General features: G+C 74.8%; 57 protein-coding genes (2 of these 57 running past the window's edge). 25 read left to right on the top strand and 32 right to left on the bottom strand.

Annotated features, from left to right (window positions below):
• On the bottom strand, positions 1-943 hold the 5' portion of the coding sequence (gene ctaD / locus BM165_RS05925) for an aa3-type cytochrome oxidase subunit I (protein ID WP_075012538.1). It extends 815 nt beyond the left edge of the window; the window shows 943 of its 1,758 coding nt (coding positions 1-943); the start codon lies at positions 941-943; the stop codon falls past the left edge of the window.
• A gap of 201 nt (positions 944-1,144) precedes the next feature.
• On the opposite strand from ctaD, the gene BM165_RS05920 reads away from it, so the two are divergent.
• Complete coding sequence (locus BM165_RS05920; RefSeq protein ID WP_244274077.1) at positions 1,145-1,423, top strand: GlsB/YeaQ/YmgE family stress response membrane protein; 279 nt, start codon at positions 1,145-1,147, stop codon at positions 1,421-1,423.
• Positions 1,424-1,512: 89 nt separating this feature from the next.
• Here the strand turns inward: BM165_RS05920 and BM165_RS05915 are convergent, their stop codons facing one another.
• Genes BM165_RS05915 through BM165_RS05905 form a run of 3 tightly spaced genes read right to left on the bottom strand, consistent with a single transcriptional unit; the run spans position 1,513 to position 4,078 of the window.
• Entirely contained in the window at positions 1,513-2,367 is an 855-nt protein-coding gene (locus tag BM165_RS05915; RefSeq protein ID WP_083427084.1) for a putative RNA methyltransferase, read from the bottom strand.
• On the bottom strand, positions 2,364-3,578 hold the full coding sequence (locus BM165_RS05910; protein WP_075012537.1) for an MFS transporter: 1,215 nt from the start codon (positions 3,576-3,578) through the stop codon (positions 2,364-2,366). Before BM165_RS05910 ends, BM165_RS05915 begins: the two co-directional genes overlap by 4 nt.
• Positions 3,575-4,078 carry a metallophosphoesterase family protein gene (locus BM165_RS05905; RefSeq protein ID WP_208976660.1) on the bottom strand — a complete coding sequence of 168 codons (504 nt, stop codon included), beginning with the start codon at positions 4,076-4,078 and terminating at the stop codon, positions 3,575-3,577. Before BM165_RS05905 ends, BM165_RS05910 begins: the two co-directional genes overlap by 4 nt.
• 81 nt (positions 4,079-4,159) lie before the next feature.
• Here BM165_RS05905 and BM165_RS05900 point away from each other — a divergent pair, with 81 nt between their 5' ends.
• Entirely contained in the window at positions 4,160-5,764 is a 1,605-nt protein-coding gene (locus tag BM165_RS05900; RefSeq protein ID WP_075012536.1) for an MFS transporter, read from the top strand.
• Positions 5,765-5,836: 72 nt separating this feature from the next.
• Here BM165_RS05900 and BM165_RS05895 read toward each other — a convergent pair whose 3' ends face one another.
• From BM165_RS05895 to BM165_RS05880, 4 genes are all read right to left on the bottom strand, one after another.
• Positions 5,837-6,793: a cytochrome c oxidase assembly protein gene (locus BM165_RS05895; RefSeq protein WP_075012535.1), complete on the bottom strand. Its 957-nt coding sequence runs from the start codon at positions 6,791-6,793 to the stop codon at positions 5,837-5,839.
• Between the two features lie 75 nt (positions 6,794-6,868).
• A complete protein-coding gene (locus tag BM165_RS05890) occupies positions 6,869-7,603 on the bottom strand; it encodes a class I SAM-dependent DNA methyltransferase (RefSeq protein WP_143108038.1) in 735 nt (244 codons plus the stop codon).
• 42 nt (positions 7,604-7,645) lie between these two features.
• Positions 7,646-8,563 carry a cation diffusion facilitator family transporter gene (locus BM165_RS05885; RefSeq protein WP_075012533.1) on the bottom strand — a complete coding sequence of 306 codons (918 nt, stop codon included), beginning with the start codon at positions 8,561-8,563 and terminating at the stop codon, positions 7,646-7,648.
• Positions 8,564-8,615: 52 nt separating this feature from the next.
• Complete coding sequence (locus BM165_RS05880; protein WP_244274076.1) at positions 8,616-9,620, bottom strand: M23 family metallopeptidase; 1,005 nt, start codon at positions 9,618-9,620, stop codon at positions 8,616-8,618.
• A 482-nt stretch (positions 9,621-10,102) separates the two neighbouring features.
• Here BM165_RS05880 and BM165_RS05870 point away from each other — a divergent pair, with 482 nt between their 5' ends.
• From BM165_RS05870 to BM165_RS05860, 3 genes are all read left to right on the top strand, one after another.
• Positions 10,103-11,281, top strand: coding sequence for an alcohol dehydrogenase catalytic domain-containing protein (locus BM165_RS05870; protein ID WP_075012531.1), 1,179 nt, complete (start codon positions 10,103-10,105; stop codon positions 11,279-11,281).
• A 138-nt stretch (positions 11,282-11,419) separates the two neighbouring features.
• A complete protein-coding gene (locus tag BM165_RS05865) occupies positions 11,420-12,634 on the top strand; it encodes an MFS transporter (protein WP_075012530.1) in 1,215 nt (404 codons plus the stop codon).
• A 38-nt stretch (positions 12,635-12,672) separates the two neighbouring features.
• Positions 12,673-13,566, top strand: coding sequence for an aldo/keto reductase family oxidoreductase (locus tag BM165_RS05860; protein WP_075012529.1), 894 nt, complete (start codon positions 12,673-12,675; stop codon positions 13,564-13,566).
• Between the two features lie 2 nt (positions 13,567-13,568).
• On the opposite strand, the gene BM165_RS05855 is transcribed toward BM165_RS05860, so the two are convergent.
• Entirely contained in the window at positions 13,569-14,903 is a 1,335-nt protein-coding gene (locus tag BM165_RS05855; RefSeq protein ID WP_075012528.1) for a D-arabinono-1,4-lactone oxidase, read from the bottom strand.
• 62 nt (positions 14,904-14,965) lie between these two features.
• Here BM165_RS05855 and BM165_RS05850 point away from each other — a divergent pair, with 62 nt between their 5' ends.
• A complete protein-coding gene (locus tag BM165_RS05850; RefSeq protein WP_075012527.1) occupies positions 14,966-16,171 on the top strand; it encodes a type III PLP-dependent enzyme domain-containing protein in 1,206 nt (401 codons plus the stop codon).
• 49 nt (positions 16,172-16,220) lie between these two features.
• Here BM165_RS05850 and BM165_RS05845 read toward each other — a convergent pair whose 3' ends face one another.
• The 7 genes from BM165_RS05845 to BM165_RS05815 all read right to left on the bottom strand — a co-directional run bounded on the left by BM165_RS05845 (position 16,221) and on the right by BM165_RS05815 (position 21,303).
• Positions 16,221-16,616 (bottom strand): hypothetical protein, encoded by a 396-nt coding sequence (locus tag BM165_RS05845; protein WP_075012526.1) that lies wholly within the window; start codon positions 16,614-16,616, stop codon positions 16,221-16,223.
• 58 nt (positions 16,617-16,674) lie between these two features.
• The gene (locus BM165_RS05840; protein ID WP_075012525.1) at positions 16,675-17,085 is read right to left on the bottom strand and encodes a YybH family protein; all 411 of its coding nucleotides are present in this window, start codon (positions 17,083-17,085) and stop codon (positions 16,675-16,677) included.
• Positions 17,086-17,250: 165 nt separating this feature from the next.
• A complete protein-coding gene (locus BM165_RS05835) occupies positions 17,251-18,870 on the bottom strand; it encodes an ABC-F family ATP-binding cassette domain-containing protein (RefSeq protein ID WP_075012524.1) in 1,620 nt (539 codons plus the stop codon).
• 32 nt (positions 18,871-18,902) lie between these two features.
• On the bottom strand, positions 18,903-19,886 hold the full coding sequence (locus BM165_RS05830) for a zinc-binding dehydrogenase (protein ID WP_075012523.1): 984 nt from the start codon (positions 19,884-19,886) through the stop codon (positions 18,903-18,905).
• A 42-nt stretch (positions 19,887-19,928) separates the two neighbouring features.
• Positions 19,929-20,135 carry a three-helix bundle dimerization domain-containing protein gene (locus tag BM165_RS05825; RefSeq protein WP_075012522.1) on the bottom strand — a complete coding sequence of 69 codons (207 nt, stop codon included), beginning with the start codon at positions 20,133-20,135 and terminating at the stop codon, positions 19,929-19,931.
• A 132-nt stretch (positions 20,136-20,267) separates the two neighbouring features.
• Positions 20,268-20,693 (bottom strand): DUF1801 domain-containing protein, encoded by a 426-nt coding sequence (locus BM165_RS05820; RefSeq protein WP_083427111.1) that lies wholly within the window; start codon positions 20,691-20,693, stop codon positions 20,268-20,270.
• 10 nt (positions 20,694-20,703) lie between these two features.
• Positions 20,704-21,303, bottom strand: coding sequence for a class I SAM-dependent methyltransferase (locus BM165_RS05815; RefSeq protein ID WP_075012521.1), 600 nt, complete (start codon positions 21,301-21,303; stop codon positions 20,704-20,706).
• Positions 21,304-21,361: 58 nt separating this feature from the next.
• On the opposite strand from BM165_RS05815, the gene BM165_RS05810 reads away from it, so the two are divergent.
• From BM165_RS05810 to BM165_RS05800, 3 genes are read left to right on the top strand one after another with little or no spacing between them, the layout of a single operon-like run.
• Complete coding sequence (locus BM165_RS05810) at positions 21,362-21,892, top strand: GNAT family N-acetyltransferase (RefSeq protein WP_177225117.1); 531 nt, start codon at positions 21,362-21,364, stop codon at positions 21,890-21,892.
• 16 nt (positions 21,893-21,908) lie between these two features.
• Positions 21,909-22,547 carry a transcriptional regulator gene (locus tag BM165_RS05805; protein WP_075012519.1) on the top strand — a complete coding sequence of 213 codons (639 nt, stop codon included), beginning with the start codon at positions 21,909-21,911 and terminating at the stop codon, positions 22,545-22,547.
• A gap of 30 nt (positions 22,548-22,577) precedes the next feature.
• On the top strand, positions 22,578-23,648 hold the full coding sequence (locus tag BM165_RS05800) for a winged helix DNA-binding domain-containing protein (protein ID WP_244274075.1): 1,071 nt from the start codon (positions 22,578-22,580) through the stop codon (positions 23,646-23,648).
• A 117-nt stretch (positions 23,649-23,765) separates the two neighbouring features.
• Here the strand turns inward: BM165_RS05800 and BM165_RS05795 are convergent, their stop codons facing one another.
• Entirely contained in the window at positions 23,766-24,731 is a 966-nt protein-coding gene (locus BM165_RS05795; protein ID WP_075012670.1) for an ABC transporter substrate-binding protein, read from the bottom strand.
• A gap of 62 nt (positions 24,732-24,793) precedes the next feature.
• Positions 24,794-25,249: a nitroreductase family deazaflavin-dependent oxidoreductase gene (locus BM165_RS05790; RefSeq protein WP_075012517.1), complete on the bottom strand. Its 456-nt coding sequence runs from the start codon at positions 25,247-25,249 to the stop codon at positions 24,794-24,796.
• Between the two features lie 78 nt (positions 25,250-25,327).
• Between BM165_RS05790 and BM165_RS05785 the strand changes: the two genes are divergently transcribed.
• A complete protein-coding gene (locus BM165_RS05785; protein ID WP_075012516.1) occupies positions 25,328-25,882 on the top strand; it encodes a dihydrofolate reductase family protein in 555 nt (184 codons plus the stop codon).
• A 3-nt stretch (positions 25,883-25,885) separates the two neighbouring features.
• Here BM165_RS05785 and BM165_RS05780 read toward each other — a convergent pair whose 3' ends face one another.
• Positions 25,886-27,109 (bottom strand): glutathionylspermidine synthase family protein, encoded by a 1,224-nt coding sequence (locus BM165_RS05780; RefSeq protein ID WP_075012515.1) that lies wholly within the window; start codon positions 27,107-27,109, stop codon positions 25,886-25,888.
• A 9-nt stretch (positions 27,110-27,118) separates the two neighbouring features.
• A complete protein-coding gene (locus tag BM165_RS05775; RefSeq protein WP_075012514.1) occupies positions 27,119-27,508 on the bottom strand; it encodes a hypothetical protein in 390 nt (129 codons plus the stop codon).
• Between the two features lie 142 nt (positions 27,509-27,650).
• Between BM165_RS05775 and BM165_RS05770 the strand changes: the two genes are divergently transcribed.
• The 3 genes from BM165_RS05770 to BM165_RS05760 all read left to right on the top strand — a co-directional run bounded on the left by BM165_RS05770 (position 27,651) and on the right by BM165_RS05760 (position 30,385).
• Positions 27,651-28,496 carry a formate/nitrite transporter family protein gene (locus BM165_RS05770; protein ID WP_075012513.1) on the top strand — a complete coding sequence of 282 codons (846 nt, stop codon included), beginning with the start codon at positions 27,651-27,653 and terminating at the stop codon, positions 28,494-28,496.
• Positions 28,497-28,644: 148 nt separating this feature from the next.
• On the top strand, positions 28,645-29,574 hold the full coding sequence (gene ypfJ, locus BM165_RS05765) for a KPN_02809 family neutral zinc metallopeptidase (RefSeq protein ID WP_075012512.1): 930 nt from the start codon (positions 28,645-28,647) through the stop codon (positions 29,572-29,574).
• A gap of 4 nt (positions 29,575-29,578) precedes the next feature.
• Positions 29,579-30,385, top strand: coding sequence for an enoyl-CoA hydratase/isomerase family protein (locus BM165_RS05760; protein WP_075012511.1), 807 nt, complete (start codon positions 29,579-29,581; stop codon positions 30,383-30,385).
• Here the strand turns inward: BM165_RS05760 and BM165_RS05755 are convergent.
• Positions 30,364-31,206, bottom strand: a complete 843-nt coding sequence (locus BM165_RS05755; RefSeq protein ID WP_075012510.1) for a siderophore-interacting protein — start codon at positions 31,204-31,206, stop codon at positions 30,364-30,366. The genes BM165_RS05760 and BM165_RS05755 overlap by 22 nt on opposite strands.
• 321 nt (positions 31,207-31,527) lie before the next feature.
• Here BM165_RS05755 and BM165_RS05750 point away from each other — a divergent pair, with 321 nt between their 5' ends.
• The 4 genes from BM165_RS05750 to BM165_RS24160 all read left to right on the top strand — a co-directional run bounded on the left by BM165_RS05750 (position 31,528) and on the right by BM165_RS24160 (position 34,398).
• Positions 31,528-32,412 (top strand): hypothetical protein, encoded by an 885-nt coding sequence (locus BM165_RS05750; RefSeq protein ID WP_075012509.1) that lies wholly within the window; start codon positions 31,528-31,530, stop codon positions 32,410-32,412.
• Positions 32,413-32,415: 3 nt separating this feature from the next.
• Positions 32,416-32,988 (top strand): phage holin family protein, encoded by a 573-nt coding sequence (locus BM165_RS05745; RefSeq protein WP_075012508.1) that lies wholly within the window; start codon positions 32,416-32,418, stop codon positions 32,986-32,988.
• A 39-nt stretch (positions 32,989-33,027) separates the two neighbouring features.
• Entirely contained in the window at positions 33,028-33,762 is a 735-nt protein-coding gene (locus BM165_RS26005) for a DUF3618 domain-containing protein (protein ID WP_075012507.1), read from the top strand.
• A gap of 207 nt (positions 33,763-33,969) precedes the next feature.
• On the top strand, positions 33,970-34,398 hold the full coding sequence (locus BM165_RS24160) for a hypothetical protein (protein ID WP_143108036.1): 429 nt from the start codon (positions 33,970-33,972) through the stop codon (positions 34,396-34,398).
• 116 nt (positions 34,399-34,514) lie between these two features.
• On the opposite strand, the gene BM165_RS05730 is transcribed toward BM165_RS24160, so the two are convergent.
• From BM165_RS05730 to ppk2, 5 genes are all read right to left on the bottom strand, one after another.
• Positions 34,515-35,690 carry an acyl-CoA dehydrogenase family protein gene (locus BM165_RS05730; protein WP_075012505.1) on the bottom strand — a complete coding sequence of 392 codons (1,176 nt, stop codon included), beginning with the start codon at positions 35,688-35,690 and terminating at the stop codon, positions 34,515-34,517.
• 30 nt (positions 35,691-35,720) lie between these two features.
• On the bottom strand, positions 35,721-36,254 hold the full coding sequence (locus BM165_RS05725; RefSeq protein ID WP_075012504.1) for a methyltransferase domain-containing protein: 534 nt from the start codon (positions 36,252-36,254) through the stop codon (positions 35,721-35,723).
• Positions 36,251-37,021, bottom strand: a complete 771-nt coding sequence (locus BM165_RS05720) for a meso-2,3-butanediol dehydrogenase (protein WP_075012503.1) — start codon at positions 37,019-37,021, stop codon at positions 36,251-36,253. The genes BM165_RS05725 and BM165_RS05720 overlap by 4 nt, the downstream gene beginning before the upstream one ends.
• A 41-nt stretch (positions 37,022-37,062) precedes the next feature.
• Positions 37,063-38,589: a phospholipase D-like domain-containing protein gene (locus BM165_RS05715; protein ID WP_244274071.1), complete on the bottom strand. Its 1,527-nt coding sequence runs from the start codon at positions 38,587-38,589 to the stop codon at positions 37,063-37,065.
• An 81-nt stretch (positions 38,590-38,670) separates the two neighbouring features.
• Positions 38,671-39,507: a polyphosphate kinase 2 gene (ppk2, locus tag BM165_RS05710; protein WP_075012668.1), complete on the bottom strand. Its 837-nt coding sequence runs from the start codon at positions 39,505-39,507 to the stop codon at positions 38,671-38,673.
• 208 nt (positions 39,508-39,715) lie between these two features.
• On the opposite strand from ppk2, the gene BM165_RS05705 reads away from it, so the two are divergent.
• Together BM165_RS05705 and BM165_RS05700 are read left to right on the top strand one after the other, a co-directional pair.
• A complete protein-coding gene (locus tag BM165_RS05705; RefSeq protein WP_075012502.1) occupies positions 39,716-40,444 on the top strand; it encodes a GAF and ANTAR domain-containing protein in 729 nt (242 codons plus the stop codon).
• Positions 40,445-40,647: 203 nt separating this feature from the next.
• Complete coding sequence (locus BM165_RS05700) at positions 40,648-40,836, top strand: hypothetical protein (protein WP_143108035.1); 189 nt, start codon at positions 40,648-40,650, stop codon at positions 40,834-40,836.
• A 48-nt stretch (positions 40,837-40,884) separates the two neighbouring features.
• Here BM165_RS05700 and BM165_RS05695 read toward each other — a convergent pair whose 3' ends face one another.
• From BM165_RS05695 to BM165_RS05685, 3 genes are all read right to left on the bottom strand, one after another.
• A complete protein-coding gene (locus BM165_RS05695) occupies positions 40,885-41,544 on the bottom strand; it encodes an HAD family hydrolase (RefSeq protein ID WP_075012500.1) in 660 nt (219 codons plus the stop codon).
• A gap of 259 nt (positions 41,545-41,803) precedes the next feature.
• Positions 41,804-42,532 (bottom strand): GAF and ANTAR domain-containing protein, encoded by a 729-nt coding sequence (locus BM165_RS05690; protein WP_075012499.1) that lies wholly within the window; start codon positions 42,530-42,532, stop codon positions 41,804-41,806.
• A 68-nt stretch (positions 42,533-42,600) separates the two neighbouring features.
• On the bottom strand, positions 42,601-43,335 hold the full coding sequence (locus BM165_RS05685; protein ID WP_075012498.1) for a GAF and ANTAR domain-containing protein: 735 nt from the start codon (positions 43,333-43,335) through the stop codon (positions 42,601-42,603).
• 136 nt (positions 43,336-43,471) lie between these two features.
• Between BM165_RS05685 and BM165_RS05680 the strand changes: the two genes are divergently transcribed.
• Complete coding sequence (locus BM165_RS05680) at positions 43,472-44,920, top strand: sugar porter family MFS transporter (protein ID WP_083427081.1); 1,449 nt, start codon at positions 43,472-43,474, stop codon at positions 44,918-44,920.
• Positions 44,921-45,014: 94 nt separating this feature from the next.
• A complete protein-coding gene (locus tag BM165_RS05675; protein ID WP_208976659.1) occupies positions 45,015-45,641 on the top strand; it encodes a hypothetical protein in 627 nt (208 codons plus the stop codon).
• A 118-nt stretch (positions 45,642-45,759) separates the two neighbouring features.
• Here BM165_RS05675 and BM165_RS05670 read toward each other — a convergent pair whose 3' ends face one another.
• Complete coding sequence (locus tag BM165_RS05670; RefSeq protein ID WP_075012497.1) at positions 45,760-46,038, bottom strand: hypothetical protein; 279 nt, start codon at positions 46,036-46,038, stop codon at positions 45,760-45,762.
• 313 nt (positions 46,039-46,351) lie between these two features.
• Positions 46,352-46,555, bottom strand: a complete 204-nt coding sequence (locus tag BM165_RS05665; RefSeq protein ID WP_075012496.1) for a hypothetical protein — start codon at positions 46,553-46,555, stop codon at positions 46,352-46,354.
• Between the two features lie 245 nt (positions 46,556-46,800).
• Between BM165_RS05665 and BM165_RS05660 the strand changes: the two genes are divergently transcribed.
• Positions 46,801-48,936, top strand: a complete 2,136-nt coding sequence (locus BM165_RS05660) for a SpoIIE family protein phosphatase (protein WP_083427080.1) — start codon at positions 46,801-46,803, stop codon at positions 48,934-48,936.
• 31 nt (positions 48,937-48,967) lie between these two features.
• On the opposite strand, the gene BM165_RS05655 is transcribed toward BM165_RS05660, so the two are convergent.
• Positions 48,968-49,918, bottom strand: coding sequence for a sensor histidine kinase (locus tag BM165_RS05655; protein WP_075012495.1), 951 nt, complete (start codon positions 49,916-49,918; stop codon positions 48,968-48,970).
• Positions 49,919-51,545: 1,627 nt separating this feature from the next.
• Between BM165_RS05655 and sbnA the strand changes: the two genes are divergently transcribed.
• From sbnA to BM165_RS05640, 3 genes are all read left to right on the top strand, one after another.
• Positions 51,546-52,583, top strand: coding sequence for a 2,3-diaminopropionate biosynthesis protein SbnA (sbnA, locus tag BM165_RS05650; protein ID WP_083427078.1), 1,038 nt, complete (start codon positions 51,546-51,548; stop codon positions 52,581-52,583).
• Positions 52,584-52,655: 72 nt separating this feature from the next.
• Positions 52,656-55,601: a Pls/PosA family non-ribosomal peptide synthetase gene (locus tag BM165_RS05645; protein WP_075012494.1), complete on the top strand. Its 2,946-nt coding sequence runs from the start codon at positions 52,656-52,658 to the stop codon at positions 55,599-55,601.
• Positions 55,598-56,841, top strand: partial view of a non-ribosomal peptide synthetase gene (locus BM165_RS05640; RefSeq protein ID WP_075012493.1) — the beginning only. Its footprint extends 1,288 nt past the window's final position; 1,244 of the gene's 2,532 nt are visible here — the first part of the coding sequence; its start codon is at positions 55,598-55,600; its stop codon lies off the right edge, out of view. The genes BM165_RS05645 and BM165_RS05640 overlap by 4 nt, the downstream gene beginning before the upstream one ends.

Here is a 56,841-nt window from a genome sequence, read left to right as displayed (position 1 = left end):
CGGTGGCGTACATGTGGTGCGCCCACACGGTCAGCGACAGGCCACCGATGAGCAGCGTCGCGCCGACCATGCCCTTGTAGCCGAACAGCGGCTTGCGGCTGAACACCGGGATGACCTCGGTGATGATGCCGAAGAACGGCAGCGCGATGATGTAGACCTCGGGGTGGCCGAAGAACCAGAAGAGGTGCTGCCACAGCATCGGGCCGCCGTTCTCGTCGGAGAAGACGAGGGCGCCGAGGTTGCGGTCGGCCAGCATCGCCAGCAGCGCGGCGGTGAGGATGGGGAAGGCCAGCAGCACCAGCAGGCTGGTGACCAGGGTGTTCCAGGTGAAGATCGGCATCCGGAACAGGGTCATGCCCGGGGCCCGCAGGCAGACGATCGTCGCGGTGAAGTTGACCGCGCCCAGGATCGTGCCGAGGCCGCTGACGGCCAGGCCCGCGAACCACATGTTCACACCGGCGCCCGGGGTGTGGACGACGTCGGAGAGCGGCGCGTAGGCGTACCAGCCGAAGTCGGCCGCGCCACCGGGGGTCAGGAACCCGCTGACGACGATCAGGCTGCCGAAGAAGAACAGCCAGAAGGAGAAGGCGTTCAGCCGCGGGAAGGCGACGTCGGGCGCGCCGATCTGCAGCGGCATGATCAGGTTCGAGAACGCGAAGAACAGCGGCGTCGCGAACATCAGCAGCATGACCGTGCCGTGCATCGTGACGAGCTGGTTGTACTGCTCGGGCGACAGGAACTGCAGCCCCGGTTGCCCCAGCTCACCGCGGATCAGCATGGCCATGAAGCCACCCACGATGAACCAGGCGAACGAGGTGGCCATGTACATCAGGCCGATGGTCTTGTGGTCCGTGGTCCGCAGCAGGTTCGAGAGCCGCGCACCCCGCTGGACCTCGCGAGCCGGGCTGGGCCGGCTCACGATCGGTGCAGGCGCGATCGTCACGGGCGCAGCTTAGACCGAGTTCGGCGGGGCCGTCCGGCCCCACCGGGCCAGCGCGCCGCCGCACGCAGCGTGCACACCCCCGCATCCCTGGGTCACGTCATGATCACGGTTGTTTCCGCCCAGCTCAGACCGGGAACAGGACCGTCCGGCTCTGGAGATCCCAGACCCCGGCCACTCGGCCACCTGCTCAGGAGGTCCACCGTGGACATTCTCTGGAACATCATCGTGCTCGTCGTGGTCGGCGCCATCGCCGGCTTCATCGCCCGGGCCATCGTCCCCGGCAAGCAGTCGATGAGCATCGGGATGACGATCGTCCTCGGCATCATCGGCTCGCTCGTCGGCAACCTGCTCGGCAGCCTGATCTTCGAGGGCCGCTTCGAGCTCGGGACCTCCGGGATCATCGGGTCGATCATCGGCGCGATCGTCGTGCTGCTCGTGTACGTCTTCGCGACGCGGGGACGCAGCAGCTCTCGCATCTGACCCGTCGCAGGGCTCCCCGTGGCCCTGCAGCGAGTGACTCCTGGAGGGGCCCGGCCGTCCGGCCGGGCCCCTCCGGCGTGTCCGGGAGGTCACACCGTCCAGGTCGTGACGTCGACGGCCAGGGTCACGCGCACCCGCGGTGGGAGGCCGGCCAGGCGCTCCGCCAGCCGCTCCGGGGTCAGGTGCCGGGCGTGCGGCCCCATCCCCACCACCGACGCCGCCGTCCGGTGGTCGAGCTCGAGCACCTCCCGGTGGGCCGTCGCCCCGGCCGGCGCCAGGTGCGGCTCCAGCGAGGCGGCCAGCCGCGCGGCCTTGTCGGGGTCCACCCGCAGCAGCCCCAGCGGCCCGACCAGCTCGGCGAGGTGGTCGGCCGCCGGGGTCGCGACCACCAGCCGGCCGCCCGGTCGCAGCACCCGCGCCGTCTCCGGCCCGTTGCGCGGCGCGAACACGACCGTCACCCGGTCGACGGCGGCGTCGCGGACGGGCAGCCGCGCCCAGGTGTCGGCGACGACGGCCAGCGCCCGTGGCGAGGCCCCGGCGGCCCGCCGTGCCGCGTAGCGCGAGGAGTCGAGGACCACGCCGACGGCGTCGGGCAGCGCGTCGAGCACCCCCGCGAGGTGGTGGCCGGTCCCGCCGCCGAGGTCGAGGACCGTGCCGACCGGCCCCTCCCCCGCCGCCACCGCCCCGGCGAGCGCGCGGGTCAGCCCGGCGTAGGTGCCGGCCTCCAGGACCGCGGCCCGGTCGGCCACCATCGGCGCGCTGTCGCCGGAGGGGGGCGTGTGGCCGGGCGGCAGCAGGGTGACGTGCCCCTGCCGCGCCCGGTCGTAGGAGTGCCCGGCCGGGCAGCGCAGGCCGGTGTCGCCGGGCAGAGCCGACAGCGGGCCGCCGCAGACCGGGCAGGCGAGCACCGCGACGGCCCGGGGCGGCCAGGGTCGGCGGCTCACCGGACCGCCGCCAGGGGCGGGGCGGGGACCTCGGCCGCCCGCCCGGGGACCACGGCGACGGCGGCGCCCGCGGCGACCGCCCCCAGCGCGAAGGCGGCCGGGTAGCCGGGGGCGCCGTCGGCCAGCAGCGCCGCCAGCGGCACGGTGAGCGCGGCCGCCAGGTTCTGCGCGGTGTTGTGCGCGCCCAACGCCCGCCCCGCCCATGCACTGCCGGCCCGCTCGGCCACCGACGTGAAGGCGACACCGTTGGGGCTGACCGTCGCCACCGCGGCCAGCGCCACGGCCGCGGCCGCCGCCCCCGGCCCGAGGACCGCCGGCGTCAGGACCGCGACGAGGGCCAGCAGCCCGACGACGACGGCCACCGCGGCGGCGACCTGCCGCAACGGCCCCAGCCGGCTGCCCACCCGGTCCGACCACGCACCGGCCCCGAGGCGCGCGGCCACCCCACCGGCCTGGGAGGCGGCGAGCAGCGTGCCGGCGCCGGCGACACTCCAGCCGCCCTCGCGCACCAGCCAGTCGAACGCCAGCCCGGCGACGGCGAACTGCGGCACCACGAGCAGCGTGCTGGCGGCGTGCACGCGCCACAGCACCGGGCTCCGGTACGGCGAGGCCGGACGCACGGCACCGGCGGTCCGGGGCGGCCGCGCCGGGTCCCGCAGCAGCAGGCCGACCAGCACCGCGGCGGCCGCGCACCCCGCCGCGAGCAGGGCGAGGGGGCCGCCCGGGCCGTCACCGGCCAGCCGCGGGAGGAGCAGGCCGGCCAGCCCCACGCCCAGCGGCTGCCCGGCCTGCCGGATGCCCATCGCCAGCCCGCGCTGCTCCGGCGGGAACCAGCCGAGCACCAGGCGGCCGCTGGCGGCGTGCACCGAGGCGCTCCCGCCGCCGGCCAGCAGCAGCCACAGCCCGGTCGCGACGACGCCGTCGGCCAGCGCGGCCCCGGTGAGCGCCCCGGCGGCGATCGCCAGCCCGGCGGTGAGCACCAGGCGCTCGCCGTACCGGTCGGCCAGCGCGCCCCACAGCAGCAGGGTGCAGACCAGGCCGGCGGTGGGCGCGCTGACCAGGAGGCCGGCCTGCGGCAGCGTCAGGCCCTCGGCGCGCAGCGACACGGTGAGGAAGGGCAGCCCGTTCTGCGCGGCGCAGGCGGCGACCAGACCGGTCAGCCCGACGCCGAGGTGACGCCAGCGGGCGGGCGGATACCCGGACGCCGTCACCGGGCGACGGGGTGGAGGGTCACCCGGGTGAGCGCCCCGGCGTCGAGGACGGCGGTGAGGAACGTGCAGTGGGGCTGCCGGCGGCGGTCGGTGGGCGAGCCGGGGTTGAGCAACCGCAGGCCCGTGCTCGTCGTGGTGTCCCAGGGGATGTGGCTGTGGCCGAAGAAGAGCACGTCGGTGTCGGGGAACCGGGCGGCGCAGCGGCGCTCGCGGCCCGTGGCGTCGCCGGTCTCGTGGACGACGGCCAGGCGCACGCCCTCGACCTCGGCGCGCGCGACCTCGGGCAGCCGCTCCCGCAGCGCGCCGTGGTCGTTGTTGCCGTGGACGGCGAGGAGCCGCCGCGCGCGGGCCTCCAGCAGGTCGAGCAGGGCGACGTCGACCCAGTCGCCGGCGTGCACGACGAGGTCCGCGGCGTCGATCGCCGTCCACAGCACATGAGGTAGGTCACGCGCGCGCTTCGGCAGGTGCGTGTCGGCGGTCACCACCATCGAGACGGGCACCGGACGATGGTCCCAGGCCGCTACGTCCGGGAGCGGCTGACGACCTCGGCCGCCCTCCCGCACCAGTTCCCGAGGACCTCCATGACCCACCCGTCGTCCACCCCCGCGTCCCCGGACACCCCGGCCGCGGAGCCCTACGAGAAGCGCTGGCTGGCCCTCGGCGTCATCGCCATGACCGTCCTGCTGGTCATCCTCGACGCGACCATCGTCAACATCGCCCTGCCGGCCGTGTCCGCGCCCGAGTCCCAGGGCGGGCTCGACATCAGCGCGGCGACCCAGCAGTGGATCGTCACCGCCTACACCCTGACCTTCGGCGGCTTCCTGCTCCTCGGCGGCCGCATCGCCGACTTCTGGGGCCGCAAGCGCACCTACCTCGTCGGCGCGGCCGGCTTCGCCGTCGCCTCGGCGATCGGCGGTCTCGCGCAGAACGAGGCGATGCTCTTCGGCGCCCGCGCGCTGCAGGGCGTCTTCGGCGCGCTGCTGGCGCCCGCGTCGCTGGCGCTGCTCACCGTGCTGTTCACCGACCCCAAGGAGCGGGCCAAGGCCTTCGGCGTCTACGGCGCCATCGCCGGCGGCGGGTCGGCGGTCGGGCTGCTGCTCGGCGGCGTCCTCACCGAGTACGCCGACTGGCGCTGGTGCTTCTGGGTGAACCTGCCGGTGGCGCTGCTCGCCATCGCCCTGGCCATCCCGATCGTGCCGGAGAGCAAGGCGCCCGGGGAGACGAAGTACGACATCCCCGGCGCCGTCGTGATCACGCTCGGCCTGGCGTCGATCGTCTACGGCTTCACCCGGGTCGCGGAGGCCTCGCAGACGAACGCCGCCGAGGCCGCGGCCGCGAACGCGCAGGCGGCGGCGCAGGGCACCCGCACCATCGTCACCCCCGAGAGCGGCTGGACCGACGGGCCGGCGTGGGTGTTCATCGTCGCGGGCCTGGTGCTCGTCGCGCTGTTCGTCGTCCTGGAGCTGCGCACCCGCAACCCGCTGCTGCCGATGCGCATCGTGCTCGACCGCAACCGCGGGGGCGCCTACCTCACCTCCACGCTGGTCGGCGCCGGGCTCATCGGGGCGTTCTTCTTCCTGAGCCTGTACTTCCAGCAGGTGCTCGCCTACACGCCGGTGCAGGCCGGTCTGGCCTCGCTGCCGACGACGCTGGGCGTGTTCGTCTCGGCCGGCGCTGCCAGCGTGCTCACCCCGCGGATCGGGCCCAAGCCGCTGATGGTGGCCGGTGGGCTGCTCGCGGCGGCCGGGCGATTCACCCTGTCGTTCGTCGGTCTGGACACCAGCTTCTGGACGCTCCCGTTCCCCGGTCAGCTGCTGCTGGGCCTGGGTCTGGGCTTCACGTTCGTGCCGCTGTCCAACCTGGCGCTCGTGGGCGTCGGGGAGAGCGACGCCGGGGCCGCCAGCGCGGTGCTCAACGCGACCCAGCAGGTGGGCGCCTCCATCGGCACCGCGGTCCTGGCCTCGCTGTCGGTCGGCGCGATCAGCGCCTTCACCGCGGACGCGCTGACCTCGGGCGCGAACCCGCAGGACCCGGCGGTGGGCCTGCAGGGCCAGGTGGAGGGCTACACCACGGCCTTCATCTGGCCGGCCGGCCTGCTGGTCGCCGGCGCGGTGGTGGCCGGGCTGCTGATCAAGGCGACGAAGGACGACATCCCCGCCGGCGACGCCCCCGTGCACGTCGGCTGAAGGAAGGACCCCGCTGCGCCCCACACCTCGCGAGCTCGGCGCGGGCCCCTGCAGCGGGGCCGTTCCAGCACGTCACCTGCGAGCCGCCATCGCCCTGAGCCGGGCGTTGTAGGCCTCCCGCTCGGCGTCGTCGGTGCGGGCGGCCACCCGGTCGATGCGGCGGCCGCGGCGCTCCTCCGAGCGCATCCAGCTGAAGAGCACGACGGCGAGGACCAGCACCGTCGGCAGCTCGCCGAAGGACCAGGCGATGCTGCCGGCGGTGTTCTGGTCGGTGAGCGGGTCGACGCCCCAGGCGGCGGGCGGGTCGACGAAGGTCTGCACCACCAGCGACGACGACATCATGATCGCGACGCCGAAGAAGGCGTGCAACGGCATCGGGATCAGCAGCTCGAGCATCCGGCCGGCATGACCGACCTGCCGGGGCCACGGGTCCTGGGCGAGGATCGGCCCGAAGAACAGCAACCCGGTCGCGGTGAAGTGCGCGAGCATGAACTGGTGCCCGATCGGGTCGCCCATCAGGGCGTCGAAGACGGGCGTGAAGTAGACGCCGTAGAGGCTGACGAGGAACAGCGGCAGCGTGAACGCCGGGTGGGACACGAACCGCGCGAGCCGGCTGTGCAGCGCGTCGAGCAGCAGCGCCCGCGGCACCCCCGCCACTCCCCTGCCCCGCGGCAGCGTCCGCAGCGCGAGGGTCACCGGGCAGCCGAGCAGCAGGAGCAGCGGGGCCACCATCGACAGCACCATGTGCTGGGCCATGTGCACGCTGAACAGCACCATCGCGTAGCCGTGGAGCCACGTGCCGGTGACGGCGAACAGCGACAGGCACCCGGCCACCCACGACGCCGTCCGCCACCACGGCCAGGCCACGCCCGACCGGCGGAGCCGGACCACGCCCACCACGTAGGCGAGCACGCCGAGCAGGGCGAGCACCGGCAGCACCGACCACGCGTCGAGGTGCGGCAGGAACATCCGTCCCCACGTGGGTGGCTCGTCGGGCAGCCACATGCCCGAGTGGTGCCCGTGCTCCACCGCTACCTCCGGTTCTGTGCGATCTGCCCTCCACTGTCCCACCGTGCGGGCAGCCGGGCGGTCGGCGACCGGCCCTCACCCGGCCGGCTTCTGCCAGACCGAGACGGCGGAGGCGCTGTCGGCGGTGAGGGGCGCACCGGTCCAGCCGGCCCACCGCTCGGTGCGGTGCAGGCCCGCGAGCCGGGCCATGAGGTCGAGCTCGGCGGGCCACACGTACCGGTGCGGTGACCGGAACGTCGAGGCACGCCCGTCCGCGACGACGTGGTGGTGGGAGGTCACCCGCTGCTCGACCACGTCGTACACGTCGAACACCAGGTGGTGCTCGCTGACGCGCGAGGGCCGAGCGGTCTCGCCCGGCGGGAGCCGCTGCAGCTGCGGGACGAAGACCTCGGCCACGAGCAGGCCGCCGGGCTCCAGGTGCGCGGCGGCGTTGCGCACGCACCGCACCTGCTCGGCCTGCGTGAGCAGGAGGGTCAGGGCGTTGTAGACGGCGTAGACCAGGCCGAACCGTCCGGGTGCGGTCGTGGTGGCCATGTCGCCGATCGTGACCGGGATCGCGTGGCCACCCGGCTTCCGCCGGAGCTCCGCAGCCATGGGCTCGGACAGCTCGATCCCGGCGACCGGCACACCCCGGGCGGCCAGCGGCAGGGCCACCCGGCCGGTGCCGATCCCGAACTCGAGTGCGGGGCGGTCGCCCGCCCGGCGGGCGAGGAAGTCGACCGTCGGCCCCAGGACCTCCGGGGCGTACACGTCGGCCGACGCCGCGTCGTACCCCTGCGCCACCTGGGCGGTCCACACGTCGGCCGTCACCTCCGGCAGGGTGGCAGGTCCGCCCGGATCCGTCGTCCCGGTTCAGTCGTGGACGGGGGCCTCGTGGTCGGCGTGCGCCTCCGCCTCGATCTGGAAGGTGCAGTGCGCGACGTCGAAGTGGTCGCCGAGGCAGGCGCCGAGCGCGTCGAGGACCCACCCGCCGTGCCCGGCCGCCAGCGCCTCGTCGCTGACGACGACGTGCGCCGAGAGCACCGGCAGCCCCGAGGTGATCGTCCAGGCGTGCAGGTCGTGGACCCCGACGACGCCGTCGACGCCCAGCAGGTGGGCGCGCACCCGGTCGAGGTCGACGTCGCGGGGCGCGGCCTCGAGCAGCACGTCGAGGGACTCCCGCAGCAGCGCCCAGGCGCGGGGCAGGACGAGGCAGCCGACCAGCAGGGCCGCGACGGTGTCGGCCGGCGTCCACCCGGTGAGCGCGACGACGCCGCCGGCGACGAGGACGGCGACCGAGCCGAGCGCGTCGCCGAGGACCTCGAGGTGGGCGCCGCGCACGGCCAGCGACCCCTGGCGCCGGCGGTGCAGGAGGGCCAGCCCGGCGAGGTTGGCGACCAGTCCGACGGCGGCGACGGCGAGCACCACGGTGGAGTCGATCTCTGGCGGGTCCCCGATCCGGCGCACCGCCTCGACGACCACGACGACGGCGACGCTGGTGAGCAGCAGCCCGTTGGCGACCGCGGCGAGGATCTCCACGCGCTGCCAGCCGAACGTCCTGCGGCCGCGGGCCGGGCGCTGCGCGAGCGTCACCGCGCCGAGGGCCAGGCCGATCCCGAGGGCGTCGGTGGCCATGTGGCCGGCGTCGGCGAGCAGCGCCAGCGACCCGGACACCACCGCGCCGACGACCTCCGCGACGAAGACGGCCAGGGTCAGCCCGAGGACCGCCGCCAGCCGCCCGCGCGAGGCGCCGGCGGCGGTGCCGTGCCCGTGCGCGTGCCCCGCACCCATCGGCCCACCTCCCACCCGACCAGTGTCCCCGGCCGGGTGGGGTGTCCTCGGGCTAGACGGCGAGGCCGCGCTCCTGCAGCCACGGCACGGGGTCGACCTTCTGCCCGCCCGGGCCCCCGACGATCACCTCGAAGTGCAGGTGCGGCCCGGTCGACTGGCCGCGGTTGCCCAGGAGGGCGATCGTGTCGCCGGCGCGGACGACCTGGCCGGGCTGCACGAGGATCTGCTCCATGTGCCCGTAGACGGTGACGTCGCCGTTCTCGTGCTGGATGTAGACGACGTTGCCGTAGCCGCTGGCCGGGCCCGCCTCGAGGACCACCCCGTCGGCCGCGGCGTACTCGGGCGTGAGCATCGGCGCGGCGAGGTCGATGCCGGCGTGCAGGTTGCCCCAGCGGGGACCGAAGGTGCTGGTCAGGCGGCCACCGGCCACCGGCAGCACCGTGCGCGGCCGCGCGGCCTCGGCGGCCGCGGCGGCAGCCGCCTCGGCGGCGACCCGGTCGGCCTCGGCCTGCGCCTGGGCGGCGGCGGCCTCCTCGGCCTCCCGGGCGGTGCGGCTGGCGGTGACCTCGCCGAGCAGGACGGCGTCGGAGCGGAGGGTGGCGGCCTCGGCGGGCGCCGACAGGTCGCTGCCGCCGATGCCGAGCTCCTCGGCGACACTCACCGACGCGCTGACCGGCTCGGGGCCGTCGGCGCGGGCCACGTGGTCGCCGGCGGCGGAGGCGCCCAGCCCGACGGCGCCGACGAGCGCGGCGGCGAGGTACCAGGCCGGACGGCGGCGCGGCGGCCGCGGCGCGCGCGAGACCGGACGGCGGCTCCGGAGGCCAGGCACCGGCTCGGCGTCGTCGCCGTGAGCCGGGCCGGCCGCGGCGGTGACGGCGGCCAGCGCCTGCGCGTCGGCGGCCACGACCAGGTCGGTGGCGTCGGCGACGGCGGTGACCGGCGGCTCGGGGTCGTCCCGGGTGCCGGGGTCCCCGACGACGACCGCGCGGACCTCGAGCCCGGCGGCGGGCCGCGGGTACGGCGTGGGGCGCGGGCGGGGGGCGGGTGCGGGGTGCACGGCCTCCCCGGTCGGCGACGTCTCCCCCTGACGTCGCTGGGGGGGCGTGTGCTGGGCCGCCGTCCCGGCCGGGGCGCGTCGCCGGTCGGGCGACGCCGCCGAGGCCCTGCGGGAGGAGCCGGCCGCGGTCGGATGCGGGGCCGTTCCTCCCTCGAGGAGGCGGTCGGGGTGGAGCTCGGTCATGCACCTGGCTTCCGTCGGGGACAGGGACGTCGTGCGGTGCCCGGGGGAGCGGGCGGGGCCCATGTAAACACGCCGTGACCGGTTCGTGATCTGCGAGGGCGGGTACGGCCGAGCGGTTGTGTGGCGTGCGCCACCTGGCCGTTCCCGCCTCCTTCGACGCTGCGTCCAACTCGAGCGACGCTCAGTGAGGGACGCGCCGCGTGGGGCGCTGATCAGGAGCGATGAGGCCCACAGGGGGCACGAGGGGCGTGGACACCCCCTTGACAGCACTCCCGTCCGGCGATCCGAGGAGAGCACCAGTGCGCGCAGTCACCTGGCACGGACGTGCCGACGTACAGGTCGACACCGTCCCCGACCCGACGCTGCAGGACGACACCGACGTGATCGTCGAGATCACCTCCAGCGGCATCTGCGGGTCCGACCTCCACCTCATCGAGGTGATGGCGCCGTTCATGACGAAGGGCGATGTCATGGGTCACGAGCCCATGGGCGTCGTCCGCGAGGTCGGCTCCGCGGTGACCGCCGTGAAGCCCGGCGACCGCGTCGTCGTGCCGTTCAACATCTCCTGCGGGACCTGCTGGATGTGCTCGCAGGGCCTGCAGTCGCAGTGCGAGACCACGCAGAACCGCGAGCAGGGCTTCGGCGCCTCGCTGTTCGGCTACACCAAGCTCTACGGGCAGGTGCCCGGCGGCCAGGCCGAGTACCTGCGGGTGCCGTTCGGCAACACGCTGCCCATCAAGGTGCCCGACGGTCCCTCCGACGACCGGTTCGTCTACCTCTCCGACGTGCTGCCGACCTCCTGGCAGGCGGTGCAGTACGCGGCGACGCCGCCCGGCGGCACGCTGCTGGTCCTGGGACTGGGCCCGATCGGTGACATGTGCACCCGCATCGCCGCGCACCTCGGCCTCCGGGTCGTCGGGGTCGACGTCGTCCCCGAGCGGCTCGAGCGCGCCACCGCCCGCGGCACCGAGGTGATCCGCTCCACCGACCAGGCCGACGTCGTCGCCGAGATCCGCGACCGCACCGACGGGCGGGGCGCCGACGCGGTGATCGACGCCGTCGGCATGGAGGCGCACGGCTCCCCGGTGGCCCGCATCGCCCAGAAGGCGACAGCCGTCATCCCGGACGCGATCATGGCGCCGGTGATGAAGGTCGCCGGCATCGACCGGCTGGCCGCGCTGAACACGGCGATCGAGGCGGTCCGGCGCGGCGGGACGGTCTCGCTGTCGGGCGTCTACGGCGGGGCCACCGACCCGATGCCGCTGTCGAACATGTTCGACAAGCAGATCCAGCTGCGCATGGGCCAGGCCAACGTCTGGCGGTGGGTGCCCGACATCCTGCCGCTGCTGGTCGACGACGATCCCCTCGGCGTCGACGACTTCGCCACCCACCGCGTGCCGCTGGAGCAGGCACCGCAGGCCTACGCCGACTTCCGCGAGAAGAAGGACGGCGCGGTCAAGGTGCTGCTGCAGCCCTGAGGCCCCGCGTGAGGAGGACCACCGGCCCGCGGGGCATGCTCCGCGCGGCCGGTGCCTTGCCCTCCGGTAGGACCGCTCCGGACGACGACGTCCGTTCCCGTCCGTCCCGCACCCGTCGTCGTCCCCTGGAGTCCCCCCGTGCCCCGCGGCCTGCTCGCCCTCGCCATCGGCGCCTTCGGCATCGGCACCACCGAGTTCGTGGTCATGGGCATGCTGCCCCAGATCGCCGACGGCCTCGGCGTCTCGGTGTCGGCCGTCGGCCTGCTCATCTCCGCCTACGCGATCGGCGTGGTCGTCGGCGCGCCGACGCTGACCGCGCTCGGGGTGCGCTTCCCGCCGCGGCAGACGCTGGTCGCGCTGATGGTGGTGTTCACCGTCGGCAACGCCCTGTCGGCGCTGGCGCCGACCTACGAGACCCTGGTCGCCGCGCGGGTGCTGACGGCGCTGATGCACGGCGCGTTCTTCGGCGTCGGGGCGGTGGCCGCGCGGGCCCTGGTGGCGCCGGAGCGGGCCACGCGGGCGATCTCGCTGATGATCACCGGCCTGACGCTGGCCAACGTCGCCGGGGTCCCGCTCGGCACGTTCGTCGCCCAGCAGCTGAGCTGGCGGCTGGTGTTCGGTGGCATCGCCGTCATCGGGCTGGTCACCATCGCCGGCCTGCTCGCCTGGCTGCCGGCGGGCACCGGCGAGCGGGGCGACCTGCGCAGCGAGCTGTCCGCCTTCCGCCGTCGGCAGGTCTGGCTGGTCCTGACGCTGACGATGGTCGGGTTCGCCGCCCTGTTCGCCGTCTACAGCTACGTCAGCCCCATCCTCACCGAGCTGGCCGGCCTGTCCGAGGGCTGGGTGACGCCGGTGCTGGGGCTCTTCGGCGTCGGGACCACCGTGGGCACCCTGGCCGGCGGGCGGCTGGGCGACCGCTTCGGCTCCTCCTTCGTCGTCGTCGGGCTGCTGCTCACCTCGCTCACCCTGACCGCCTTCGCGCTGTTGGCGCGCACGCCCGCCGCGGCCGTCGTCCTGCTGGTGCTCTTCGGCCTGGTGTCGTTCGCGATGGGCCCGGTCGTGCAGAACGGCGTCATCGAGGCCGCCCGGGTGCGCGGCGGCAGCCTGGTGTCGGCGGCCAACCAGGCCGCGTTCAACGTGGCCAACGCCATCGGCGCGGCGCTGGGCGCGCTGGTGCTGTCCCTCGGCCTCGGCTACACCGCGCCGATCTGGGTGGGGGCCGCGCTGGCCCTGGCCGGATGCGTCCTGGCGCTCGCCGTCCGGCGCGCCGACCGCCGCGAGTCCGCGCGGGTGACCGCCGACGTCCGGCGGTGGCGCGCGGAGGTGGCGGGGCGGCTGGACACCGCCGCCTGAGCCCGGGTCGACCGCCGTCCGGCGGGTAGGAGGCGGTCATGACGACGACGACCGCCGAGCGGTCCGGACAGTTCACGCTCGGGGACCGCACGGTGAACCGCATGGGCTACGGCGCGATGCAGCTGGCCGGCCCGCACGTGATGGGCCCGCCGGCCGACCGGGACGCCGCCGTCGCGGTGCTGCGCCGGGCCGTGGAGCTGGGCGTGGACCACATCGACACCAGCGACTACTACGGCCCGCACGTGACCAACGAGGTCATCCGCGAGGCGCTGCACCCCTACCCGGAGCACCTGACCATCGTCACCAAGGTCGGCGCGCGGCGGACACCGGACGGCGACTGGCCCGAGGCGCTCTCCCCCGACGAGCTCCGGCAGGCCGTGCACGACAACCTCGAGCACCTCGGGGTCGAGGTCCTCGACGTGGTGAACCTGCGGATGCCCGGCTTCGCCGCGCCCGTGGAGCGCTCGCTCGCCGAGCCGTTCGGCGCGCTGGCCCAGCTGCAGCAGGAGGGCCTGGTCCGCCACCTCGGCGTCTCCAACGTGACGACGCAGCAGTTCGCCGAGGCGCGGGCGATCGCCCCGGTGGTGTGCGTGCAGAACCACTACAACCTCGTGCACCGCGACGACGACCCGATGGTCGACGCACTCGCCCGCGAGGGTGTGGCCTACGTGCCGTTCTTCCCGCTCGGCGGCTTCACCCCGCTGCAGTCCGCGGCGCTGGAGACCGTGGCGCGGCGGCTGGAGACCACGCCCATGCAGGTCGCGCTGACCTGGCTGCTGGCCCGCTCCCCCAACGTCCTGCTCATCCCGGGCACCTCGTCGGTGACGCACCTGGAGGAGAACCTGCAGGCCGCGATGCGGGTGCTCGGGCCCGCCGAGATGGCGGAGCTCGACCGGATCGGCGGCACCGGGGAGCCCGACGTCGACCTCTGAGCTCAGGCCTGCCCGACGCCCGCCCCGACCGGACCGAGCACCCGGGCGAGGTGGGCGTTGGCGAAGACCCCGGCGGGGTCGAGCCGGGAGCGCAGCGCGGTGAACTCGCCGGAGCGCGGGTACCGGCCGGCCAGCGCCACGGCGTCGAGGCCGTGCTCCTTGCCCCAGTGCGGCCGCCCGCCCACCGCACCGGCGATCGCCTCGAACGCCGCGAAGTACCCGCCCGGCTCGCTGCGCGCCGGCACGTGGACGGCGACGTAGGCGGTGTCGCGCCCCGACGCCGTGGACAGCGGGACGTCGTCGGCGGCGGCGACGCGCACCTCGACGGGGAACGGCACGCGCCAGGGACCGGCCTCGACCGCCCGGTGCAGCTCGGTGAGCACCTGCGGCGCCGCCTCCCGCGGGACGGCGTACTCCATCTCCCGGAACCGGACGCGGCGGCGGGCGACGAACACGCGGTGCGCGGCGTCGGTGTAGGTGCGCGCGCCGAGGGCGCCGGCGGAGAAGCGGGCCAGCGGCGGGACCAGCGCCGGCACGCGGCGGCCGAGCGCGACGACGGCGCCGAAGCCGGCGTTGGCCAGCACCTCGTCGTCCCACAGCGCCCGGGCCCGGGACAGCGGCGCCACCTCCGCCAGCGGCACGCGGGTGTTGCGCTTGGTGAGGCAGCGGTCGGTGTGCGGGAACCAGTAGAACTCGACGTGGTCGGTCGAGGTCATGACCTCGTCGAAGGAGGCGAGCAGGTCCGGCAGCCGGGCCGCGCCCTCCTCGGCCCGCAGCGCGAAGGCGGGCACCGCCTGCAGGGTCACCGTGCTGATCACGCCGAGCGCGCCCAGTCCGACGCGGGCGGCGGAGAGGACCCCGGGGTGCTCGGCGGCCGAGCAGCGCAGGACGGTGCCGTCGGCGGTCACCAGCTCCAGGGCGCGCACCTGGGTGGCCAGCCCGCCGAACCGCGCTCCGGTGCCGTGCGTCCCGGTGGACAGCGCGCCGGCGACGGTCTGCCGGTCGACGTCGCCGAGGTTGGTCAGCGCCCAGCCCCGGGCGGCGAGCTCGGCGTCCAGCCGGTGCAGCGTCATGCCCGCCTGCACGGTGACCAGCCCGGCGTCGTCGACGTCGAGCAGGGCGGCGTGCCGGCGGAGGTCCAGCGCGACGTCCTCGGGCCGGCCGATGCCGCTGAAGGAGTGCCCGCTGCCCAGCGCGGTGACCCGGCGCCCCGCCGCGGCGGCCGCCCGGACCTCGGCGGCGACCGCCTCCGTCCCGGCCGGCGCGACGACGGTCAGCCCGGCGGCCCGCTGGTTGCCCGCCCAGTTGCGCCACGTGCCCGTCCCGGTGCCCGCCACGGCGTCATCCTGCCGCTGCCCGCGCTTGCCCCGCGGGTCCGCCGCCGGGAGGCTCCGGTGCCGTGACCGATCCGGCACGGGCCCGGCTCGACGCCGCGACCGCGGAGCTCGACCCGCCGGTCGCCGTCCTCGACCTCGACGCCCTCGACGCGAACGCCGCCGACCTCGCCCGCCGGGCGGGGGGACGGCCGGTGCGGGTGGCGAGCAAGTCCGTCCGCTGCCGCGCGGTGCTGCGGCGGGTGCTGGCCCGGCCCGGGTTCGCGGGCGTGCTGGCCTACTCGCTGCCCGAGGCGCTGTGGCTGGCCGGCGGGGACGACCCGGTCGGCGACGACGTCGTCATCGGCTACCCCACCGCCGACCGGGGCGCGCTGCGCCGCCTGGTGGCCGACCCGGCGCTGGCCGCCCGGGTGACGCTGATGGCCGACTCCCCCGACCACCTCGACGTCGTCGACGCCGTGGCCGCCCCCGGGCACCGGCCGCCGGTGCGGATCTGCCTCGACCTCGACGCCTCGCTGCGCGCCGGGGGCGGACGGGTGCACGTCGGCGTCCGCCGCTCGCCGGTGCACGACCCGGCGGGAGCGGCGGCGCTGGCCCGGGCGGTGCACGGGCGGCCGGGCTTCACGCTCGTCGGCCTCATGGCCTACGAGGCCCAGGTGGCCGGGGTGCCCGACGCCCCGCCCGGGCGTCCGCTGCGCGGCCTGGCGGTGCGCGGCGTGCAGGCGCTGTCGGTGCGGGAGCTGGCCGGACGGCGGGCGGCGGCGGTGGCCGCCGTCTCGGCGGTGGCCCCGCTGGAGTTCGTCAACGGCGGTGGGACCGGCAGCCTCGAGCGCACCGCGGCCGACCCGTCGGTGACCGAGCTGGCGGCCGGGTCCGGGCTGTACCAGCCCACCCTGTTCGACGGGTACCGCGCCTTCCGCGGGGAGCCGGCGCTGCTGTTCGCGCTCGCGGTCACCCGCCGCCCCGCGCCCGGGATCGTCACCACGGCGGCCGGCGGCTGGATCGCGTCGGGCCCGCCCGGCCCCGACCGCTCCCCGCGCCCGGTGCACCCGGCCGGGCTGCGGCTGCTCGGCACCGAGGGCGCCGGCGAGGTGCAGACGCCGCTGCGCGGGCCCGGCACCGCCGGGCTGGCCGTCGGTGACCGGGTGTGGTTCCGCCACGCCAAGGCCGGCGAGGTGTGCGAGCACGTCGACGTGCTGCACACCCTCGGCCGCGACGCGCTCACCGGCTCGGTCCCGACCTACCGCGGCGAGGGCCGCGCCTTCGGCTGAACCGCGGCGGTGTGCCCTGGCCGGGGCGACGGCGAGGGCCGGACCCCCACTAGTCCGCGTCGTTGGCCAGCAGGGCGCGGGCCTCGGCCGCCTCCTCGTCGTCGAAGCCCATGTGGTCCGCCTCGCCCCGGCGGGCGACCTGGGCGTCGATCCAGCGCTTGTGCGCCTCCCACGCCGACTGGCGGGTGGCGCCGAGTGCGCGGCCGATCTGCGCCCACGACGCCCCCGTCGTCCGCGCCGTGCGCACCGTGAGCTGCCGTCCCTGGGCCGCGCGGCGGGCGATCACCTCGCCGAGCGCCAGCAGCTCGAGAGCCTCCCCGCGGGTCAGCGGTCGCGGCCCGGCCGGGTCGTCGGGGTCGGCCAGCGAGTCCCGGGCACGCAGCTCGTCGTAGCGGAGGACGGCGCTCATCAGCGTGTGCTGCCGTTCGAGTGCGTCGACGTCCATGCCCCAGAGTCCGTCAGGCCGTCCTGACTGTCAAGGCAGCCTGACGGACGACGCCTGGTCAGACACCGCCGGCCGCGGGTTCGCGGGCGGCGGCTGCCGCGCCGGAAGCCGGTCCGGCGTACGGGTTGTCGATGACGTACAGCCACCCACCGTCCGGCTGGCGCCGGGCGACCTCGGCCGTGATGGCCGACAGGGACTCCCCTCCGGCGGTGAGCGTCCACTCGTTGCTGAGGATGGCGAGGTCGCCCGCCTCGATCACGTAGCGGGTGCTGACCGTCATGCGGCCCTGCATCGCGACGACCTGGGTCGCGACCTCCCGGATGGCCTCGCGTCCGGTGACGGTCGAGCCGTCGGGCAGGACCATGCTGGCGTCTGCGGCGTAGAGGGCGACGAAGCCCTCGACGTCCCCGGTGTTGACCATCCGCTCGACGGTGGGGTGGATGTCCTGCAGTGCCAGTCCGGATGCCATGAGCGCCCTCTCGGAGCGGGAACGGATGGGCCGGACCGTAGGGCTGCCCGGACGCCACAGGAGCCCGGCCCGTCCGTCTGCGCCCGGTCGGCCGGCCGGCCCTGCACGTCGGCACGCACGGCGACCACAGCTGACGGTGTGTGCTCCACCGGCCGGTCCCGCTCGTCAGCGGGCGCGGGCCACCCGGGTCTCGTCGAAGACCGGCTCGGCGGACTCGTACACGTGCCCGTCGGAGCCGAACACGAGGAACCGGTCGAAGGAGCGGGCGAACCACCGGTCGTGGGTCACCGCGAGCACCGTGCCGTCGAACGCGGCCAGCGCCTCCTCCAGGGCCTCGGCCGACAGCACGTCGAGGTTGTCGGTGGGCTCGTCGAGCAGCAGCAGCGTGGCGCCGGACAGCTCCAGCACGAGCACCTGGAAGCGGGCCTGCTGCCCGCCCGACATGGTCCGGAACGGCTGGTCGGCGGAGTCGGTGAGCCCGTAGCGGCGCAGCACCGCCATCGCCCGGCCGCGGTCCACGCCGGGCCGGCCGGGCTCGCCGTGCCACAGCAGGTCGACCGGCGTGCGGTCGAGCCACTCCGGGTGCGCGTGCGTCTGCGCGAACGAGCCGGGAACCACGCGCGCGCCGAGGCGCCAGGAACCGGTGTGCGGGACGTCGCCGCCGGCCAGCAGCCGCAGGAAGTGCGACTTGCCGGCCCCGTTCGCGCCCAGCACGCAGACCCGGTCGCCGTACCAGACCTCCAGGTCGAACGGCCGCATCAGCCCGGTCAGCTCCAGCTGCTCGGCCATGACCGCCCGGACGCCGGTGCGCCCGCCGCGCAGCCGCATCGCCACCTGCTGCTGCGGCGGCCGGTCCGGCGGCGGTCCGGCGGCCTCGAACTTCGCCAGCCGCGTCTGCATCGCGCGGTACCGGCTGGCCATGTCCGGGGAGTTGGCCGCCTGCTGCTGCAGCGTGCGCACCAGCTCGACCAGCCGCTCGTGCTCCTCCTCCCAGCGCCGCCGCAGCTCGGCCATCCGCTCGTGCCGCGCCGTCCGGGCGTCGGCGTAGCCGCCCCACCCGCCGCCGTGCACCCATGCCGTGCCGCCCTCGACGGTCACCACCCGGTCTGCCACGCGGGCCAGCAGCTCGCGGTCGTGGCTGACGAACAGCACCGTCTTGCGGGTCTCGAGCAGCCGCTCCTCCAGCCACCGCTTGCCGGGGACGTCGAGGTAGTTGTCCGGCTCGTCGAGCAGCAGCACCTGCTCGGGCCCGCGCAGCAGCGACTCCAGCGCCAGCCGCTTCTGCTCACCGCCCGACAGCGTCGACAGCTCGCGGTACTTGCACCGGTCGTAGGGGACGCCGAGCGCGGCGACGGTGACGGTGTCCCAGGTGACCTCGGCCTCGTAGCCGCCGACGTCGCCCCACTGCGCCAGCGCGTCGGCGTAGGCCAGCTGGGCGGGCTCGTCGTCGGTCTCCATGAGCCTCAGCTCGGCGGCCTCGAGGGCGTCCCAGGCGGCGCGCACCGCCGGGGCCGAGAGGTCGACGAGGAACCGCTGCACCGTGGTGTCGTCGCGCACCGAGCCGATGAACTGGCGCATGACGCCGAGGCCGCCGCTGCGGCCGACCGTGCCGGCCTCGGGCACGAGGTCCCCGGCGACGATCCGCAGCAGCGTCGTCTTGCCGGCGCCGTTCTCGCCGACCAGCGCGGCGCGGGCGCCGTCGCCGATCCGGAAGGAGACGTCGTCCAGCAGCACCCGGCCGCCCGGCAGCGTGTGCCGGACCCCGCTCACGTCCACGTACCCCACGCGCTCATGGTCCGGGACGGGGCAAGCCGCTTTCAGGAGGTGGTCAGCACGACCTTGCCCAGCGCCCGCCGCTGCTCGAGGTCGGCGTGCGCCCGGGCCGCCTCGGCCAGCGGGTACGTCGTCACCAGGGGCCGCCAGGCACCCGAGGCCACCCGGTCCAGCGCCCGTGCGGCGAGACCCGGGACGCCGCCGGGCAGGGCGGCCATCCGCGGTCCGAGCGACCAGCCGGCGGTGATCCCCAGCCGGACGAGGTCGGCGCTGTCGAGGGCGGTGACGGTGCCCGAGGACCAGCCGAAGAGGACCAGCCGGCCACCGGGCCGCAGCAGCTCGAGCGCGCACCGCCCGACCGCCCCGCCGACACCGTCGTAGACCAGGGTCACCCCGCCGACGGCGTCGCGGACGCGGGCGTCCCAGCCGGCCTCGCCGTAGTCGACGACCAGGTCGGCGCCCAGCCCGGCCAGCCGGGCGGTCCGGTGCCGGCCGCGCGCCGCGGCCACCACGGTCGCGCCGCGCTCGCGGGCCGCCTGGACCAGCAGCCAGCCCAGCCCGCCGGCGGCCGACGGGACGAGGACGACGTCGTCGGCCGACGGCGGCTCCAGCTCCAGGACACCCAGCGCGGTCCGGCCGGTGCCGACGGCGGCGACGGCGTCCGCCGCGGGGACGTGCCCGGGGACGGCGAACAGCTGCCCGTCGGCGGCGGTGACCGCCTGCTCGGCGTACCCCCCGGGGACCGGGCCCAGGTGGGCGACGGCGCGGCGGCCGAGCCAGCCCGGGTCGACGCCGTCGCCCAGGGCGTCGACCACCCCGGCGACCTCACGGCCCGGGACGGTGGGCAGCCGCGGCGCGGGCAGCGGCACCGGCCCGGGGTCGCCGCGGCGCAGCTCCGTGTCGACCAGGTGGACGCCCGCCGCCTCGACGGCGATGCGGACCTGCCCCGGTCCCGGCGTCAGGTCGGGCAGCTCGTCGAGGACCAGGCGGTCGGGGCCGCCGAAGGAGTGCAGTCGGATCGCTCGCATGCACGGGAGGCAACCGCCTCACGTGCACGGGAGGTCAAGAGCTCAGCCGACCGACTGCAGCCGGGCCCGGGCCAGCCGCTCGACCATCTCGGGCAGCGCGGTGACGGGGACGCCGCTGAGGTCGCGGCGCGAGGAGCGGACGACGCTGCCCACCACCTGGGGTCGCAGCCGGGTGCCGAACTCGGAGACCAGCCGGGCGACGGCCTGCTCGACGACGGGGTCGGCAGTGTGCTGCGCGGGAAGCGTCATGGGCGCGCGGGACTCCTCGTGCTGTCCGGTGCGGGGGACGGGGACCACCGTGACCTGCGCCGGGGCCGCGGGCCAGGGACCAACGTCCCGGGCGCTCGACAGTCGACCCCGACATCACACGGTGTTATGCGGTCAGGACGTGAAGTAGCCGTTCTGGCCGGTCGTGGTGACCGCCGCGGCGTCGCGGACCAAGGCGGCCAGCTCGCCGGCGTCGACGCGGTCGAGGGCGGCGAAGCGGATGCAGCTCTTGCCGCAGGAGACCCTGCCCAGCCGCGCGGCCCGCGCCTCGGCCAGGTACTCGCCGTCGACGACGGCACACACGTACAGCGACAGGTGCCGCTTCTGCGCGGCCAGGGCGATCAGGGGCCACAGCGTCGTCTCCCTGGCCGACCGGGGCCGGTAGGGCATGAGCCCGTACCCGAGCACCTGCCCCGAGCCCGCGGTCACCAGCTGCCGGTCCAGGCCGGGCGCCGCCTCCCGCACCAGCGCGTCGACGCGGCGCAGCTCGTCCGCCCGCGGCCCGGCCGCGTCGAACCACTCCTCGACGGGATCGATCACGGGCGCGACGCTAGCGACGGGCACCGACGGTCGGGGCCGGTCGCCGTCCCCACAGCAGGGTGTCCAGCGCGGTGCCCGCCGGGGTCTCGCGGGGCACCTGCCCGAGCCGGTCGACGTCGAGCAGCGCGGCGACCGGTGCCAGGCGGTCCGCGCTGTGGAGGAGGGCCGGGTCCTGGGGGCCGCCGACGCCGCGGGTGAGGTTGTCGGCGTCGTGGCCGAGCAGCAGGAACCGCCCGCCGGGGCGCAGCCAGTCGACGGCGCGGACCAGCAGCGGCGTCATCTCCTCCTCGGGCAGGTGCAGGTAGGCCACCAGCACGAGGTCCTGCGACGCCGGCTCCGCCGTCCACCGCGTCACGTCGGCGGTCACCCAGGTGACGCGGTCGGCACCCTCCTGCGCCCGGCCGCGGGCGAGGCCGGTCGTGGAGAAGTCGACCGCCGTGGCCCGCCAGCCGAGCCGGGCCAGCCACAGCGCGTGCCGCCCCTCCCCCGCCGCCAGGTCGAGCGCGTCGCCCGGCGGCAGGCCCCCGACCAGGTCGGCCACCAGGGGGTTCGGCTCCCCGGACCACTGCTGCCGCTCGGCGTAGCGCGCGTCCCAGTCCTCCGCCTGCACGCGCGGGAGTCTGCCAGCGCGGGTGCGGCCCGGTCCGGACGACGCCAGGCTGGCACGGGTGAGCACCGTCCGGCTGGTCCCCTTCGAGCCGGAGCACCTGCCCGGGGTGCTGCCGTGGTTCGACGACCCCGAGACGCGGCGCCGGCTGGGCGGCCGCGACTGGCCCACCCGGGAGCTGGCGCTGCGCAGCACGCTCTGGAGCGAGGAGTTCCGCGGCCGCCGGGTGCTGCGCTCGTGCACCTTCGTCGCGCTGGACGACGACGGCACCGTGGTCGCCCAGGTCGGCGGAGACGTCTACGACCGCTGGACGGCGTGGGACCCGGTCACCGAGCGCGTGCTGTCCACCGACCCCCGCCGCACGATGGGCGCGGCCTACGTCGTCGCCCCGTCCCGCCGGGGCCGCGGGCTGGGCGCCGCGACGCTGCGGGCGCTGGTGGCCGCGCCGGAGACCGCCGACGTCGAGCAGTTCGTCCTCGGCATCGAGCCGGACAACACGGCGAGCCTCCGCGCAGCGGCGTCCGCGGGGTTCGCGCCGCTGACCACCGAGCCCGACGCCGAGGACATGCTGTACCGGCACCTCCTGCGGTGAGGGGCAGGATGCCGGTGTGGCCGCTGCCGTCTCCGCCGTCGACGACCTGGTCCTGCACGCCCCCCGCGTCCTCGGGTTCGCCCCGACGGGCCGCATCGCCGACCGCTACGGGCTCGACCGCGACGACGTCGAGGACCACCTGCTCGACCTCGGCGCCCGCGGGTGGGTGGGCTCGGCCGCCTTCGCCGGCACCTCCGGCTGGTTCCTGACCGAGGCCGGCCGCGCCGAGGACGAGCGGCGGATGGCCGCCGAGCTCGACCGCACGGGCGCCCGCCCGGTCGTCAGCGACGCGCACACGCGGTTCCTGCCGCTCAACGCGCGCTTCGCCCGCGTCTGCACCGACTGGCAGCTGCGGCCCACCCGGGCCGAGCCGATGGCGGCCAACGACCACACCGACTGGCGGTGGGACGAGCGCGTCCTGCGGGCGCTGGGGACGCTGGGCCGGGAGCTGACGCAGCTCACCGACCCGCTCGGCGGGTGCCTGCAGCGCCTCGACGGCTACGGCGCGCGCTACGCCGCCGCCCTGGCGCAGGTCGACCTCGGGCAGCGGCGCTACGTCGACTCCCCCGAGGTCGACTCCTGCCACACCGTGTGGATGCAGCTGCACGAGGACCTGCTGTCCACCCTCGGCATCCCGCGGGGCGCCGACGGCTGAGCGTCGTCCCCGGCTGGCAGCATGCGCGCCGTGACGACGACGGTCCCGCCGCGGGAGGTGGCGCTGCTGCGGCTGGTCGCCCAGCGCGTCGCCGGGCCGCCGTTCCCCGACGCCGCGGCCGCCGTCCGGGGGCTGCTCGCCGTGCAGGCGCAGGACCTCCCGGGCGCCCTGACGTCGGTGGCGCTGCGGACGGCGGACCGCGCGCGGGCCGGGGTCGACGCGGCGCTGGAGAGCGGCGACGTCGTCCGCTCCTGGCCGATGCGCGGCACCCTGCACCTCACCCCGGCCGCGGACCTGCCCTGGATGCTCGACCTGCTCGGCTCGCGGGCGCTCGCCGGTGCGGCGAAGCGGCGGGAGGTGGTCGGGCTGACCCTCGACGACCTCGAGCGGTCCCGCGGCGTCGCCGTGGGAGCGCTGAGCGGCGGCCGGCGGCTCGGGCGCAGGGAACTGCTGACAACCCTGGCCGACGGCGGCTGCGACGTCGCGGGTCAGAAGGGCTACCACACGCTGTGGTACCTGTCGCAGACCGGGACGCTCGTCCTCGGCCCCCCGGAGGCCGGTGACCAGGCGTTCGTCCTGCTCGAGGAGTGGATCCCGGAGCCGCGCCGGCTCGCCCGCGAGGAGGCGCTGGCCGAGCTGGCGCTGCGCTACTTCAGGGGGCACGGCCCGGCCACCGTCGCCGACCTGGTGCGCTGGGGCGGGACGACGGTCCGCGACGCCCGCGCCGGTCTGGCGCTGGTCCGCGACCGGCTGGCCGCCGTCGACGCCGACGGCACCGAGATGTACCTGGACCCGGAGACCCCCGACCGGCTGGCCGCCTGCCGGGCCGAGGCCGAGGGCCTGCACCTGCTGCCCGGCTTCGACGAGGTGGTGCTCGGCTACGCCGACCGCACCTGCACCGTCCCGGCGGAGCACGCCGACCGGATCGTGCCCGGCGGCAACGGGGTCTTCCGCCCGACCGTGGTCACCGGCGGGTGCGCGGTCGGCACCTGGCGGTGGACGGGCACCGGGGCGCGGCGGGCGGTGGTCGCCGAGCCGTTCACCGCCTTCCCCGACGGCGTGGCCGAGCGGGTGCCGGAACTGGCGGCGCGGCTGCCCTGAGCCGCGCGGCGGCCGCCGCTCCTGCGGTGCCCCCACCGCTCCTGCGGTGCGCCCTCCGCTCCTGCGGTGCTGCGGTGCGGCGGGACTGCGGGCGACACCGCAGGAGCGGGCGGCGGGTCAGGCGGCCAGCTGCCCGGCCAGCTCCTCGAGGTCGTCGAGCACCAGTCCGGCGCCCAGCGGGCCGAGGCCGAGGAACCACCGGTCGTCGTCGACGGAGACGGCGCGCCCCTCGGCGACCGCCGGGATCGACCGCCACAGCGGCCCGGCGGTGACCTGCTCGGCCGCCGCCGCGCCGTCGGCCCCGTACGCGGCGTGGAAGAGCAGGTCGCCGTCGGCCTGGGTCACCTGCTCGGGCGAGACCTCGACGAACGTCTCCTGCGTGCGCTGCACCTCCGGCCGGGCGAAGCCGACGTCGGCCAGCACCGACCCGATGAACGACCCCTCGCCGTAGAGCCGCACCAGCGTGCCGTCGAGGAAGCGGGCGATGCTGACCTCGGTGGCGGCCGGGTCGCCGTAGAGCTCGCCGACCTCCTGCGCCCGCACGGTGTACTCGTCGAGCAGAGCCTGCGCCTCCTCGGCGCGGCCGAGCGCCTCGCCGGCCAGCAGCAGGTTCTCCTGCCAGCTCTCGCCGATCGCCTCGGCGAAGACGGTGGGGGCGATGCCGGCCAGCTGGTCGTGGACCTCGGCGTGCCGCACCGCGTTGGACAGGATCAGGTCCGGCTCCAGGGCCGCGATGGCCTCCAGGTCGGGATCGGCGATGGTGCCCACGTCCGCGATGTCCGCGGGGTCGACGCCGGCCGCCGCGACGAAGCCGGGCAGCTCGTCGCTCACGTCGGTGCGGGTCGCGCCCACCGGCGTCACCCCGAGGGCGAGCGCGGCGTCGAGCTCACCGGTGTCGAGGACGACGACGCGCTCCGGGGTGCCGACGATCTCCGTCTCCCCCATCGCGTGCTGCACCGTGCGGGTCTCCTCCGCCGGCGTCGCCTCCGCCCGCGCCTCCGGCTCCGTCCCGCCGCATCCGCTCAGCACCGCCGCCGTCAGCACGGCCCCGGTCACCCGCCGGCCCGTCCGTCCCCAGAGCACCACTGCCCTCCTCCCGGCGCCGGACCGTCCGGCACCGGGGACCCACCTTAGGGCAGGCTTGCCTAAGCGGTCTCGGCACTCCGTTCGACGAGGAAGACGGGGATGACCCGGTCGGTCTTCCGCTGGTACTCCGCGTAGGGCGGGTAGGCGGCCACGGCGCGCTCCCACCACTCGGCCCGCTCCTCGCCGGTGATCTCCCGCGCGACGCCGTCCCAGGGCTCCGGCCCGTCCTGCACGCTCACCTGGTCGGGGTACCTGCGGAGGTTGGCGACCCACGCGGGGTCCTTCGGCGCCCCGCCCTGGGAGCCGACCATCGCGTAGACGCCGTCCTTCTCCACGCGCATGAGCGGCTGCTTGCGGACCTTCCCCGTCGTCGCGCCTCGGGTCGTGAAGACGACGACCGGCAGGCCGGTGTCGAGCAGCGTGTTCGCCTCACGCCCCCCGGTGGCCTCGTAGCGCTCCACCTGGTCGCGGACCCACTGCTGCGGACTCGGGACGTACTCCCCCTGGACTGGCATGCCCCGACCGTAGGACCGACGAGATCCCGGCGCCCGGGCAGTCACGACCCGGAGCGCCCCGACCCGAGGAGACCCCGCATGGCCCGGCTCGTGATCACCCAGAACACCACCCTGGACGGCGTCGTGGAGGCGACCGGCGGCTGGTTCGCCCCGCAGGACGACGGCGCCGACGTCTCCGACCAGCTCGACGTCGTCCGGGGCCACATGGCCGGCCAGTCGGTGTTCCTGACCGGCCGGCGCACGTTCGAGGAGATGCGCGGGTTCTGGCCGCACCAGGCCGGCGACACCACCGGGATCGGGGCGCACCTCGACGCGGTCGAGAAGGCCGTCGTCTCCTCGACCCTCGCCGAACCCGGCTGGGCGAACACCACGGTGCTGTCCGGCGACGCCGTCGAGGAGGTCCGCCGGCTGCTGCGCGGGCGCGACGGCGAGGTCGGGATCACCGGCAGCATCACGCTGTGCCACGCGCTCATCGCGGCGGGGGTGGTCGACGAGTACCGGCTGTTCGTCTTCCCGCGGGTGCTCGGCCGGGGGCGGCGGCTGTTCCCCGACGGCACCGACGTCCGGCTCACCGCGACCGGCAGCCGCACCTTCCGCTCCGGCGTCACGCTGCTGACCTACCGGCCGGCGTGAGCCTCAGCGGGCGTCGACGGTGTGCGGGACGAAGAAGCTGAGGTTGTCGGTGATCAGCCCGTCGCTCTCGCGGATGCCGAGGCCGGCGGGCTCGCCGTCGACCACCCAGGCGCCGAGCACCGGGTGGTGCGGGCCGTCGACGCCGGGGAAGTCGGGCAGCGGCGCGAACTCCTGGACGACGAACCCCTCGGTGCCGTACCGGCCGGGCAGCGCGGTGACCACCTGCCCGTCGCGGACGATCTGCACGTTGGCGCCCTCGCGGCCCCACAGCGGCTTGCGCACGAAGTCGCGCCAGCTCGCCGGCACCTCGTCGGCGAAGTAGGCCGGCAGCAGCAGCTGCGAGAGCACCGGGTCGCCGCCGAACAGCCGCCACAGCACCGGCAGCAGCGCCTTGGTGCTCCAGAGCATCTTGTAGACCGGCTCGACCCACGTGGTGCCGCCGGGCCGGGCGGCGTCGGCCAGGACGGCCGCGCCGAACTCGTCGTCGACGAGCCACTCCCAGGGGTAGAGCTTGAAGACGACGTCGAGGTGGCGGCCGGCCGGGTCGTAGAAGCGCCCGTCGCCGGCGTCGAGGGCGATGTCCTCGACGACGAGCTCCACGGCCTCGTAGCCGGCCTGCACCACGGTGTCCATCAGGTAGGCGACGGTCATCCGGTCCTCGCCGGAGGGGTCGGCGCTGCTCCAGGCCAGGTGCACGCGTGGCCGCAGCCCGGTCCGCCGCTCCCAGCGGGTGAGGTTGCGCTGCCACGCGGCGACCAGCTTCTCGTGCAGGGCGTTCCACTGGTCGCGGCCCTGGCCGGTGAACAGGTGCCAGTTCCACTGCGCGACCGCCGCCTCCACCAGCCCGGTGGGGGTGTCGGCGTTGAACTCGAGCAGCTTCGGCGGGCCCTCGCCGTCGTAGCGCAGGTCGAAGCGGCCGTAGACGCTGGGCGGCTCGGCCTCCCAGGAGGCGCGGATGCCGGAGCGGGCGATGAGCGGGATGCCCATCCGCTCGAACAGGTCGTGCTCGACCACGTGGTCGCCGGCGGCGACGCACATCTCGAACAGCTGCGACACCCAGCCCTCGAGCCGGGCCACCTCCGCGGAGGTCAAGTCGTAGAAGGGGCCCTCGCGCCAGTAGCTGCGGACCTCACCGCCGGGGGTGGTGGTGCGGTTGTACACCAGCCCCTGCGCCTCGACCTCGGCCTCCCAGCCGGGCCGGACGACGCCGCCCTCGACGCGCCGCACGCCCGCGCCTCAGGAGCCGGAGGTGCGGTTGCCGCCGGTGCCCGAGCCGATGCCACCGGTGACGCGGGTGCCGCTGGCCACCGTGCCGGTGCCGGGCAGGCCGTACCGCTGCCGGGCCGCGGTGTCGCGCGGGTCGACGCGGGTGCCGCCGGAGGGCAGCACGGTGCCCACGGGCAGCCCGCCGCGGAAGGCGCCCAGGTAGAGGAAGAACAGGCCACCCCCGCCGCCGCGGTAGTCGTCGTCGCAGTACTCGTCGTCGACGATCTCGCCGTCCTCGTTGGTGCAGTAGGCGACCTGCTCCTCCTCGTCGTCGCTGCCGCAGCCGGCCAGGAAACCGGTGGCGGCGGTGGCGAGCACCGTCGTCGTCAGTGCGCTGCGGACGCGGTTCGAGAACGCCATGGACCCCTCCCGACCTGGTGGACGCCCCGACCCTAGATCCACGCCGGGGACGGCGGCGGCTCCGGGCGGCTCCTCGCACGGCGCGGACGGTCCTGTGCCGCTACCGTCCGGACACCGACGCCCTCGCCCCGGAGGAGGCGCGATGACCGCCAAGGAACCAGCCGAGATCGCCAAGGTCGCGGCCGCGACCGGCGCCAAGAAGGTGCACCGGACGTGGGACCGGGTGCTGGTGAGCGCCTTCCTCGCCGGCGCCTACATCTCCTTCGGCGCGCTGGTCGCCATCACCGTGTCCTCCGGGCTGGACCCCGAGACCTGGGGCACGCTGCCGACGCTGTTCATGGGCGCGGCCTTCACCCTGGGCCTGGTCCTGGTGCTCATCGCCGGCTCCGACCTGGCCACCGGCAACATGATGCTGGTCCCGCTCGGTGCGATGAACGGCAAGATCAACGTGGCCGACGTCGTGCGCAACGTGACCCTGGTGCTGGTCGGCAACCTGCTCGGCGCCCTGTTCGTCGCGTACTTCCTCGCCGTCTCCACCGGGGTCATCGGCGACGCCGACAGCACCGGCAGCGCCCAGCTGACCTTCACCCGGCTGGCCGAGATCGCCGACGGCAAGACGCACCACACCGCGTGGGAGACCTTCCTGCGCGGGGTCGGGTGCAACTGGCTGGTCTGCCTCGCGGTGTGGATGTCGCTGGCGGCGACCGGCGTCTCGGGCAAGATCCTGGCCGTCTTCTTCCCGGTCATGGCCTTCGTCGCCATGGGCTTCGACCACGTGGTCGCCAACATGTTCTTCCTGCCCGCGGCGCTCTTCGCCGGGGTGGAGGGCGCCAACTGGGGCGACACCCTCACCAACTGGCTGCTGGCCGGCGTGGGCAACCTGGTCGGTGCGGTCGTCTTCGTCGGGACCTCGTACTGGTACCTGTTCCTGCGCGACCAGCCCGACGCCGCCCCGCGCACCGGGTCCGAGCCGGCCGAACGCGCCTGAGCGGGCTTCTCCACCGCGCCGCCCCCACTCCGCCGGACCGCCCGGGGACGGCGGGCGGGCGGCCGCGGCCCGGGTCCCGTTCCGGGTCGCGGCCGTCCGCACCCGGTGGCACGGTCGATCGCACGGACCACCGGGAGGGCTCAGTCGCATGCGGTACAGGGAGGGCGGCGACCTCGACACGTCGTCGATCCAGGACCGGCGGGGACGCTCCGGCGGCCTGGGCGGCGGGCGCGGGATCGCCGTCGGCGGTGGCGGGATCGGCCTCGTCGGCCTCCTCGTCATCGTGCTGGTGCAGGTCCTCGGCGGCGGGAGCGGGGGCGGCGCCGGCACCGGTGCCGGGCTGGGCGCGCTGGCCGGGCTGGCCGAGGGCGAGACGGCCGACAACGCCGCCCTGGAGCAGTCGTGCGACGACAGCGGCGACGCCAACGACTCCGTCGAGTGCGCCGTGGTCGCCGACGTCGAGTCCATCCAGGACTTCTGGACGCAGCAGCTCGGCCCGCAGTACGTGCCCACCCAGACGGTGTTCTTCTCCGGGCAGGTGCAGACGCAGTGCGGCGGGGCCACCAGCGGCTCCGGCCCCTTCTACTGCCCGGCCGACCGCCTCGTCTACATCGACCTGTCGTTCTTCGACACGCTGCGCTCGCAGTTCGGCGCCCAGGGCGGCGCCTTCCCGAACTCCTACGTGATCGCCCACGAGTACGGCCACCACGTGCAGAACCTGCTCGGCACCAACCAGCAGGTGACGCCCGGCGAGAGCGGCCCCACCAGCGGCGCGGTGCGCCTGGAGCTGCAGGCCGACTGCTACGCCGGCGCGTGGGCCAACCACGCGACGACCGTGCCCGACGAGTCCGGCGCCCCGCTGATCGCCGAGATCACGCAGGACGACGTCGACCGCGCGCTGGACACCGCCGGGCGGATCGGCGACGACTTCATCCAGGAGAACCTGGGCGGCGGCAACGTCGACCAGGACGCCTTCACGCACGGCTCGTCCGAGCAGCGCCAGCGCTGGTTCCTCACCGGTTACGAGACCGGGGACCCGGCGCGGTGCGACACCTTCACCACCGACGACCTGGGCTGAGACGGTGACCGAGCACCTGCGCGTGACCCGGGACGGCGCGGTCGCCGTCCTGACCATCGACCGCCCGGAGAAGCGCAACGCGCTCACCGCCGCGATGTGGGCGGCGCTGCCCGGCGTGCTGGCCGGGCTGGCCGACGACCCGGCGGTGCGCGTCCTGGTGGTCACCGGCGCCGGGCCGGGCTTCTGCGCCGGGGCCGACATCGCCGACCTGCTCGGCGGGCCGGACGCCGGCGACCCGATGGCGCAGCTGCGCCGGGACAACCTCGCCGCCCAGGCGGCCCTGCGCGACTTCCCCGGGCCGACGATCGCCATGATCCGCGGGCACTGCATCGGCGGCGGCGTGGAGCTGGCCACGTGCTGCGACCTGCGCTTCACCGACCCGACCGGCGTCTTCGGGGTCACCCCGGCGAGGGTGGGGATCGTCTTCACGCCCACGTCGACCCGCCAGCTGGTGCGACTGGTCGGGCCCTCGACGGCGCGCTACCTGCTGTACTCCGGCGAGCTCGTCGACGCCGCGACCGCGCTGCGGACCGGGCTGGTCGACCGGCTGCTGCCGGCCGGCGACCTCGCCGGGGAGGTCCGGCGGTTCGCCGAGGTGCTCGCCTCCCGCTCGGCGCTGACCCAGCGCGCGGCCAAGGAGATCACCGCGGCCCTGGCCGCCGGGGACGACGAGGACGCCGTCGAGGAGCTGGCCGCCCGCTGGTACCGGGAGACCGCGTCCGCCGGCGAGCTGGCCGAGGGCGTGGCCGCCTTCACCGAGCGCCGCGCACCACGGTTCCCCTGGCGCGGTCAGGCGACCGGCAGCCCCTGATCCTCGGCCTCGACGGCGGCGTTCCACTCGCGCTTCTCGGCCTGCCAGCGGTCCTCGGTGCTGCCCAGGCGCCAGTAGCCCGACACCGACAGCCGCTCGCGGGGGACGTCGAAGCCCGCGCGCACGAACCGGCGCAGCTCGCGGACGGCGCCCGCCTCGCCGTGGACGAAGACGTGCACGTCACCGTCGGGCAGGTCGGCACCGGCGACGGCGGCGACCAGGGCGACCCCCGGCGCGCGGCCGCGGCGGACCCAGGTCACCCGCACGCCCGGTCCCCCGGCCAGCGGCTGCTCCTCCTCCGGGCCGGCCACCTCGACGAACACCTCCGCGCGGGCGCCGGCGGGCAGCGCCTCCAGCGCGACGGCGATCGCCGGCAGCGCCGTCTCGTCGCCGGCCAGCAGGTGCCAGCCGGCGTCCGCGGCCGGCGTGTAGGCCCCGCCGGGGCCGAGCAGCTGCAGCGTGTCGCCCGGCCCCGCGGCCACCGCCCATGGCCCGGCGACGCCCTCGTCGCCGTGGACGACGAAGTCGATGGTCAGCTCCGCGGCGGCGGCGTCCCAGCGGCGCACGGTGTAGGTGCGGGTCGAGGGCCACTGCTCGCGCGGCAGCCGCGCCTGCACGTCGTCGAGGTCGAAGGGCGCGGCGTAGGGCGCTCCCGGCGGGGGGAACTGCAGCTTGACGTAGGAGTCGGTGTGCTCGGGGGCGAAGCCGGCCAGCCCGTCCCCGCCGAGGACGACGCGCACGACGTGCGGCGTGAGCCGGGTGGTCCGCACGACGGTGCCGGTGCGGGGCGTGCGCCGGCGGCGCGGGGCGGGGTCGGCCACAGGGCCCTCCTCAGGTCAGGGAAGGCTCACCTTACCTGGTGGCGCAGACCGGTCCCCGTTTCCGGACCCCTCCGTCCGGGTAGCCCCTGGCCAGCGGGAACGGCGCCGTCCTCGGCGCCGTCCTCGGGGCTGTCGCCGATCAGGTGCCACGGCCCCGGGCGGTGCCGGACCGCTCTTCCCCACGCGTCACGGGCCGGCACCCGCACCACCGCCGGCCCCGTTCCACACGCACACCCCCCGGCGACGGCCGTCCCTCGCTGATGTGTGCGTGATCCATTCCGGGGTAGCGCTACGCCGACCGAGATCCACTCAGGAGGAACGATGACCCACTCCATCGACGCTCCCCTCCCGCCGCCGCCCTCCTCGGGCGCGACCGGCTTCGGGGACACGAGTACGACCTCGACCACCACCACGGGCTCCCCGTCGACCACCGACGTGGCCCGCGACGAGGCCCGCAACGTCGGCCAGACGGCCAAGCAGGCCGGCAACCAGGTCGCCTCGACGGCCGCCGACCAGGCGAAGAACGTCGTCGCCGAGACCAAGCAGCAGGCCGCGGGCCTGGTCGACCAGGGCCGCACCCAGGTCCGCCAGCAGGTCGTGTCGCAGCAGCAGAAGGCCGGGCAGAGCCTGTCGAGCCTGGCCGAGCAGCTGCGCGGCATGGTCGACGGCAACGCCCCGGCCCCCGGCCCGGCCCGCGACCTGATCCAGCAGGGCGCCGGCCGCGTGCAGGACTTCGCCGACATGCTGCAGAACCGCGAGCCGGCCGACCTGCTCGAGGACGTCCGCAGCTTCGCCCGCCGCCGGCCCGGCGCCTTCCTGCTCGGTGCCGCCGTCGCCGGTGTCCTCGCCGGCCGGCTGACCAGCGGGGTCAAGGCCGCCCACTCCGACGGCCCGTCCTCCGGCACCCGGTCCCTCACCGGGACGTCGACCACCGGCTCGGGCAACTACGTCGACCCGGCACCGGCCTACTCCGGCTACGAGTCGACCCCGTCCTACGGCACGACGTCGGGCTACGAGACGACGAGCTACGAGACGACCACCTCGGGTGGCTACGGGACGGGCGCGACCTACGGTGACTCCACCGCCGGTGGCACCCCGCTGCCGCCCCCGCCGTACGGGACCACCCCGCCGGAGGGTGGCGTCGTGCCGCCGACCACCCCGGCCGGCTGGGACGACCCGGACCGCCGTCCCGGTCAGGGGGTCTGAGCCATGAGCACCCCCTACTCCGGCGCCACGCCGGTGGGCGGGTCGGCCGGCTACCCGCCCGAGCCACCGCAGGCCAACTACGCCGTGCCGCCCGGCTACGGGCAGGACCAGGCCGCCGGTTACGACGACCAGTCCTACGGCTCCTCCGCCGCCCACGCCGGTGACCTCGGCACGCCGACGACCGACGCCGGCCGGCCCGACGTCGAAGGGGTCTCCGTCGGGCAGCTCATCAGCGAGGTCACCACGGACCTCTCGGTGCTCATGCGCCAGGAGCTCGCGCTGGCCAAGGCCGAGCTGCAGGTCGAGGCCAAGAAGGCCGGCCAGGGCGCGGGCATGTTCGGCGCCGCGGGCCTCGCCGGGCTGATGACCGTGATCTTCCTCAGCATCGCGCTGTGGTGGGCCCTGTCGCACCTGGTCGGCCACAGCTGGTCCGCCCTGATCGTGGCGGTCCTCTGGGGGATCATCGGCGCGGTCGCGTTCTCCATGGGCCGCAAGAAGTTCCGGCAGGTCAACCCGAAGCCCGAACGGACCGTGGACACGCTCCAGCAGGTCCCCGGCGCCCTCAAGCCCCACTGACCCCCGGGCCAACGGCCCCCACACCTCTCTGGAGCAGACATGACCAGCAGTGACCCGGACGCCATCCGGCGGCAGATCGAGGAGACGCGGCGCGAGCTCAGCTACGACGTCGACGCCCTCAACGAGAAGGTCAACCCGGCCCGCGTCGTCGACCGGCGCATGGCCGCGGCGAAGGGCCGCTTCGCCAACGTCAAGGACAAGGTCATGGGCTCGTCCCACGACACCCGGTCCTCGACGCACGGCACCGCCCACAACGCGCTGGGCTCGGTGCAGGGTGCGGCCTCCAACGCGGCCGGCACCGTGCAGGGTGCGGCTGCCAACGCGGCCGGCACCGTCCAGGGCGCGGCCGCCAACGCGGCCGGCACCGTCCAGGACGCCGCCTCGTCGGCGGCCTCGGCCGTCCAGCAGGCCCCGGACGCGGTGATCCGCCAGACGCAGGGCAACCCGCTCGCGGCCGGCCTCATCGCCTTCGGCGTGGGCTGGCTGGTGAGCAGCTTGCTCCCCGCCACGCAGAAGGAGCAGCAGCTGGCCCAGCAGGCCGAGACCGCCTTCCGCGAGCACAAGGACGAGCTGCTGGCCCCGGCCAAGCAGGCCGCCCAGGAGGTCGGCGAGCAGCTCAAGCCGGCCGCCCAGCAGGCCGTCGAGGAGGTCAAGGGCACCGCCCAGGGCGCCGCGCAGACGGTGAAGCAGGAGGGCCAGTCGGCCGCTCAGGACGTGCAGGGCCAGGCCCAGCAGTCCCGCCAGAGCGTGCAGAGCCAGACCTCCGGCTCCTGACGGGAGGGCCCCTCCGCCCCCGCCGCTCGCGCACTCGCGTCGGGACCCTGCGGAGGGGCCGTCCCAGGCTCACCAGCGCCCCGCCGGACACCGTCCGGCGGGGCGCTGCCGTGTCCGGACCCTGCCCAGGCCGGCATCCCCGACGCCGAGCGGGCAGCGCTGGGACCCGCTCCACCCACGGCTCGCGGGCGGTGGCAGGCTGTGAACGTGAACATGCCGGAGGGCAGCAGGACCCGGAGGACCACCGTCGCCACCGACAGCGAGCTGACCACCCGTCTGCTGGCCTTCCTCCAGGGCCGCACCGGATCCGCGCCGGAGACCGCCCGCGACCTCCCCGCCGCCGACCCCGCACTCGTGGAGCGGCTGCGCGCCGCGCACGCCGAGACGCTGCCGGGCTGGCTGGCCGCCATCGCCGGCGCCGCGCGCGCCGGTGACGTCGAGGGGCCGGCGGCCGGGGCCACCGCGCTCGCGGGCAGCAGCGGGCAGCCCGGTGACCCCGCCGTCGCCCGGCTGTCGGGGGCCATCGCCCGGCAGGCCCGCCGCGGCGTCGTCGCGCACGCGCTGGTCACCGAGCTGACCGCTCCCCGGCACCCCGCGGTGCCCGGGCCCCGGGACGGTCAGGCCACCGGCCGGTAGCCCACCCCGCGGACGGTCCGGATCTCGCCGCTGTCCTCCACGACGAGCACCGACCGCGCGGCCCCCGCACCACCCCGCACCCGCGGGCGGCGGTACCTCCCCCGTGCGAGGGACCCTCAGACGAAGGCGCTCACCCCGGTCAGGGCCCGCCCGACGATGAGGCTGTTGATCTCGCGGGTGCCCTCGTAGGAGTAGAGCGCCTCGGCGTCGGCGAAGTACCGCACGACGTCGTTCTCCAGCAGGATCCCGTTGCCGCCGAACAGCTCGCGGGCCAGCCCGACGGTCTCGCGGGCGCGGCCGGTGACGAACGCCTTGGCCAGCGCCGCCTGCTCGTCGCGGAACACGCCCTCCTCCTGCAGCTGCGACACCCGCACCGCCATGCCGAGGCTCGCGGTCACGTTGCCGGCCATGCGGGCGAGCAGGTCCTGCACGAGCTGGAACCCGGCGATCGGCCGCCCGAACTGCTCGCGCTCCTTCGCGTAGGCGATCGCCGCCTCGAAAGCGCCCATCTGGCAGCCGACGGCCGACCAGGCGACGCCGCCGCGGGTCAGCTTGAGCACCCGGTTGACGTCCTTGAACGAGTTGCCGTGCTCCAGCTTGTTCTCCGCCGGGACCCGGCAGCCGTCGAAGACGATGTCGGCGTTCTGCACGGTCCGCAGCGCGTACTTGCCCTCCATCTTCGTCGGCGTGAACCCGGGCGTGCCCTTCTCGACGACGAACGTCTTCACCTGGTCGTCGGCGACGTCGCGGGCGAACACCACGACGACGTCGGCGAACGTCCCGTTGCCGATCCACCGCTTGGCGCCGTCGATGACCCACCCGTCGCCGTCGCGGCGGGCGGTGGTCTCCAGGCCGCGGGCGACGTCGGAGCCGCCGTGCGGCTCGGTCAGCGCGAAGGCGCCGATCGTGTCCAGCGCGACCATGCCGGGCACCCAGCGGGCGCGCTGCTCGTCGGAGCCCAGCAGCACGATCGAGCCCATCGACAGGCCGTTGTGCACGCCGAGAAAGGTGGCCATCGAGGGGTCGACCCGCGCGGTCTCCAGCGCGATGAACCCGGTGAACAGCCGTGAGGCCCGCGGCCGGTGCTCGAGGTCGTAGCTGCGCCCGACCATGCCCTCCTCGGCGAAGCGGGGCACCAGGTCCATCGGGAACTCCGCCGCGGCCCAGGCGTCGTTGACCCGCGGGCGGACCTCCTCGTGCAGGAAGCGCCGGATGCCCGACAGCTCCTTGCGCTCGTCCTCGGTCAGCAGTGTCTCGTATCCGTAGAGGTCACCGGGCAGTTCGTCGGTCATCGCGGGTCCTCACGTCGTCGGGCCCTGCACCTACCCGCAGGCGGACCGGCGCAACTCCACGGCGACCGTCTCGTAAGGAACGGTCGCCGCGGCGGTCGTGGCGGTGACGGCGAACCCCCGCTCCCCCGCGAGCCGCGCGACGGCCGCCGGGACCCGCGCACGGTCCTCCGGGCGCATCACCGAGAACCCCAGGACCACGCGCCCGCCCGGCGCCAGCACGCGGGCGACGACGTCCCACTCCGGCGCGGGCGGCGTCCAGAACGCCCGGACGTCGACGGCGACCACGGCGTCGACGCGCTCGGCGGCGAGCCCGGCCTCGGTCAGCGGACGGGCGAGCACCCGGACGCGGCCCGCCTCGACCGCCGCCGCATTGCGGCGCACCGCCGCCGCGGCCATGCGCGGCGACCGGTCGACGGCGACGACGCTCCCCTGCCCCACCGCCGCCGCCAGCGCGGTGACCAGGACGCCGTGTCCGCAGCCGACCTCGAGCACCCGCTCCCCCGGCGCGGCGGCCACCGCCCCGGCGACGAACGCGAGCCGGTCGGACGCGGCGGGCGGGGTCACACGTGCGCCTGCCCGGTGGAGGCGCTGGTCCCTCCGTCGACGGCGAGCACCGCGCCGGTGACGTACCGGGCGCCCTCGCTGGCGAGGAACAGCACCGGCGGGGCGACGTCCTCCGGCTCGGCGATGCGGCCCAACGGGACCCGGTCGACGTGCGGCGCGAGCGAGGCCTCGTCCCGCGGGGCGTCCTGGTTGAGCTCGGTGAAGGTGAAGGCCGGTGCGACGGCGTTGAGCCGCACGCGCGGCCCCCAGTCCAGCGCCAGCGAGCGCACGAAGTTGGTCACCGCGGCCTTCGTGGCGTTGTAGCCCGCCTGCCCCCAGTCGCCGCGCAGACCCGACACCGACGAGACGGCGACCAGGTTCCCGCCGGACTCCGCCAGCCGGGGCAGGGCGGCCTTGGCGAGGTGGAAGAACGCGTCGACGTTGGTGGCCCGCATCTGCTCCCACGCGTCGTCGGCGAGGTCGGTCAGTTCCCCCCTGGCGTAGCCGGCGGCGTTGCTCACCACGACGTCGAGCCGGCCGAACCGGGCGACGACGTCGGCGACAAGCTGCCGCACCTGCTCCGGGTCGGAGACGTCGGCCGGCAGCGCCGCGGCACGCTCCTCCGGGACGCCCTCGAGCGCGGACTCCAGGCGTTCCCGCCGACGCCCGGTGATCGCCACGGTGGCGCCGGCGTCGAGGAACGCCCGGGTGATGGCCAGGCCGATGCCGGTGCCGCCGCCGGTGACGAGGACGACGGAGCCGGTGAAGTCGAAGGTCGCAGCGCTCATGCGCCCGCCCTACCCGCGGACCCCGGGCGGATGCGCGACCCTCAGCCGCGCTGCTGCCTGCGCCGGCCGCCGAAGGCGCGCTTCACCCGGCGCCACCGGTCGGGCGTGTGCTCGGCGTCGAGCAGCTCGGTCTCGGCGAGGAACCGCTCCACCGGGGCCAGGTCCGGCGGCTGGAAGGGCACCAGCGAGCGGCCGGTGGGCCGCATCAGCGCGTCGACGGCGCGCACCAGCGACCCGCCGTGCTCCTCGACGGCCGCGGCCACCGCACCGGGCTCGACGCCGAGGTGCTCGCCGAGCAGCCGGTGCCGCATGCCGAGCACCGCCGCACGCAGCTCCTCCTCGCGGTCGTCGCCGGTGCGGGCCTCGATCGACAGGTCGCACTCGGTGTCCAGCCCCATCGAGCGGTTGTTGAGGTTGGACGAGCCGATCCGCAGCAGCCGGTCGTCGAGGCAGGTGACCTTGGCGTGCACGTACACCGGCTGCCGCCCCTCGGTGACCGGGACGAGCAGCCGGAAGCGGTCGTGGCGGTCGGCCGCCCGGACCAGGGCGAGCAGCTTCACGCGGGCGGTGTCCATCGCCTTGCTCTCCAGCCAGCCGCTGGCCGCCCGCGGGTTGATGATGACGAACTCCGGGCCGTCCTCCTCGCCCAGCCGGTCGGCGATCGCCTCGGCGATGCGGCGGTTGGCGAAGTACTGGGTCTCGATGTAGACGGTGCGCCGGGCGGCGGCGACCACGGCCAGCCACAGCAGCTCGATCTCGTGCACCAGCTCGGTGCCGCCGTGCTCGGGGCGGGTCCGGGAGACGGCGACGTCGACGTCGGTGAGGAACGGCTCGACGTCCTCCGGCCAGCACGTCCCGGCGTCGGTCACCGGCTCGAGGTGCTCGCCGGTGCCGCTCTCCCACCGCTCGCGGGCGAGGTCGCCGAGCGCGCGGGCGGCCGGGCCGGAGACCAGGCTGGTGACGTCGTGCCACGGCCCGCGGAGCCGGGTGGTGTGCGGCCGGTGGCGCAGCGGGTGGCGGTCGCGGTGCTCGGAGGTGTCCCACCGGTCGGCGGTGACGTCGATGCCGCCGGCGAAGGCGAGGCAGTCGTCGATGACGACGATCTTCTGGTGGTGCGCCCCGCCGACCGGGTGGTGCATGTCGACGGCGAAGCGCAGCCGGTCGGGCGTGCGGCGGTTGAGCAGCACGATCGGTGCCATCCGCCGGTTGAGCGCCACGATCATCCCGAGGTCCCACTGCAGGACGCCGATCTCCAGCCGGGGGTTGGCCCGCACCGCCCGCTCGAGCACGCGGCCCAGCCGGTCCTCGCGCGCGCGGCCCGGGGTGCGGGGGTCCAGGCGGATGCGGGGGTCGAAGTCCCAGCCGATGAACAGCACCCGGCGCTCGGCGCGCAGCACCGCGCGCTTGAGCGTGGCGAAGTAGTCGGCGGCGTCGACGAAGACGGCGTGCCGCTCGGCCTGCTCGATCCGCCAGCACGTCTCGCCGGGGACGAGCAGGGTGTCGGCGGTGGGCGCCGGGACGGTGGAGGCGCCGGACGTCGTCCCGGCACCGTCGGCGCTCTCGATCACCTGCGCAGTCTGCCGACCTGCGCAAGGACCGCGCGCGGCCGGCCCGTCGCCGTCACACGATCGGACCGCCGGCCCCCCGGGTCAGGGGACGACGTCGGGGACGAGGTGCTGGCTCTCCTTGGGCGGGCGCACGTAGTCGTCGGTGACCGGCGGGCGCGGGGGCAGCACCGGCGGCTCGGGCGTGAGGTCCTCGTAGGGGACCTGGGCGAGCAGGTGGGTCATGACGTTGACGCGGGCGCGCTTCTTCACGTCGGCCTCGACCACCCACCACGGCGCCTCCGGGATGTCGGTGGCGGCGAACATGGCGTCCTTGGCGCGGGAGAAGTCGACCCAGCGGTTGCGCGCCTCGAGGTCCATCGGGCTGAGCTTCCAGCGCTTCGTCGGGTCCTGGAGCCGCTTCTGGAACCGCTTCTCCTGCTCGGTGTCGCTGACGGAGAACCAGTACTTGACCAGCGTGATGCCGCTGCGCACGAGCATCCGCTCGAACTCGGGGCACGAGTGCAGGAACTCCTCGTACTCCTCGTCGGTGCAAAAGCCCATCACCCGCTCGACGCCCGCGCGGTTGTACCAGGACCGGTCGAACAGGACCATCTCGCCGCGGGTCGGCAGGTGCGCGACGTAGCGCTGGAAGTACCACTGCCCCCGCTCGCGCTCGGTGGGCGCGGCGAGCGCCACGACCCGGGCTGCCCGCGGGTTGAGCGTCTCGGTGATCCGCTGGATGGCGCCGCCCTTGCCCGCGGCGTCGCGCCCCTCGAAGACGACGACGACCCGCAGGCCGCGCGCCCGGATGTACTCCTGCTGCTTGACCAGCTCGACCTGGAGCCGGGCGACCTCGCGCTCGTACCAGGCGGTGTCGACCTTGCCGGTCGCCTGTGGTGCCTCCTCGAGCGAGGTCCCGGGCTGCTTCTTCGCCGTCATGACCGGCAGCATCGACCCGGGGTGTGACCCCGGCAACACGGCGGGCCGATCGGCCTCGCGCTCACCCGGCCGTCCGCGTACGGTGGGTGCTGTAGCCGGGTCGCCCCGGCCGTCCACCGTGCGTCAGACAGCGGCGTGCACCCCACGGACCCACCGGGTCCGTGACCGAGGTCGCCAGCCCCCGGTTCCCCGAGACCGGAGGCCCCCCGTGGCCGGCACCGACGACTCTCCCCCCGCTGACGCCACCGAGGTGCTCGAGCGGCTCGGCCGGCTCTCGCTGCGGGAGCTGTCCATGGAGAGCCTGCTGCAGACCGTGGCCGACCTGGCCAAGAGCGTCATGCCGGGCGCCCCCGAGGCCTCCGTGACCCTGCTGGTCCGGGACCGGCCGACGACGATCGCCTCCACCGGTGGGCTCGCCACCGCCCTCGACGAGGTGCAGTACGACCGGGGACACGGGCCGTGCCTGCACGCCGCCCGCACCGGCGAGGTCGTCGAGGTCCGCGACACCCGGACCGACGGGCGGTGGCCGGACTACCTCCCGCGCGCCGCCGAGGCGGGCAACCTCAGCTCGCTGTCCCTGCCGCTGGCCGTCGACGCGGACGCGGAGCTCACCGGCGCGCTCAACGTCTACGCCCGCCGGCCGGACGCCTTCGACGAGGAGAGCCGGTCGGTGGGGACCCGGTTCGCCCCCTACGCCGCGGTCGCCGCCGGCAACCTGTACGCCTACCAGAGCGCCCGGGACATGGCCGACAACCTGCAGATCGCCCTGGCCTCGCGCGCGGTCATCGACCAGGCGAAGGGCATCCTCATGGAGCGGCACAAGTTCACCGCCGACCAGGCCTTCCAGGTGCTCGCCCGGATTTCGATGCAGGCCAACCGCAAGCTGCGCGACGTCGCCGACCACCTGGTGGCCACCGGCGAGCTCCTCTCCCCGTAGCCCCCTCAGCGGCCGCGGCGACCCCCCGGGAGGCCGCCGCGGCAAGGCCCCGCCGTTCCAGACCCAGGGGCGGCGGGGCCGCCCTCCCCTGCGGCCGGGCCGATCCGCACCGGGTGTTCACGGAGCGTGACGCCACGGAGGCGTCCTACGACCTTCGGTCCCCGGCGCGCGGCGGCCGGGTCCCGGGCGACTACCGTCCGGGCATGCCGCTCGTGTTGCACTGGGGTGGGCCGCGACACGGCGACGTGGACGACGTGCGGCCCGAGCTCCTGACGTCCTCGGTGCTGGTCTACGACGGCCCCCGCTGGTTCGGCGTCTACCAGCGGTTCGAGCCGGTGCAGGTCCGCGACACCCCGAACGGGCCGGCCGAGGTCTGGGTCGTCCGGGAGTAGCCCCACTGCGGGCCCCCATCGCGAGGGCCACCCGTCGCGTCAGGGGGCTCAGCTGGGGCGGGCCAGCGCGGTGCCGTCCAGGCCGGCGCGGAACTCGACGAGGGACTGGAACACCTGCGCGGCGCCGGCCTCCTGGAGCTCCGCCACGGAGAACCCGCCGGTGCGCACCGCGATCGTGGGGACGGCCACCTTGCCGGCGGCGATGACGTCCCACGTCGAGTCACCGACCATGACGCCGGAGGCGCCCTCGACCTTGGCCAGCGCGGTGACCACGAGGTCCGGTTCCGGCTTGGTCCGCTCCGCGTCGTCGGAGGTGGTCCAGGCGTCGGCGAGGGACCTGCCGTCGACGAGGTCGAGGAACGCCTCGACGTGCTTGGCCTTGCCCGAGCTGGCCAGCACGAGCCGGAAGCCGCGCCGCTTGACCTCCTCCAGCAGCTCGTGCGCGCCGTCGAAGGCCTTCACCTCGCCGACGAGCTCGTCGAACTCCTCGACCCACGCGTCGCGCAGTGCGTCGCCGTGCTCCTCCTCGGCCTCGCGGCCGCCGATCGCGGGCACGAGCATGTCCCCGCCCATGCCGATGGCGCGGTGGATCCGCCACAGCGGGCGGGTGATCCCGTAGCGGTCGAACGCCCGCGACCAGGCGAGCGCGTGGTGGTAGTTGGTGTCGACGAGGGTGCCGTCGACGTCGAAGATCGCGGTGTCGGACACGGAGCTCCAATGCAGGGAACGCGGCAGGCAGCCGCAGGCTGCGCCGGGCGAGGAGGGACCGGCCGGGACCGGGAACGCACGGCCGGAGGGGCAGCGACACGGTCGGCACGCAGGCACGGCATCCGCCGCGGGACACCCGGCCGACCGGCTGACGGCGTCCCGTGGACAGGCACGTCAGGCCGCGTTCTCGACCCGTCCGGACCCTAACAGGGCAGGCGGCGAGGGGCCCGGGCGAGCCGGGCCGGAGGTGCCGGCCCGGTCAGCCGCGACGCTGCGCAGCACCGGGCACGGCGCCGGTCTCGCTGAGCTCCACGGCGATGTCGGCCAGCTTGCGGTTGGTCTCCTGGGAGACCCGGGCCAGCACCCCGAACGCCTGGTCCGCGGTGAGCTTGTAGCGCTCCATGAGGATGCCCTTGGCCTGGCCGATGAGGTCGCGGCTGTCGACGGCCCGGCGCAGCTCCTGCTCGTGCTCGGCGCCGGCCAGCGCCACCGCGGCGTGGCCGGCGAGCATGAGCCCGATCTGCTCGGACTCGTCGTCGAAGGCGCCCGCGGCGGCCGAGTACAGGTTCATCGCGCCCAGCTGGTCGCCCGAGACAAACAGCTGGAAGCACATCATGCTGCCGACCCCGAGCGCCGCGGCCTCGCGCGCGAACTCCGGCCAGCGCTCGTCGGCGCCGACGTCGTCGACCCGGACGACCTCCTGCTCCCACACGGCGTCGAGGCACGGCCCCTGGCCCAGGCGGCTCTGCAGCTCGTCGACCTGCCGGGGCAGGTCGCCGCTGGAGGCCCGGGGCTCCACCCGGTGGCGGCCGATCACGTAGCTGATGCCGCACTCCATGGCGTGCGGCACCGTCGCCACCGCGGACGCGGTGATGGCCCGCAGCGTCCCCTCGACGTCGCCGTGCTCCTCCTGCAGCTGCCGGGCGACCCGGCTCATGGCGTCGCCGAGGTGCTGCCGTACGTCGCACTCACCCGGGCTCGACACCATGGCCCCAATCTAGTCAGTGCGACCGTCCGTGAGGGGACGCGGACACCCGGCGCATCCCGACGGCGGGACTACGCCGAGCTGTCGTGGTCCAGGGCGAGGTGGTCCAAGGGGATCTCCCGGTCGACGACGCGCCGGGCGAGCCGGTCCAGGTCCTCCCCGCTCGTGTAGGCGTGGGCTCGGAGGAGGGCGAGCGCGTCGGCGCTGCTCACGCCGAGACCGGCGTTGAGGAAGCCCAGGGCCTGCCACACGGTCGACCGCCGCTCGGCGGCTGGGGCGTCGAGCCAGGCCGGCCCGCCGTCGGTCCCCCGCGAGGTCCTGCCCTCCGCCCGGAGCACCGAGGTGACCTCGGTGCTGACCGCGAGCGCGTCGGCCAGGCCCAGCCGGGTGACGTCGTTCGGGGGGACGGTGTAGAGGTCCAGCGCGCCGATGCCGCGCAGGGCGTCCTCCAGCGGCAGCGAGATCGTCCCGCGGATCGGCGTCCGGGTGACCAGCCCGTCGTGGAACACCGGCCACCGGGTGCGGATGGTCGCCTCGTCGGCCACCAGCGGGCGTCCCTCGGCGTGGGCGGACAGGCAGGGTCCCTCACCCGCGGTGAACTGCAGCCGCTCCGCGATCGACGACGTGGCGTCGCTGGCGCCCACGGGCAGCCGGCGGTCGTCGGCGAAGAAGAGTGCGATGCCCGCGCCGTCGACCGGGAGCACCCGGGCGCACACCCGCGCCAGGCGCTCCGGCAGCAGCTCCGGACCGGTCAGGTCGAGCGCCGACGCGGCGAGCGCGACCCGGAACTCCTCGACGACCGTCACGACGACCGTCTACCCAGCCGCCCCCGTCCTGGAACGGGACGGTCCCGTCCGTGGGAGGCGCGTCCTCCGCCGCGGCCATAGCGTGGCGGTCACCGCCCCAGCAGCCGGGCGCCCCGCCACGTCGTCGGAGGGCCCCGTGGCCTCTTCTCCCGAGGGTCCCGCCCGCACACCGGCCGGCACGGTCCAACCCGACCCCGGTCACGACGACGGGGGCGGCCTGACCGGTGCGGTCGTGGTCGTGGCCCTGGTGTCGGCCATCTCCGGACTGCTCTACGGCTACGACACCGGCATCATCTCCGGCGCGCTGCTGCAGATCAGCGACGAGTTCGGCATCGGCAGCGGCTGGGAGCAGGTGATCGCGGCCTCGATCCTCGCCGGTGCGGTCGTCGGGGCGCTGGTGTGCAGCCGGCTCAGCGAGCGGCGCGGCCGGCGCACGACGCTGCTCATCGTCGCCGCGGTCTTCGTCGTCGGCGCGCTCGCGGCGTCGCTGGCCCGCGATCCGCTCACGCTGTCGCTGGCGCGCGTCGTCCTCGGCTTCGCCGTCGGCGGCGCGACGCAGACCGCCCCCGTGTACGTCGCGGAGCTGGCTCCCAGCCGGTACCGCGGCCGTCTGGTGCTGTTCTTCCAGATCGCCATCGGCGTCGGCATCGTGATCGCCACGATCGTCGGTGCGACCGAGAGCGTCGACTGGCGGCTGGCGATCGGCGCGGCCGCCGTGCCCGGCGCCCTGATGCTGCTGTTCCTGCTGCGCCTGCCCGACAGCCCGCGGTGGCTGGTCAAGGCCGGTCAGCGCGACCGCGCGCAGCAGGCGCTCGAGGGCGTGCGCCCCCGGGGCGACGACGTGTCCGGGGAGATGCGCGACATCGACGAGCTCGTCGAGGCTGAGCGCGAGGCCAGCACCAGCGGCTGGCGGGGTCTGCGGGAGGCCTGGGTGCGCCCGGCGCTGGTCGTGGGGTGCGGGCTGGCGATCTTCACCCAGCTCTCGGGCATCGAGATGATCGTCTACTACTCGCCGACGATCCTCACCGACAACGGGTTCTCCGACTCCGCGGCGCTGCGGGTCTCGGTCGCGCTGGGCGTCACCTACCTGGTCACCCAGCTGATCGGGCTGGCGATCATCGACCGCGTGGGCCGGCGGCGGCTGACGCTGCTCACCCTCCCCGGGGCGGCGCTGTCGCTGATCGTGCTCGGCAGCTTCTTCGTCACGGGCAACGACGGCGACGCGCAGGTGCCCTACATCATCGCCACGCTCATCGCGTTCATGGCCTTCACGGCCGGCGGCATCCAGCTCATGGGCTGGCTCACCGGCTCGGAGATCTACCCGCTGGCCACCCGCGAGGCCGGCGCCGCCGCGCAGTCGGCGTCGCTGTGGGGCACCAACCTGCTCATCACCCTGACGCTGCTGAGCACCATCGAGACGATCGGCACCGGGCAGACCTTCTGGCTGTACGCCGGGTTCAACATCGCCGCGTTCGTCTTCCTGTACCGGAAGATGCCCGAGCTCACCGGCCGCAGCCTGGAACAGATCGAGGGCAAGCTCTCGAAGGGGCAGTTCCGGCCGGCGGACTTCGCCCGGGGCCGGTAGTCCGGAGCGGCCGCCGTCGCCGGGCCCGGTCGGCCGGGCCCGGCGCTAGGAGAACGTCAGGATCGGGCCTGCCGTCGGCGGCCGGCCGTCTTCCGTGCTGCTCTACGCCCTGCTCGCCAACGTCGTCGAGAAGCCCGACGGCATCACGATCTCCGCCTTCTTCGTCGTCGGCATCGTGGCGATCTCCCTGGTGTCACGGGTCACCCGCACCACCGAGCTGCGGGCCGACCACATCGATCTCGACGACCCGGCCCGCTCGTTCGTCACCGACTCGCTGGCCCACGACGGGCAGCTGCACCTCGTGGCCAACCGCCGCCAGCGCGGGGAGGCCGGGGAGTACGCGGAGAAGGAGGAGGCCCAACGCGGGATGAACCCCGTGCCCGGTGCCGCCGACGTCCTGTTCCTGGAGATCGACGTGGTCGACCCCTCGGCGTTCAGCGGGGCGCTGCACGTGCGGGGCGTGCAGGTGGACGGTCACCGGATCCTCCGGGCGGAGGCCCCGGCGGCGCCCAACGCCATCGCGGCGGTCCTGCTCGCCCTGCAGGAGGCGACCGGGGTGCGGCCGCACTGCTACTTCGAGTGGTCCGAGGGCAACCCCCTCGGGCACCTGTTCCGCCACCTGCTGCTCGGCCGCGGCGACACCCCGCCGGTGGTGCGGGAGATCATCCGCGAGGCCGAGCCCGACCCCTCCCGCCGGCCCGGCATCCACGTCGGCGGCTGACGGTGACCGGCGTCCTCGCGGTCGTGCCGTACGTGGTGGCGGTGCTCGGTGCGGCGGCGGTCCACACGGCGGGCTTCCTGCTCTGGACCGGCCCGCCCGGCCGACCGGGCTCCGGTCCCTACGGCGACTGTCCGGTGACGGTGTCCGCGCCCGACCCGCCGGGTCCACCCCGACCGACCAGGTCGACGTCGCCGTCGATGGTCGCGCCCCGCAGGAGCATCACCAGCAGGACCGCCCCCAGCAGGACGAGGGCGACGACGACGGCGGCGATCCACGGCCAGGTGCGGTACCTGCGCCGGGGACGCCGACGGGGGGCGACGGTGACCTGGACCGGCGCGGGGGCGCCGTACTCGATCGTCGGTTGCCGGACCCCCTGCACCCGGTCGGGCAGGGTCACCGTGGCCTCGTCCCGAGGAGTGCCGCCCGGCCCGGACACCCCCGAGGCCCCGGCCTGGGGAGGGCGTGCACGGGCCGGGACCGGTGGCCGGCCCACCCGGACGGTGGGCTCGGCGCGGATCCCCGGCGGCTGCGGATCGGCTGCGCCTGGCGTCGACATCTGGACCTCCGTCGTCGGCCCGCAGGCCCGGCGGCTGTGGGGCGGGTGCCGGTCCCCACCATGCCCGGGGAGCACCGGGGTACTCCTGCCGACGGGAGCCCGGTCCGGCGCCGTCGACGGCGGGCGCCCCCCGGCGATCTCGAGCCGTGGGCACTCAGCCGGAGCGCCACGTCGTGCCGGGCCCGCGCTGCCACGCGCCGGCGCCGCCGGCCAGCGGCCGGAACCCCGCGAGGCCCTGCTCGACCGGTCTGCACCCGGCCGTGCAGTCGAACTCGACCGGCACGCCGTCGAGCCAGCCGACGGCCGCGGTGAGACCGCAGCGCGGACAGGTCTCCCAGGTGATGTGTTCACTCGCCATGTCTCTCCCGGCCGGTGCACACCGGCGAAGGGGTGGCCGCTGACCCTGGGCTCGAGCTGGCGCACCTCGTGGAGCGACGCCGTCCTACCCGCGTGCGAGACGCCCGAACCCGGCCGCCGGGGCCCGGACGGAGATGGGGCGCGGCACCTCCGCCGCTTCCTGGGCCCTGCCGTCGTGCTCGTCCATACTGGACCGACCAGGTGCCGCTGCAGACCCACGCGGAGGCTCGACCGGGGACGGGGACGATGAGCGCGCACGGCGACGACGCGCGGCGACCCGACGTGGCGGAGTGGCCGGGCGAGCCGGACGAGGCGCGACGCTCGCTGCTGGACCTGGCGGTCGCCGCTGCCGGGATCGGCTCGTTCGACTGGGACCTGGTCACCGGCACCCTGAGCTGGGATGCGCGGCTGATCGAGCTGTTCGGCTACGACGCCGCCACGTTCGACCGCAGCATCGACGCGTTCAACGCCCGTCTGCACCCCGACGACGTCGACCGGGTCGGCGAGCTGCTCGGCCGGGCGATCGAGACGGTGGGTGAGTACTCCGCGGAGTACCGGGTGGTCCTCCCCGGCGGTGGGCAGCGGTGGGTGGCCGCCCGCGGGCGGGCCCTGGCCGACGAGTCGGGTGCGGCCGTGCGGCTGCTCGGGGCGGCGTGGGACATCTCCGTCCGCCGGGAGGCACAGGACCGCCTGGCGCAGCTGGTCGAGTCGATGGCGGTCGGGTTCATCGCCATGGACACCGACTGGGTGATGACCCACGTCAACGCCGAGGGCGAGCGGGTCACCGGCATGCCGCGGACGCAGTTGCTGGGCCGGACGCTGTGGGAGGTGTTCCCCGCGACGGTCGGCACCGAGTTCGAGGCCTCCTACCGCCGTGCCGCCGACACCGGCCGGCCGGTGGTCTTCGAGGCCTTCTACCCCGAGCCGCTCGACGTCTGGGTCGAGGTCCGCGCCGTCCCCGGCGACGACGGGGTCGCGCTGTACTTCCTCGACATCACCGCCCGTCGCCGCGCGCAGGAGCTGTCGGACCGGGCGGCCGAGCGCGAGCGGATGCTGTCCCGCATCACCGAGGAGCTGTCGGCGACGCTGGACGCCGACGAGGCCGCCCGCCGGCTCACCAGGCTGGTGGTGCCCGGTGTCGCCGACTGGTGCATCGTCACGCTCATCCACGACGAGGAGGCCAGCGGCGACCGCCGGGCGCTGCGGAACGTGACCTCCTGGCACCACGACCCGCAGTGGCGCGGCGCCGTGGACGCCTACGCGCGGACGCGGCTGGCTGCCCTGAGGGACGACTCGCTGGTCGTCCGGGCCATGCGCACCGGGCAGCTGCAGCTGCTCGCGCGGGACGCCACCGACCAGGTGCGGGGGATGCTCCACCCGGGACCGGTGCAGGACCTGGTGCTGGAGCTGGCGCCCGAGTCGATCGCCGTGCTCCCGCTGCCCGGCAGGAACGGCCCCGTCGGGATGCTGACGTTGTGCACCGGTCGGGCCCGCGGAGGGTTCGTCCCGGCCGACCTGGTGACCGCCCGCCACGTCGCCGCCCGAGCCGGGGTCGTGCTGGACAACGCGCGCCTGTACCGGCAGCAACGCGACCTGGCCGAGGGCTTCCAACGGTCCCTGCTGACCCCGCCGCCCGAGCCCGACCACGTGCAGATCGTCGTCCGGTACGTCCCCGCCGGGGAGGCGGCCGAGGTCGGCGGGGACTGGTACGACGCGTTCCTGCAGCCCTCGGGTGCCACGGTGCTCGTCATCGGGGACGTCGTCGGTCACGACGTCCAGGCCGCCGCGGCGATGGGCCAGGTGCGCACGATCGTCCGGGCGCTGGCCGCTCGCGACCACGGCGGACCCGCTGCGGTCCTCGGCGAGGTCGAGCAGGTGATGCAGACCCTGCAGTCGGAGATCCTCGCCACCGCTGTCGTCGCGCGCCTGGAGCAGACCGACGACGAGCGCGCGGCCGGTCTGACCCGGCTGCGCTGGTCGAACGCCGGGCACCCGCCCCCGATGGTGGTCACCCCGGACGGGCACGTGCGGGTCCTCGACGGCGGCCGCCCGGACCTGCTGCTGGGGGTCCGCCCCGACGCGCCACGCCGGGAGGCCGAGGTGACCCTGCCGTGGGACAGCGTGGTGCTGCTCTACACCGACGGGCTGGTGGAGAGCCGGCACGAGGACATCGACCACGGCCTGCACCGGCTGCAGGTGCTCCTGGGCGAGCTGGCCGGCCGCGAGCTCGACGAGCTCTGCGACGAGGTGCTCGCGAGGATGCTGCCGACCAACCCCGGTGACGACGTCGCCCTCGTCGCCCTGCAGCTGCACCCGCAGGACCGGCCGCGGCCGCCCCAGGCCGGACCGAACCGCGTGCCGCCGAACGTGCCGGCGGACTGAGCCGGCCCGTCCCCGCGGACCTGCCGAGGTCTCAGCTCCAGCTCGTGGAGAGCCGCACGCTCACGCCGTGCTCGTCGTGGCGGACCGCGACGTGGTCGCACAGCTGCCGGGCCAGCCACAGACCCATGCCGCCGTGGGAGAGGTCCTGCCCGTGGGCGGGTCCGTAGCCGGCGAACGGGTCGTCGAGGCCGCTGCCGGAGTCGCGGACGGTGGCCACCAGCCGCCCCGGTGCGGTCCACAGGCGCAGGCCCGCCGGCGGGGCACCGTGCCGGACCGCGTTGGAGGTGATCTCGTCGACGGCCATGAGGAAGTCCTCGAGCAGGTCGGGCGGACCGTCCACGGCTTCCAGCAGGTGGCGGACCGTGTGCCGCAGACCGGTGTAGTCGGTGATGCGGTCGTCGGCCAGCACCGGCGGCGTCGCCTCCAGCGGCTCGACGGGCACCGGCAGGGTGCGCACGTAGGTGGCCGGGTCGACGAAGTCGGGGTTCACCGCCCGCCCGGAGGCGGTGACCAGCTGGGGGTGGGTCTGCCGGACCGAGGTCAGGATCGGCTCGGGCAGGGCGGCGTCGACCACGCACAGGCCCCACAGCGGAGACGCGGCGAAGGCGACGTTGACGACCGCCTCGTAGGCCTGCCACTCCCGCCACTCGGCGGTCGTCGTGCCGAAGTCGGTCTCCCCGACCACCCGGAGCCGCCGGCCCGGCGCGGCGTGCTCGGCGGCGAAGCGGCGGAACGTCGTGATGGCGGTGGGCGTGCGGGCGCGGTACACGCTGCGCCGCTCGACGACCACCACGCGCGGGTCGTCGCCGACGGCCTCGCGCAGCGGCCCGGTGGTCGCGGGTCCGGCTGCGATGAGCGCGGCGTCGCCGGCGGCCAGCCCGTCGAGCAGCCACGGAGCCGCGACGGCGACGAGGTCGTCGACGCCGTCGTAGACCAGCGCGTCGTGCAGGTACCCGGGAGGCACCTCGTCGGAGCCCGGCACGCGACTGCCGGGACGCTCGACCGGGTGACCCACCTGCACCGTGCTCGTCCCCCCGTGGTGTCGGCTGCCTGCGACGAGAGCCGTCTCGACGGAACTGCTCCCCTGCTGTCTACCCGACGGCCGAGCGCCTACGCCGCCGCGAGCCGGTGAGCACCCGAGGGGGACCGCAGGAGGGCCCGGGGTCGACGGGAGTCGCCGCACCTGGCCGCGACGCGGCGGGTTCCGGCGGACGGCGCGATCGACCCCCACACTGCCGGGCCGCCGTGATCGCGTTCACGGGGTCCGCCGTCGTTCCCGCAGCCCCTCGGACTGCCGGTTCGACCGACGGCGGACACCCGCCCACCGGCGCGAACCCCGCCGACTGCCACCACGACAGCGACCAGGCCGACGGAACCCTGCCGACGACGCCGTGGCGGCACCTCGGGCCCGGCGCTCGCCCAGTGTCCGGAGGCGGCTCCAGGGACAGCCGGCGCCGGCGCCGGGCGGTCGGCGAACGGTCAGTCCATGACCGGGGTCGGCCGACTCGTCGATCACCGGCTCCGGCGGGCCATCGCGGCGGTCCCTCGACCTCCGGGGTGTCCCGGTGGTCGTCGCTCGTCTCGCCGCCGTGGACGTGTCCGTCGTGAGCTGCTCAACGCCCGCAATGGCAAGGCTCGGTGGGGCTCCCTCGGTTCGGTCGCTCCGCTGACCAGGTCGCTCGGCCGGACGCCCGTCGATCGATGGCGGTCAGGAAGAGGACGGCGCGTGGCCTGCGCCCGTGAACGGAGGGCACCGCAGGCCCGTATGCACCAGTGATCCCGGCCACATCCGGTCGGGCCGACACGGGCGGAGTTCCTCGTGCGACTGGTCGTCCGTACCGCAGCGAGCACGTCTCCGGGCGTCGCGACCACGAGTCCGCGCTCCGCCGTGCGCCAGCGCACGGTGCGGGCGGCGACCGCTCCGGCTGCGGCGACCGCAACCCCTCCCACTCGGAGCCGGACCGGTTCGGTGAGCAGCGTCTCGACTTGCGTCACGGAGGTGGGTTGCGGAGCTCTCATGACGGAACGAGGTACGTCCGAGAAGGCACTGAGAATTCATGCACAGCGGTCACTCGGAGCCTTGACAGGCCCACCGCGCGAGCGCAGGCTCTTCACCCCGCGGCGGCCGGGCGGTTCAGGGAATGGGCCGAGAGGAGTCGTACCCACAGCCCCGGAGGCGCAACGACGTGCTAATCGGCACGTGCGACTCCACGGCTCCCGCGCAATTGCACAGCCTGACGATCGACACCGTGGTGCGGTGACGGCTGGCGCAATGCAGGCCGACTCGTGGTCGGTTGACGAGGGGGGCTCATGCACGGGGGCAGAGGTTCCACACCGCGTCACGTCCGTCGTGGTCGTCGAGGAGTGCGAGGCGTGCCACGCCTGCCATGCAGGTCTCCCACCGGTTCACGGCTTCACCAGGTGACACGCGGCTCCGCCGCACGTGGACGCGATCGCCGTGGCCCCACTGCTGACCGCACACCTGCCGATCGCTCCGAAGGCGATCCCTGCACTGCTCGTCGTCGACGTCGCACGTCGTCGGCCAATTCGCCTCATTGCGCCGGTACGAGAGCGCAACTGAGCGATCCGCTGCCGCTGAGGATCTGATCATGACAGTCATATGCGCTCCCCAGGCCTTCAACGAAGAGGACCTGTACATCGATCTCCGATCGATCTCGAACCACTCGCTCTTCCTGAAGTGCGAGGGCTTCAACTTCGCCGGTTCGGTCAAGTTCAAGACCGCGAGGGAAATGGTGGATGCCGCTGAGCAGGACGGGAGCCTGCGGCCCGGTGCGGTCCTGATCGAGTCCTCGTCCGGGAACCTCGGTGTGGCGCTGAGCATGATCGCGGCCAGCAAGGGCTACCGATTCCTCTGTGTGACCGACCCTAGGTGCAACCTGTCCAGCAGGCGGCTGATGGAGGCGCTGGGCGCCCGGGTGCACACCATCACCGAGCCCGATTCCGTCGGGGGCTTCCTCGGCGCCCGGAAGGACTACGTCCGGGCGATGTGCGCCTCCGACGACCGGTACGTGTGGCTCAACCAGTACAGCAACCCGCGCGCCTGGATGGCCCACTACCGCACGACGGCACCGGCCATCGCCCGCTCCTTCCCCGAGCTGGACGTGTTGTTCGTCGGTGCCGGCACCACCGGGACCCTGATGGGCTGCGCCCGCTGGTTCCGGGAGTGGTACCGGCCGGTGCGGATCGTCGCGGTCGACAGCGTCGGCTCGGTGACCTTCGGCAGCCCGGCCGCCCGACGGATGATCCCCGGCCTGGGCAGCGGCGTCCGCCCGGAACTGCTCGATGAGTCCTTCGTCGACGACGTGGTCCTCGTCGAGGAGGTGGACACCATCAGAGCCTGCCACCGGCTGGCCCGCCGCGGCTTCCTGTTCGGCGGCTCCACCGGCACGGTGGTCAGCGGCGCCACGAACTGGCTGGCCCGGCACGACGGGTGGGACGTCACCGCGGTGGCCATCGCCCCAGACCTCGGCGAGCGCTATCTCGACACCCTCTACCAGTCCAACTGGGTCGAGGCTCTGTACGGCAAGGACGCGCTCCCTGTGGACACGGGAGCTGAGGCGGGACCGGCCGTGCTCGAGCCACGGTCATCCGCGTACCGGTCGTCCGTCACGTCCGACCCGCGCTGAGGCGGAGGCGCAGGCGACGCATCCCCCCGCACGGGCACAGACCTGCTTCCTCGCGCTGAAGGAGTCCATGACGTGGGACACCCGATCGAGGTCCTCACGACTGCCCCGGCAGCAGCCTCGGCCGTTCATGACGAGCACGCCCCGCAGACCCAGGCCGTCCTGGCCGCGGTGCTGGCCGACGTCCTGCAGGTCGAGCAGGTCCCGGTCGACGCGCACGTCTTCGACGACCTGGGCGCGGACTCCATGGTCATGGCGCGCTTCTGCGCCCGCGTACGCAAGCAGCCAGACCTCCCCACGGTCTCGATGAAGGACGTCTACCAGCACCCGACGATCCACAGCCTGGCGGTGGCGCTCGCACCGCCGCCTGCCACCGACCCCGTCGACACCAAGCTGGCCGCGGTGCTGGCCGACGTCCTGCAGGTCGAGCAGGTCCCGGTCGACGCGCACGTCTTCGACGACCTGGGCGCGGACTCCATGGTCATGGCGCGCTTCTGCGCCCGCGTACGCAAGCAGCCAGACCTCCCCACGGTCTCGATGAAGGACGTCTACCAGCACCCGACGATCCACAGCCTGGCCGCAGCCTTCAGCGCCGACCTGCCTGCCGCGGTCGAGCGATCGGCCCCGGTGCCGACCGCGGCACCCCCACCTGCCCCCGCCAAGACGGCGCAGTACCTCCTCTGCGGGACCCTGCAGGCGCTGTTCTTCTTCGGCTACTGCCTCCTCGTCGCGGCCGTCAGCGTGGCCGGCTACGGCTGGATCTCCGACGGCGGGGGGATCGTCGACCTGTACGCGCGGTCGGTCGTCGCCGGCGGTGCGGCCTTCGTCGGGCTCACCCTCTTGCCCATCGTGGTGAAGTGGGCGCTGATCGGGCGCGGCGGACCGCGGCAGTTCCCGGTCTGGAGTCTTGCGTACGTCCGCTTCTGGATCGTCAAGACGCTGATCCAGCGGAATCCGATGCTGCTGTTCTTCAGCGGCACGCCGCTGTACGTCTGGTACCTGAGGGCGCTGGGCGCGAAGGTCGGCCGGGATGTCGCGATCTTCGTCCGGCAGGTTCCGGTGGCCACCGACCTGCTGACCATCGGCGACGGGACGGTGATCCGGAAGGACGTCCTGATCAGCGGCTACCGGGCCCACGCCGGCCAGATCCAGATCGGCCGGATCACCCTCGGCAGGGACGTGGTCGTGGGCGAGGCCTCGGTCATCGACACCGAGACGTCGATGGGGGACGGCGCCCAGCTCGGTCACCGGTCATCGCTGCACGCCGGTCAGGCGGTGCCCGCGGGTGAGAGCTGGCACGGAGCGCCGGCCCGGCGGGCCGACGTCGACTACCGGCTGGTCCCGCCCCGGGTCTGTCGCACCCGCCGCAAGGTGGTCTACACGCTCCTCAAGCTGGTCACGGTGCTGCTGGTCGACCTGCCGCTGGCGATCGGCGGACTGGCTTTCCTGTTCCTCGCGTTCCCCGGCCTCGGCGAGCTGCTCGATGCCGGCCCGGTGGCCTTGACCAGCGCGACGTTCTACCTCAACGCCCTGGTGGGCTCGCTGATCCTCTACTTCGGCACCTACGTCGTCGGCTTCCTCTTCGTCACGACCGTCCCCCGGCTGCTGAGCGCGCTCATCACACCGGGCCGCGTCTATCCCCTGTACGGCTTCCACTACTCGGTGCAGCGGACGATCACGAAGACGACGAACGCCAAGCCGCTGCTGAAGCTCACCGGCAACAGCTCCTACGTCGTCCACTACCTGAGAGCCCTGGGGTACCACCTCGGGCAGGTGGAGCAGACCGGGTCGAACTTCGGTGAGGCGGTGAAACACGACACCCCGTACCTGACCTCCGTCGGCAGCGGCACGATGATCGCCGACGGACTGTCGGTCTCGAACGCCGACTTCTCCAGTACGTCCTTCAGGGCGTCCTGGGTCTCGATCGGCGCACACAGCTTCCTCGGGAACGCGGTCGCCTATCCCGCGGAGGCCATGGTCGGGAACGACGTCCTGCTCGCGACGAAGGTGATGATCCCGATCGACGGGGAGCTCCGGGAGGGCGTCGGGCTGCTGGGCTCCCCTGCCTTCACGATCCCGCGCACCGTCTTCCGCGACGCCACGATCGACGCCCACCTCCAGGCCCCGGGTGAGCTGTCCCGCCGACTGGCCGCCAAGAACCAGCACAACCTCATCACCATGGGCCTGTTCCTGCTGCTCCGCTGGGTCGATGTCTTCGCACTGGCCGTGATCACCACGGCCGGCCTCGACCTCAGCGACCGCTACGGCAGTAGCGCGCTCGCGGCGTCCATGGTGGTCGCCGTCCTGTTCGTCACCGTGTACACCGTGCTGATCGAGCGCGCCTCCACCGGTTTCCGCCCGCTGACCCCGCAGCAGTGCTCGATCTACGACCCGTACTTCTGGTGGCACGAGCGCTACTGGAAGCTGATGGCCGACACGCAGCCGAACTTCTACAACGGCACGCCGTTCAAGAACGTCGTCTGGCGGCTGCTGGGTGTCCGACTCGGCCGCCGGGTGTTCGACGACGGCGCCGCCATCCCCGAGCGGACGCTGGTCACCATCGGCGACGACTGCACCATCAACGCCGGGACCTCCATCCAGGGCCACTCGCAGGAGGACGGCGGCTTCAAGTCCGACCACATCACCATCGGCGCCGACGTCACCCTCGGGGTCGGCGCCTGGGTGCACTACGGCGTGACGGTCGGCGACGGCGCGGATCTCGGTCCCGACGCCTTTCTCATGAAGGGCTCTGAGGTCCTGCCGGCCGAGCACTGGGGCGGCAACCCGGCGCAGGAGCTGCGGGACGACGAACTGCCCACCGGCCTACGCACGTCGGCCCCCGCCTCGAGCGCCGCTCCCGACGGCCACGCCCGGATCGGGCGCACCCACGACACCATGGAGGAGCTCATGGAGGTGCTCCGTCAGGACGCCCTCTCCGATGGTCAGCACCAGGCCGTCCCGCCACAGCGGATGGCCGGCCGACACCGCGCCCGCCAGCGCCACCGGGCGGCGACCCGGTGAGCGCGGTGGACACGGTCGCGACGCCGGACGCCGGCCGCGAGTTCTGGCGGGAGGTGCTCATGACCGGCGGACGGACCACGCTCCCGCGTTGGACACTCGACCCGGTGCCAGGTGTGGCGGAGCACGAGACGCCGGTACCCCGTGGGCTGCTGACAGCGGTGCGGGAGCTGGCCGGAGACCTGGCCGTCCACCCGAGCGCACTGCTGCTGGCCGCGCACGCCCGGGTACTCACGGCGCTGTCCGGCGATCGCGAGGTACTGACCGGCTACGTGACCGGTCCGGAAGACCGGACGCTGCCGTGCCGGCTGGACACCGGCGCCGGCTCCTGGCGCGAACTGGTGCGGGAGGCCGCGCACGCCCGGGCGCGGCTGCTGGCGCACCGAGACGCCCCCCTCGAGGCCCTCCGCCGGGAGCACGGCCTGACCGACGCATCGTCCGAGTCCGCGGTCGACCCGGACGGCATCGGTGGCGACCTGCCCGACACCGCTGTCCTCTCCGTCGGCGCCGTCCCGCACGGCGCCTCCCTCGGACTGCGGCTGCAGTACCGGACTGACGCCGTGGACGCCGCGACCGCCCAGCGGATCAGCGACTACCACCTCACCGCGCTCCGGCTCATGACCGCTGATCCCGACGCTGATCCCGGACGGCAGAGCCTGCTCTCCGCCGAGGAGCTCGAGTTCCAGCTCGTGGGGCTGGCCGGACCCCGCCGCGAGCTGCCGGACCGCCGGGTGCACGAGCTGGTGGAGGAGCAGGCCCGCCGACGTCCGGACGACATCGCCGCTGTGCACGGGAACGCCCGGATCGGTTACGGCGAGCTGGACGCCCGCGCCAATCGGGTGGCCCGGGCGCTGCTGGTCCGCGGGCTCGCGCCGGAGGACGTCGTCGCCGTGGTCACCGAGCGCGACCTGGACTGGCTGACCGCCGTCCTCGCGGTGTTCAAGGCCGGTGGCGCCTACCTGCCCGTCGAGCCGCACCTCCCCGCCGACCGGATCGCCGTCGTGCTGACCCGCGCCGGCTGCCGGCTGGCGCTCACCGAGCCGGGCAGCACCGCCTCGCTCGACGCGGCCCTGGCCGGGCTGCCGGGCGTGCAGGCGCTGCACGTCGGCGACGCCGCTGACGAGGGGCATCCCGCGACCAGCCCCGGAGTCGCGGTCGGCCCCGGGCAGCTGGCCTACCTGTTCTTCACGTCCGGGTCGACCGGTGAGCCCAAGGGGGCGATGTGCGAGCACGCGGGGATGCT

Origin of the sequence: Geodermatophilus obscurus (genome assembly GCF_900115395.1) — a bacterium.
Classification (GTDB): domain Bacteria; phylum Actinomycetota; class Actinomycetes; order Mycobacteriales; family Geodermatophilaceae; genus Geodermatophilus; species Geodermatophilus obscurus_B.
This window is presented reverse-complemented; position numbering and strand designations above follow the sequence as displayed.

Coding starts and splice junctions, on each gene's coding strand:
- BM165_RS05900 (WP_075012536.1), top strand. CDS start 4,160: ATGACCCACCCGTCGTCCACCCCCGCGTCCCCGGACACCCCGGCCGCG.
- BM165_RS05885 (WP_075012533.1), bottom strand. CDS start 8,563: ATGGGTGCGGGGCACGCGCACGGGCACGGCACCGCCGCCGGCGCCTCG.
- BM165_RS05860 (WP_075012529.1), top strand. CDS start 12,673: ATGACGACGACGACCGCCGAGCGGTCCGGACAGTTCACGCTCGGGGAC.
- BM165_RS05845 (WP_075012526.1), bottom strand. CDS start 16,616: ATGGACGTCGACGCACTCGAACGGCAGCACACGCTGATGAGCGCCGTC.
- BM165_RS05840 (WP_075012525.1), bottom strand. CDS start 17,085: ATGGCATCCGGACTGGCACTGCAGGACATCCACCCCACCGTCGAGCGG.
- BM165_RS05830 (WP_075012523.1), bottom strand. CDS start 19,886: ATGCGAGCGATCCGACTGCACTCCTTCGGCGGCCCCGACCGCCTGGTC.
- BM165_RS05825 (WP_075012522.1), bottom strand. CDS start 20,135: ATGACGCTTCCCGCGCAGCACACTGCCGACCCCGTCGTCGAGCAGGCC.
- BM165_RS05790 (WP_075012517.1), bottom strand. CDS start 25,249: ATGCCAGTCCAGGGGGAGTACGTCCCGAGTCCGCAGCAGTGGGTCCGC.
- BM165_RS05785 (WP_075012516.1), top strand. CDS start 25,328: ATGGCCCGGCTCGTGATCACCCAGAACACCACCCTGGACGGCGTCGTG.
- BM165_RS05775 (WP_075012514.1), bottom strand. CDS start 27,508: ATGGCGTTCTCGAACCGCGTCCGCAGCGCACTGACGACGACGGTGCTC.
- BM165_RS05770 (WP_075012513.1), top strand. CDS start 27,651: ATGACCGCCAAGGAACCAGCCGAGATCGCCAAGGTCGCGGCCGCGACC.
- ypfJ (WP_075012512.1), top strand. CDS start 28,645: ATGCGGTACAGGGAGGGCGGCGACCTCGACACGTCGTCGATCCAGGAC.
- BM165_RS05750 (WP_075012509.1), top strand. CDS start 31,528: ATGACCCACTCCATCGACGCTCCCCTCCCGCCGCCGCCCTCCTCGGGC.
- BM165_RS05745 (WP_075012508.1), top strand. CDS start 32,416: ATGAGCACCCCCTACTCCGGCGCCACGCCGGTGGGCGGGTCGGCCGGC.
- BM165_RS26005 (WP_075012507.1), top strand. CDS start 33,028: ATGACCAGCAGTGACCCGGACGCCATCCGGCGGCAGATCGAGGAGACG.
- BM165_RS05730 (WP_075012505.1), bottom strand. CDS start 35,690: ATGACCGACGAACTGCCCGGTGACCTCTACGGATACGAGACACTGCTG.
- BM165_RS05720 (WP_075012503.1), bottom strand. CDS start 37,021: ATGAGCGCTGCGACCTTCGACTTCACCGGCTCCGTCGTCCTCGTCACC.
- ppk2 (WP_075012668.1), bottom strand. CDS start 39,507: ATGACGGCGAAGAAGCAGCCCGGGACCTCGCTCGAGGAGGCACCACAG.
- BM165_RS05700 (WP_143108035.1), top strand. CDS start 40,648: ATGCCGCTCGTGTTGCACTGGGGTGGGCCGCGACACGGCGACGTGGAC.
- BM165_RS05690 (WP_075012499.1), bottom strand. CDS start 42,532: ATGGTGTCGAGCCCGGGTGAGTGCGACGTACGGCAGCACCTCGGCGAC.
- BM165_RS05665 (WP_075012496.1), bottom strand. CDS start 46,555: ATGGCGAGTGAACACATCACCTGGGAGACCTGTCCGCGCTGCGGTCTC.
- BM165_RS05660 (WP_083427080.1), top strand. CDS start 46,801: ATGAGCGCGCACGGCGACGACGCGCGGCGACCCGACGTGGCGGAGTGG.
- sbnA (WP_083427078.1), top strand. CDS start 51,546: ATGACAGTCATATGCGCTCCCCAGGCCTTCAACGAAGAGGACCTGTAC.